Origin of the sequence: Vibrio sp. 99-70-13A1 (assembly GCF_013114625.1) — a bacterium.
Lineage (GTDB): Bacteria > Pseudomonadota > Gammaproteobacteria > Enterobacterales > Vibrionaceae > Vibrio.
In genome coordinates, this window is record NZ_VTXD01000028.1 from 1 (window position 1) to 57,671 (window position 57,671).

Below are 57,671 nucleotides of genomic sequence, written 5' to 3' on the forward strand. Positions count from 1 at the left end.
TTAGTAAACTATTTTTTTAAAAACAACAGTTTAAAAATATAATTTTTATGTAAAAATAATAAGAAAACGATTACTAATAATATGTTTGTTGTTTAATAATTAAGGTTGGTGTGAAAGTGTTGAATATCGAAGGTTGAATGTATGACTGTAAAATTAAAGTGAGAGGATGTGATGATATTAATGCAGTTTCATGCCACTTTTGCTGCGATTTCGTTCAGCAAAAGTGACAGGAAGCTTTAATGGTAGGCAGCTTTAACTATAGCGGGTCATAACTATAGTGGGCTTTAAATATAGGGAGCCGTTTTTTGTGTCGCTATTTTATAGCAGTACAGAAACTCACATCAGCTTGACCTGTCTCTAAGTCGTAGTGGTGGTAAAGTTCAAAGCAAGGGCGATCGTCGGTATCTAACCCTCGGTCTACTACTTGAGCGATGAGCTCGTCCCATGTCGAGCCATATTGCGCTTTATCGGTAATGGTTTTGCGAATGGTTGCGTATTTCCCTCCAACAAAATGTTTCACTTCGATTCCTTGAGGGGGCGTGATGGATTTATCGATCATCAGGCACAAATCCGTTCGACAATTTTCGGCGGCAGTAATTTCAGGGTTGTCGTGATAAATAAAGATAGAAGTATTGCCAGCTAAGCCTTGTGGTCCTGCCCAAGAATATAGTGTGCCAAGTGCTGGATCATAGTTTTCGCCATAAGGACCGGTGACTCGTAGATAAGCGATGTGGCTAGAGTCGAATGTCTTAATTTCCATATTGTTACTCCTTAAGTGTCGTTCATTTCCAGTATATGTATGAGCCTCTTCTCTGGCGTGTCCTATCTTGCGCAGTGAGTGTCCGATCTTGCTGCTTCTCAAAAGAGTTGAAAAGGCATGAACGTTTTCGCATTCTCTGATTTGACTCGGAGTAAGAGCAAAGTGTTGTTTGAAGGCTTTTGCCAAACTTTGAGAGCTAGAGAAACCATATTCTAGTGCGACAGAGGTAATACTGGGTTTGGTATAGAAAAGCTCATTAGCTGCGGCTTCTAATCTTAGCCTTCGAATATATTCATTGAGCGTTTCCCCCGTTACTGCTTTAAAGATTCTATGGAAATGATAAGGCGACAGGCAGGCTAGCTCTGCAACTTGCTTTAAATTGAGCGGCTCGTTGAAGTTTTTTTCTAAATATCGAATTACAGGGAGAAGCTTTATTGGGTAGTCGGTTTTCATGAGGTCACTCGCTGCCATAAACGAGAATAGTGTAACGAAGTCATATACAGTGCTTGATACTAACAGATAAAAACGAGAGTAATTTCACACTGAGCGTGTGTGAGGAGTGAGGGTGTGTGAGAAGTGGACGAGAGCGATTTAACCCGAGTGATAAGTAGTGGGGTAGACGTTGATGATCAATAGATAAAAAAAGAGCCAATTGCAATAACCGCAATTGGCTTATATATAGTGTGAACAATGAGAGTTCACTAACAACGTCAGTTGGCTAGGTGACCCTCGGCTTAAGAAGGGTCAATTTATATATTGCAGTTAGCGTGCCAACTTTTAATTGCCCCAAAACAGCTATTTCAGAGTGTTTTGGTGCATATTTGTTCGGTGTTGTCGCGTTTTAGTAAAGTCCTATTGCATTATGCAATTGCCAAATGCAAATGAGCATCTGATTGCTATTGGAGGGTTATCGTGGAGTAGGGCTTATATATTGAAATGATAAGTTTAAATATTGGAATGAGTAGCAATAAAAAAGGTCAATATGATGTAACTCATATTGACCTAGTCTTAATGTGCAACCATGAATGGTTTCGTTTTAAATGGAGTAGAAGAAGTAAAGCTGAGATTTCATTCTGATAATGATCCCGCGAATCAAATCCAAAAACGCCATAAAGCTAATTGGCTTCTCACCACTTACCCATGCAAGACCAACCGCTCCCACTGGGATATCGTAGCCATCTGGCTCTTCAATTTTCAAACGCACAAAGTGGTGCTTGTTTTGAAGGTTCTTGCCAGTTGTCGCCCTAACAGAATCATCCCAGCCCATTAATGAGCCTTGTGCTTCACCTGTCGCTTCGACAATACCTTCTACGGTTGCTGTGAAAATTTTACCAGGGTAAACCGCAGTGGCGAATTCTGCCGGTTGTCCAACTTTTACGTTTCGAATCGCTTGGTGATTGACTCGCATCAGCACGTATTTTTCATTGGTGTACATTTGGATTCTAGGCATCAATGAAACACGCTGCCCTTCACGTAAAATAAAGTTGGTAACAAATCCATCCGTTGGTGCGGTGACTTTGGTGCTGTTTAAGTCCCATTGTGCTTGTGCCAATGAAGCCTGTGCTGAATCAACATCAGTTTTCTTTTGAACAACATTGGTTTCTGCTTTATGAATGTTTAACTCAGCATTACTCGCATCTACTTGTTTTTTACCTAGCTGTGACTGCAGTGTTTTCACATTGTGTTTAGCTAAATCTACCGCTGCGGTTTGCTGGTCAATGTCGGTTTCAGTAATGGTGTGCTTCACCACTTTGTTTTGCTGCTTATAACGCGCTAATGTTTTTGTTTGTAACGACAGATCGGTTTCTGCTGATTCTATTTGAGCTTTAGACGTTTCAATGTCTGCCAAGGCCGATTGGTAGCTGACTTTTGCGATCTCAACTTCTTGGGTCGCGGTGTCTAGGTCAGCTTGTGCTGATTCCAGTTGCACTTGCGCTTTATCTTTCGCAATGATGAATTTGGTATCATCAATTTCGTAGATAAGTTGCCCCTCTACAACCTCTTGGTTCGGCGCAATGTGAACCTTTGTTGTTTTACCCTTTACTGTTGTTGAGTCTGGGCGCAATTGAATGTGTGGGGATTGCACCACTGAACCGCCAGAAAGATCCATTGGTGTATAGTTAATTAAGCCAACCCAAACAAACAGCAGCCAACCTGTACCACCAAGGTAAGCAAAGGATTTAGTGCCTTTGTTCCAAGGCATGCCTATTAATCGCAATAGATAAATAAATAGAGCCCATACCGCTAAGCCTTCTAACATGATTGCTTCTCCTCATCCGTGTCAGGTTTTGGTTTTGCATGCCATGTATCACGAAGGTTGATGATGGCTTTTTCCATATCAACAAATGCCAATATCACGGCTATAACCCATACCCAGTGCCAGATAAATCCAATCCATGTGAGAGCAGTAATCAGTCCAAGTTGATGATGATCTTTACTGTGTGCTTTATTGATCGGTAATTCATGGAAACGCCAAAAGCCGTAACAAGCCGCTGCGATAGTTGCTACAAGCACAACGCCCGCGACAACATGTAATGCAGTGTCTGCGCCTGTTCCAACAAATGGGACACTAAGTAGACTCATTGATAAATCCTATATTCTTATTGATGGGCTGATTGTGAAGTCACCAAATGATAAAAGTGGAAAAAACACAGATTAATTGTATTAGCTGCATATTTTGACGTAATCTGTTATTTATTGAGAGGTGGTTAATGATTCGTTGAGGTTAAATTGAAGAATAAAATTCATTTTTTGAGAACGCTCGGTATTTATGGAATCTATAAATATGTTCCTGTTCACTACTCTGTACAGGTGGACGAGCTGGGTATTCCGCAATCTGTTTTTCAGAATGCAATGAATTTGATTCCGGTAAATGTCGTGGATCAATGGTATGCCAGCCTAGAAGAGGCAACTCAAGATCCAGATGTAATGCTCAAACTGGCTCCATTGGTTGATATCGAAAAAATAGGTCCGATTAGCCATTGGTTTTTTTCGGGACATGATTTGGCATTGACGATTCGTCGAGTAAATATGGGGCTGCATTGCCTACAATCTGGGGCGTACTTGACAGGAGCCCAAGTCGGTCCGCTCATTAAATGGTCTTACGATAACCCTTCTTATTCAGAAAAAGGCAGAGTGCATGACAGTATCCGAGTCGCTATTTTTATGGTTAAAGTGCTTCGTCGATACTTAGGAGATAATTTTTCACCAACGCGAGTATTAATTGCAGGGAGCCGTGAAAATCATAAGCTTTATACCGATTACTTTGGGTGTAGTGTGGAGTGGGGACAGGAAAGAACAGAAATTTGGTTAAAAACAGACTTAAGATTGTCGACGAACCAATCCCCCAACCCTTCTAAAAGCAATTTAGCAATGAGCTTTAGCGACTTAGATGATTACTTGAATATGCCCGATCCTGATGATGAATATAAGGTGATTTATGAAGTCATTAATTACAGTCGTCATTTTGGGTTGCCAACGTTAACGGCAGTATCCAACCTATTGAACCTTTCAGAACAGCAGTTTCAGCGACGATTACATAAGTTAGGTGTAAATTTCTCAACAGTCATGGGCTACGTACTGAGTAATGTAGCAGTTGAGTTATTAAGGCATTCAATCCCATTAGATGAAGTGTCAGCTCGTTTAGGGTATACGAATACCGCTAGTTTTAATCGAATGTTTAAAAAGCACCGTGGGCTAACACCTAAACAATATATTGAGCGGTTTCGCTTGAATGACTAGTACTTATGTTGAATTTCTAACACCTAAGTTCAATGAATAATAACTAAGTTCAATGAATAAAAACTAAGTTGAACGACCCATTCCTAATGTGTAAAGGGCTGTAATCTACGAGTATAGGCTTGCTTGCATTGTTCACAGAGCAAGCCTTCTTTACGTTTCGGTTCTTATATCAATCGCATTTAACGTGATCAATCATGAACTTGTAAACATCATGAATAAATTAGACCTGTTAATCTTTACGCCATCGATTTCCGTAAGCTTGAGAATAATCAGGTTCTTGAATACCTTCAGCCAAACCTGAAACTGGTTCTAATGGACCAACAACGGTTTTGTATGGAAGAACACCTGCCCAAGCGGGAATGTCTAAATCCGCTTTATCATCATTTACCCCATGCTTACCGATTTTTACAGAAGCTTCTGTTAAAGGGATGGCAAGTAGTTCTGTCGCAGTCAGCTCTTTTTGGTTGCTTAGTCTAATATCACCCAGTCTTCCTGGGGCAATTTGCTCGATAAAGATGTTCAGTAGACGATCTTTTTCGGCGTTGTCATCAATGACTGAAAATTGACCAAATACGACCGCAGAACGGTAGTGTGCACTATGGTGGAAAGCAGAGCGCGCAAGTACCCATCCGTCAAAGAGCGTGAAAGTTAAGCAAGTTTGCTCCCCTTTTTTAAGCCCTCTTAGTAGCCGACTATTTTTAGCGCCATGGATGTAAACCATATTATCGACACGCCACGCCAGCATTGGGATGACGACGGGACCTTTTTCTCCTGAAAGGGCAATATGTGCTATGAGGCTTTCATCAATAATTTGATGCAACTTCTCTTGGTCAAACTCCGCTTTATGCGCCCCTTTTTTTATTTCTGTTCTTTTAGTGTTAGATAACATATTGCGCTCTCCTTCATTGCTTTTCTAGAAAGATAGCGATTAACTGGTTCAATAAATAGAACCAGTTTTAAAGAGTGTTTGGATCCAGTTATGCAGCCTATCGATATCGGTGACCTAACGTTAGATAAAAAATACAACAGCAGACAAAGTGCCTTATTTCATGCTGTTAGAGAGAAAATTATCCATGGATTATGGAATAAAGGGAGTAAATTACCCTCGACTCGTAAGCTCGCTTCTGAATTAGAAGTTAGCCGAAATACCGTTATTTATGCTTATGAGCAATTGGTTACCGAAGGTTATATCGAGAGTAAATCAGGGTCGGGTTACTTTGTCATGGTTGAACAGCCTGAGCAGTACTTACACTCTGATCTTAACGCGGGGTCTCATCTGAATTTAAGCGATGCAGCGGGGGGGCATACCAAGTTCTATACGGACGCTTCTTCTCTTGTAAAAGAGCAAACGAATGAAACCAATCCACAAACTCAGTGTACGTTTCACGACGAAATTCGCAGTGGTGATGACTCTGATAATTTTGACTTAAATGCTGGGTTTGCACCGGGAGTGCCGGATTTAGAACAGTTTCCTTTTGCGAAGTGGCAACGATTACTGCAAAGACACATCACGCGAAAAACCTTAGCAGGTAATCAAAGCCTTCAAGGCTACCTACCTTTAAGAGAGGCCCTAAGTGACTACCTTGCCAGTAGCCGATCGGTAAAGTGCGATCCGAACCGAATCATTATTACCTCTGGGGCGCAGCAAGCCATTTCAATCGCTTTGATGGCGACTTTAGTGCAAGGCGACAAAATTTTAATGGAGGAACCTGGCTACCTTCAAATGCATAAAATTATCAATTTATTGAAACTTCAAAGACAAGGTGTGCCTGTGCATGAAAAGACAGGAATCAACCTAGAGACGATCCTTACCAGTGATGCCCATTGTTTGTACCTGACACCCAGTAATCAATACCCAATGGGAACGACACTAAATACTGAACAACGCTTAAAGCTAATTGAGTGGGCGCACAAAAGTTCGTCATGGGTAATAGAAGATGACTATGACAGTGAATTCCAATTTGCTCACCGTCCTTACACCAGCATGCAAGGGTTGGCAGGGAAAATGCGGCACGATGACCGGATTTTATACGTAGGATCGCTAAGTAAAGTGATGTTTAACGGACTCAGGCTCGGTTATTTAGTGGTGCCAGAAAGCTTAGTACCTCGGTGCCTAGAAATTAAAGATGCGTTAACGGGAGATTCGGCTGCTCATACTCAAGCTGCGTTGGCAGACTTCATTAGTGAAGGCGATCTGCTTAGGCATATCCGGAAAATGCGCCGATTGTATAAGCAAAAACATCAAACCATGGTCGAAGCGGTCAATAGAGAATTTTCTGACGATGTTGATGTTATTAGCCAAGCCGCGGGTTTGCATGTCACCATAAAATGGCAGGGTAGTATTACTGAGCAGGAATGGAAATTAAGGGCAAAAGAAAAGGGAATTGTGGTGCGTCCGTTGGGCGTCTATGAATATGTCCCTAACCCCAATCGTACTTGGCAAGGAATCGTACTTGGGTTTGGAAATGTTCGTTTGCAAGATATTGATTCGAAAGTGAAAGAGATAGCGAAACTTTTCTATCAGTAATCAGTAATCAGTAATCTCTTTCACTTCTATGGTTCAAAATGTTTAACAGGTGGCGTGCTTAATTTTTACAGCGACCACCTTTAATATCACCTAACGCTCACATCTCTACTAACGCATATATTACTATTCGATATTAGCTTGTGGCTTCGTTTTTTTAAGCCACTTTTGCCAAGGTAATGATAGCAGCGTGAAGATAGAAACGGCGTACAACATAGACCAACCTAGGCACATAAAGACTAAAACACAGAGTACTAATGAGACTGCTGCGATGTACTTTGAAGCGCCTGTCAGCAATTGATAAGCCGCGAGCATTGCCAGTAAGTACACCAATACAAAAATGCCATTTGCGAGTTTAAGGAAGAATTCTAAATCCAACCCCGACAGTTCTCCAAAGGTGCAAGAAACTAAGACCACGAAGCCAATAGCGAAAGTCGCGACATAAGGGACACCTTGGCGAGATAATTTCGCCATGTGGCTATTTGGTCTATGCTGTCTAGCTTGTGCCCAAATCATACGAGATAAGCTTTGGGTATAAAGGTTAAGGCTGGCAAAACAAGCTAAGAACCCCAGTATACTAATTACGACTTTTAGCCCATCACCGAATAATTGTTGGGTGACCCATGGAATGGATGTGGCATCGAATTCTGGAGAGCCATAAGCGCCTAATTTTAAAATGACGACAGAACACGCCCAATAGACGGCTCCTGCAACAAAGCAGCCCGCGATAATCGCGATAGGGAAGTCCCGCTGTGGGTTTTTAAATTCTTCGCCCATATGAGCAAACGCTTCTATTCCGACAAAACACCAGAACATCACTCCAAGTGCAGCACCTACCGCCCAAACAGAGTCGCTAGTTATGGCAGGAAAAGTAATATCCTGAGTTCCGATGTCAGCTTTCCAGAGAAATGATCCCACGAGTGTAAAAATAGAAAGAGCGATGACGGTTTGTAAGCGACCTGAAGATTTACTGCCCATAAGATTCACCGCGACTAGTAAGGCAACCGTGAATAATTGTGCCATGAGCGAAGTATTGAAAGGGGCTGGAAGTAATTGCTGAGCAAATCCGCCCGCAAGCGCAACAGCCGCAGGTACACCCACGGGAATCACACTCACAAATAACCACGCGACGCTGGTTTCTAAACGTTCATTGAATGCTTGGCGGACGAAGTAAGCGGTTCCCCCTGCATTCGGGTAGCGTTTTCCAAGAGCGGCGAAAGTTAACGCGATAGGGCAAATTGCGACAAACAAAAGCAGCCAAGCTAACAGCGATAACTGACCTGCGATGCCCGCGGCAATAGCAGGGATCATAAATAAACCCGTCCCAAGAAGGGTAGTGGAGAGTTGCCCTATTCCAGAGATTAGGGTGATTTCTTGCTTGAGTTGTGCCATTCGCTTTCCTTGCCCGTTATGCCGTACATGTCTCTGTGAGAGTGTCTTTATAGGGATTATTAGTAGTGATAACTGTTTGGTGCATCCACTGAATGGAAAGAATACCGTTTCAAAGCGTATATTGCAGCTAGCGAAACGTCGTAATACTCCGTCATTTTGACTAAAGAAAAGGCAATATGCGTGAATATGTTGTGGTCTTGAAAGCGAGCTTTCTGTTCTAACGCTATGAATTGTGGCAAATTAGACGGCAGAAATAGAATAAGCAGTGGAAGCTTAAATAAAATGGATAAGTTCGATCGTCAAATTTTAGAAATCCTCAAAGAAAACGCACGATGTTCAGTGAGCGATATTGCTCGGGATGTCAATCTGTCGCGATCTGCGGTGACAGCTAGAATCAAAAAATTAGAAAATGATAAAGTGATTTTAGGTTACTACACTCAGTTGGCAGAACCAGATCAATCTAGAAATGTGTGCGCTTATATTCTATTGAAGTTTGATATGTCGAGCTGTGAGCACAATTGTGAATCATACTCGAAACAAATTCAAAGCATTGACGGGGTATTGTGGTGCCATTCTATTAGTGGTGAAACAGACATGATGTTGTATGTCGAAGTTGAAAGTATGGGGCGATTGAATCAAATTCGTGATCAATTACAGCTTTATCCTGAATTGCGTCACCTAATGACTCATACCGTTTTGACTGAGTTTTTTAATAAACAAAAATCATAAACGTATACTTCCCCAATAAGATTTCCCAAAAGTGAAGAGTAACAATGAGATCTAAAGCTGAAACGGACCATCTATTATCAAGTTTCATTTATGAAGGTTCGACTCCCACCCAGAATACTTTTTCCGATGAAACAAATTTTGACGGGATGGCACCAAAAGAAGTGGTACTCAGCTTCTGGGCAGCCATGGAAACGAATGATTTTTATCTGGCATCGAAGTTATTGACCATCGATTGTGTGGTTCAATGGCCTCAGTCCCATGAAACCATTTTCGGCAGAGAAAACTTTGCCAAAATTAACTCTCAATATCCGGCTAGCGGCAAATGGACGTTTGTGATTAACAGCATTGTGGCGGAGCGTAATCAGGTGGTGACGGATGTGAGCGTCTCTGATGGCAAGCTTTTCGAAAGAGCTATCACTTTTCATACGGTTGAAGATGGCTTGATCAGTAAACAAGTCGAATTTTGGCCTGAAAGCTTTCCCGCGCCAGAGTGGAGACGGCAATGGGTTCAGGTAATGGGTGTTTAATGCTAGGGAACATTAATTTAAATTTGCTGCGTTCATTGCATGTATTACTTGAAGAGTGCCATGTCAGTAAGGCTGCTCAGCGTTTGCATATCACTCAATCTGCTGTGAGCCGGCAGCTCGCTCAATTGCGAGAATTATGTGGTGATCCTTTATTGGTACGCGATGGGAATAAACTGGTTCCCACCAACCGGGCATTATTACTGAAAGATAAGCTGGACGATTTACTCAGTGAATTTGACCACTTATTAGATGATAAACCCTTTGAACCAAAAGATTGGAAGGGAGAGTGGGTGCTCTCTTCGAGTGATTATGTCGCTCAATATATATTGCCAGATATTGTTGCAGAAATTTCCCAGCACGCACCTCAAATTAATTTGGCTTATCGCTTATGGCAGCCGAGCTATTTAGAAGCGCTGAATGAGATGGGCATTCACCTAGCCTCCACTATGTTGCCGAAGAAGCCTGAGAGCGTTTCCAGCCAGAAATTAGGGGAAGATTTTTCGGTATGCTTAATGCGTTCAAGCCATCCATTAGCCAAGCAAAAAGACATTTCTTTAGACGATATTGTGGCATTTCCACACATTAAAGTGACCGGAGGAGGAGATAAAGATACCCATGCTGATGTGATTTTGAAGCAGCTGGGTTATAAGCGAAGAGTAGCATTACAAGTCCCCTTTTTCTCATCAGCTTGTAATGTGTTGTCACAAGGCGATCATCTCATGATCGTGCCTGAGCATATCGCGGTAAATTTAGCTCGTCACTTTGAACTGACTTATCACTCACTGCCTTTTGAGACGGAAAGTCATAAATATTGGTTGATGTGGCACCCTAAGTACGACAATGATTCTGCCCATAAGTGGGCGCGTGAAAAAGCATGTAAAGCGATGCTGCGTTCTAGTTATAATATCAGTATGATTTAAAATCATAACCAAAATGATAATGTTTGATTTCAAATTATACCTAAGCTGCTTTACCTTTACGTTATTCGATAGCTTATCGGTAAGCTTGTTTGAGGGCGTATGGTTTAATTCAGCATTCTTTTAATTAAATTCTCTTTTAAAAAATACTGCTCTAACCCAATGTTTGTCTGGTATGAACTGGCTTGCCAAGGAAAAAATTTATGACACTTACAGTTTGGTTCTCTTTACTCTTAATATGTTTACTTGGTGCAATGTCACCAGGTCCTAGTCTCGCGATGATCGCAAAACACAGTTTAGCTGGTGGGCGTATTAATGGCTTAGTTGCTGCGTGGGCACATGCGTTTGGTATTGGGTTATACGCGTTTGCAACAATCATTGGCTTAGCCGTTTTGCTAGAACAATCCCCATTGGTATTCAAAGGGATAAGCTATGCGGGCGCAGGTTATTTAGCTTACTTAGGTTTTAATGCACTTCGCTCTAAAGGTGGGGTGGCGGCCAAACTCGAAGCTGGTGAGAAAATGAGTTATTGGCAATCGGCTCGTGAAGCATTCTTGCTATCATTATTAAGCCCGAAAATTGCTCTGTTTTTTATCGCCTTATTCAGTCAATTTGTCGCGCTAGGTAATGACATTACAAACCAAATTATTATTGTCTCTACACCATTGATTATTGATGGGCTTTGGTACAGCTTTATTACCTTGATCTTATCGAGCCCTTTGATTGTGGATCGTATTCGCTCGAAAGCTCAGTTGATTGACCGATTGTCTGGCGTGGTTCTTATCTTATTAGCTGTGCGCGTTGTCGTGACGGTCTAGGTTTAAGTTTAGATTTAGGTCAGTAAGTTAGGCAGCAACAGAGGTGAATCGTTTGATGATCACTAATTTCAAGCTGTAGCCTCATCTAACTTAAGAATCTTAAACGGATTCAATATAAAAAGGCTCATACATTTCAGTTATTGTTCTCATGTGAAAACAGTATCTAAAATGTATGAGCCTTTCATTTTAATGAGCTTTTATGTACTGGCGCTCGCTTAACCTATAATCAAAACCATGACCCAGATCCCTTGATTAGTTCGATGTCGTTAACACCAAATCAAGAGCTTGCATACTTTCATTGAAATACGGGTTATACGTTAACCTCGCATGGTTCTTACCTTGTTCTGTGTATCCCCAAGATGAGTACCATACTTCACCACCTGCCAGGCATTCACTTTCTTGTTCTGATCCCTGCCCATTGCTGCAAATGACTTCAGTCCCGTTGATACCGTAGTAGGGATTGTCAGGGGAGAACAGTAAGCCCATGTGCGAGCCATTCGATATTCTCTGTTCTTTAAGCGCCATGCTGAATGCTTTCGAACGAGGTTCATCTAGCGAGTGCTCACTTTGCCAAATCAGCATGTTACTGTCATTGGTCATCGAATTGGCAAAGGTATTTCGGACAAATTCAGTATCAATAACGCTGTCGCCTTCACTCATCATGATGAATACTGGCTTATCATAAATCCCTTTTTCTAGATCATCTCTAACGACTTCAGAAGTTTGGTAGTAGACCGATGCTCCGTTCATAGGTAATGAATTATAGCGAAGTGGATTATCTTCAGGATCTTGATCTGCCCATGTCATGATATGACTCGCCACGCCCGCAAATTTCACGGCTGGCGAGAAAGGTTGGAATGCCGGTGAAAAAAGCATTAATCCTTTGATTGAAGGATCGTTAATTGCTTGAGAAGTCACCAGGTTTGCGCCTGTTGAATATCCACCAAGCCAGACTGAATCGTACTCTTTTTGAAGCAATTGAGTATGGTAATCAACGACTTCTTGCCAGTCTTGAAGAGTCGGTAGTTGCAGGTCGCCTACTTTACTGCCATGCCCTGGAAGCAGGACAGTTCGTACCAAATAACCTTGATCCGCTAAGTGCGTCGCCACATCATGGAAAGAGTAAGGCGAATCACCCAAACCATGCACTAATAATACTGCTTGTCCGTTAGGGTTAGTTGGCGTGTACTGAGCGGGTGAATTCACATCTATCTCGAATTGCTTGTCATCTGTCATGAATACACGGTGAGAAGACAGCCACTCCTGAGTTTCTTCCACGTAATCAGTGAATGAAGCTTGTTTGAAGTTGGGTAGGTGATCGGACTTCTGGTAAGCAGGGTCGATAACCTCTTTTGAACAGCCTACGAGGGCAATAGAGGAGATAGCAAGGATACTGATAATGGTTGGTTTCATCATAGTGTGTTTATGAGACTCTCTTTAATGTCGTGAGGCATGCATTCAATAATCGTGAATGCTGTTCAAGTGATTAGTTTGTTTGACTGTTTGTTTGATTAGTGACTTAAGCGATGGCAGGTGTATTCACATTTGCCATCGCTTGGGTTAGCTATTTTTTATGTACGATGCTAGTAGCTACTTGCAATTTACTATTTGCATTTACGTTTCTAATTCAACTAGTACGTTACTTCTGCGCTGAAAGATCTTCGTATTCACCTTCAATCACACTTGATTTCGCAGTGCTTGCACCAGTGTTTGTCGCATACTGACGGTGCATTGTTGATTGGTTGTGCATCGCTTGGCCGTGCATTGAAGACTGTTGTCCTGCTGCAGAGTAGAAGCCTTGTTTCTTCATTTTACTTTGTAATCGCTTACCTGTGATCATGGCTGCAATAGCCAATGGGATTGCGAGAAGTAGACTGGTAATTAGAGCCATGAAACCAGTAATTAAAGCGACAAATGTAATTAAAATATTCTTCATAATTCTTTCCTCTTTCTTTGTTTTAGCACTATAGCGATGTGTGTATGAACAAAACATGAACGCGATTGTTATTTTATTTTAAAGTCATTTAGACTCTTAGGTGTTTATTTGATGTCTTGTTTTGTAGTCATAAATACATACTTAAAATAGGGTTAAATATAAAATTCCCTTTAAATCAATATGTTAATGTTTGGCACGATTGATGCTCTATAGGGTTTGTAAATAAGTCACCGCAAGCAAAGTACTTGTGGTTAATAAAAATTACTGGAGCCCATTTATATGTTCTGTATTCAATGTGAACAAACCATTCAAACCCCAGCTGTTAAAGGCTGTTCTTTTTCTCAAGGTATGTGTGGCAAAACATCGGAAGTTTCTGATTTACAAGATGTGCTAGTGCACTCTCTTCAAGGTGTTTCTTTTTGGGCTAATTTAGGCCGTACTTGTGGTGTAATTGACACAGAAATTGATGAATGGGCACCTCGTGCATTTTTCGCAACATTAACAAATGTGAATTTTGACCCTGCACGTATTATCGAATTTGCACAGCAATCTCATTCTTTTAAACAACGACTAGAAGAAAAAGTCAGAGCGGCGGCTGTCGTGACTGGTTTTGAAATTCCAGAACTTTCTCCTGCGGCGAAATTCGATCTTCCTACCGATTCTGCAGAACTGCTTGCGCTTGCGCCTCAAGCGGCCGTTAACCGTGGTCATGATTCACAGCATGAAGATGTAATTGGTTTGCGTTTATTGTGCTTGTACGGCCTTAAAGGCGCGGCTGCTTATATGGAGCATGCTCTGGTTCTTGGTCAAACAGATGAAGCGATTCAAGGTGAGTACCATGAAATCATGGCTTTCCTAGGTAAAGACCCGAGCGACCTGAAAGAGTTATTAGATACATCAATGCAAATTGGTCTAATGAACTACAAAGTAATGGAGATGCTAGATAAAGGCGAAACCGATACTTTTGGTCACCCAGCGCCAACCGCTGTAAATGTTAAAACGAAAGCAGGTCACTGTATTTTGGTTTCTGGGCATGACTTGCATGACCTTGAAAAGATCCTTCAACAAACAGAAGGCAAGGGCATTAACGTATACACGAACGGTGAAATGCTTCCTGCGCACGGTTACCCAGAATTAAATAAGTACCCGCACCTTGCTGGTAACTACGGAAGTGCGTGGCAGAATCAGCAAAAAGAATTTGCTAACTTCCCTGGCGCAATCGTAATGACTTCAAACTGCCTACTGAACCCAGATGTTGGTCAATACCGTGATCGTTTATTCACTCGTAGTATCGTTGGCTGGCCTGGTGTCGCTCACGTTGAAGGTGATGATTTCAGTGATGTAATTGAGTGCGCTTTATCTCAACCTGGCTTTAAGCATGATGAACTTGAGCAAATGATCACGGTTGGATTCGGTCGTAATGCCTTGATGGAAGCAGCTCCTGCTGTGATTGACCAAGTGAAAGAAGGTAACATCAAACACTTCTTCCTAGTGGGTGGTTGTGACGGTGATAAATCAGAACGTAGCTACTACACAGATTTCACGGCTCAAACGCCTGAAGATACACTAATTCTGACTTTAGCTTGTGGTAAATTCCGTTTTAACAAGAACCAATTTGGTGATATTAACGGTATTCCTCGCCTTCTGGATGTGGGTCAATGTAATGATGCTTACTCAGCAATCCAACTTGCTTTAGCACTATCAAAAGAGTTCGATTGCGGTATTAACGAACTGCCACTGACTTTAGTGCTTTCTTGGTTCGAACAAAAAGCGATTGTTATCTTACTAACGTTGTTTGCACTGGGTGTTAAAGGTATCTACACAGGTCCAACCGCACCTGCATTCTTAACTGAAAACTTGCTTGAAATTATGCAGGCTGAGTTTGATATGCGAGCAATTTCTACACCTGAGCAAGATCTTAAAACAATCTTAGCAGCGTAATGAATCAGCCTCGTGGCGAAGATAAGTACTTTCATTAGTGCTTATTCAGCCCCGAGGTTTTTTTACATTTACGCATTCAATAAAGCCTATTTTCACTGGTTGATTATAAGGTCGGCTATTTCTTTAAAAGGTGTTCTGAATTATGTATGCATGGTCTGAAAGTGACTCTATCTCATTAGTTTGTCTTAAAAAATGGTATGAAACTGAGGATACCGTTAGCTTCGAGCTCGGCAGTATTCCACAAGATCTCAAATTTAATTTTAAGCCGGGGCAGTTCATTACTTTAGGCTTACATATGCCCGAGAAACTGGATTACCGAGCGTATTCCATTAGCTCTCGTCCTGATGAAAATCGCTTAAAATTGACAGTGAAACGAGTCGAAGGTGGCTTGGTTTCTAACTTCATTATTGATGAACTGGATGAAGGTGATGAAGTTTCAGTGCTGAAACCCGCTGGTGGTTTTAACTGTATTGATTGCCTGCCATCTAAGACCAACAAAGTGACGCTTGTGAGTGCTGGTTGCGGTATCACACCAGTCATGGCGATGGCGAAATACTGGCTTGCTTCAGACAGTAAAATCGACATTGATTTTATCCATATGGCAAGAGACAAAAGACAAACGATTTACTTTGAAGAGCTTAATCAACTCAATGAAGAGTTTGATAACTTCCACTTAAAGCTTTTACTAAAAGACAACCAAGGCACGGCATTTCCTCAAGGTCGATTAGATAAAAATTGGCTGGTGACGCTGAGCCCAGATATTTTAGATAGAACCGTTTATTTGTGTGGTCCAATTGGGTTTATGCAAGATATTGAAAGCTACTTGAAAGAGTTAGAATTCAATATGAGTAACTTTTATCAAGAGAGTTTTACTCCCGCAGAATCATTGAGTTGTGACATTGAAAGTAATGAAGATCAAGCGGCTGAACAAAATGCTGCAAGTGGCGCGGTCAATGTATTTGTTCCTGCATTTGGCGTTGAGCTTGAAGCGCAGCAAGGTAGCCCATTGATTGATTCACTTGAGAAAGGTGGTGTGCCTGTCATTGCAGCTTGTCGAAGTGGTATCTGTGGTTCATGTAAGTGTAAGGTTACGAAAGGCTCTGTCACTTCAACCAGTACTGAGACTCTAACTGAGGAAGAGATAGAACAAGGTTATGTACTTGCGTGCTCAAGCACCATCAATGCCGATGTCGAAGTATCATTAAATTGATTTTACGTTTTGGTGCTTACCTGTTTTAGAAATGCTGAAATAGAAAAAGGAGATCGCTATGATCTCCTTTTTAATTACTTTGCTGTTGCTGTTGCTGTTGCTGTTGCTGTTGCTGTAGCATTTTTTGCAACGACAATCGCTGTCGATATCAATAGCTCTGGATATCAATAGTTCTCGATATCAAAGAAGCTTGATATTAAAGCAGTTCTTGATATCCAAAAGCCTTTGATGGCAGAAAGTTAGCTCACTTTGAACTTGCTGATGGTTTCTGTCAGCTTATTAACGGTTTGGTATTGAGAGTCAATACGCTCAACCATTTCGTTAGTGCTATTCACGCCACTTTCAGCCAGCTGATCAACCGCGACTGTTTGTTTGCTGATTTCGCCAGAGGCAGCAGCTTGCTCAGATACCATAGAAGCAATCTCACGAGACTGACTGTCTATTAGTTCGATTGCCTGTCGAATGTCTTTCAGTTTTTCATCAACAGACATAATCGTTTGTACGCCAAGTTCGGTTTTAGAACGACCCACTTGCATTGAATCTACAGCATTACCTGCGGATTCCTGAAGCGTTGAAATGATGCTTTCAATATCAACTGTTGATTCTTGCGTTCTTTGAGCAAGTGTTCGTACTTCATCGGCTACAACCGCAAAGCCGCGACCTTGCTCACCAGCACGAGCTGCTTCAATTGCTGCATTCAGTGCTAATAGGTTCGTTTGGTCTGCAATACCACGAATAACTTCAAGTACGCTGCTGATAGAAGAAGCGTTATCATTCAGAACTTTGACCACTTTTTCAGACTTAGATACGTCTTCATAAATGTCATTCATTAACTGAGTAGCTTCACTTGCTAGATTTTGCCCTTCTTGAGAACGTTCAGTTGCGCCAGATGCTTGCTGTTGAGCATTATTCGCGTGATCAGAAATACCATGAATGGTCTGAGTCATTTCATTAGCCGCAGTCGCAATTTGCTCGATGTACCCTTTTTGATGAAAGATATTAGAGCGAAGCGTGTTGGCAAGACTATTCAGTTTAGTGGAATCATCACTCACGGCATGACTAGCCTCAAGGCTAGAAATTGTCGTGCTTTGAATGTCGCTAACAAAGTTGTTGAAAGATTGGCTTAATTTACCAAGCTCATCATTTTTATCATATTGCAGGCGTTGTGTCAGATCACCTTCACCATTAGCAATATCATCCATAGCGGACACCACTTCACGTAGAGGTCTTGATACGAAGTAGTTAATTAGGGCAAATAAACCTAGAGCCGATGTAATTAAGAAGACTGCAATAGTCAGTAAAGTTGTCCAGAATGTTGCTCGAATAGGTTCAGTGATTAATGATTTAGGTACCATGAAACCAATACGCCAGTCCAAAGCCATTGTGTTATCAACAATAGATTCAGTGTGCACAACGTAGTCATTACCTTCGAAAACCACTTCGCTGCTGAATTCATCATTCGCAACGGCATCTTTCGATAGTTGAGTAAAGCCACTTGTGTCGCCAAAAATTTGGTCGATATCAGACAGGGACGGTAACTGGGACATATCAATCTGATTGTTATCATTAAAGGCAATGATTCGACCGTTTGATGAAATTAAGAAGCCTTTACCCACGCCGTCATACTTCATTTGATCAATCAGGTCTTTTTTGATCACTGTACCTAGAATATCAATACCGAGTACGCCAACTAACTGACCACGGTTATTTTTTACTGTGGTTTTGATTGAAGTAACAATGCTGCCATCATTTGCATCAATTTCAGGCTCGGTAATGAATAGGCGATCTTTACCTAGGGCTTCAGACCACCAAGGTCTTTTACTCGTATAGTAAGTTAAATCATTGTAGCGACCGTTTATATCAAAATACTCATGAGTACTTGCTGGCGCAAAAAAGACTGATTTGATGTAAGAGTCGTGTGTTGAAATGCTTTTAAATGATTTCACAATTGACTGATAGGCTTTGTCTTCTGAGATTTCTGAGCCGCGTTCAGTATAATTTTCGAACCAATCGGTAAGAGAGCTTGTTGAAGCTAGGGTTGTTACAACACGAGAGCGTTCACGAAAGAATTCTTTAATTGAACTCGCGGTATTGTCTGTAACTAGCTCGAGTTCTTGGTTTGCGCTGTTTTCGACTGTTGCATAACGCGATTGGAGAGAGAAGTAACCACTAACAACAGAAATCGAGAGGAGTATTAGGGTGGTTGCTAGAATCACCTTTTTTGCAATTGTATCATTTAATTTCATGTTTTTTCCTTTCACTTGAGAGGGCATTAAGGTTTAACTTAAACTCAAGTTTTTAAGATATAACGACCTAGTATTTTTCGGTTTTGAAGCATAAGCCTCTAAGTGCAAACGTTTGCTACAATACAATGGCTGGAAAATCAGTCAAGAACCTATTGCATATATTACAGCTTAAATAACATTTCAATTATTAAGGTTAATCTTCTTTGTATCGTACAATAAAAACTGGACCTCGCATGATGGTTTTGTTGTAGGAAATGGCTGATAATTGCTCAAAAGTGACTCGATTTATTTTAAAGTAGTGTCTGTTTCTTTGCCTTGCTTACATAATGTCCATATATAAAAAAACCGCTCAACTAGGAGCGGCTAAATAGGGGGAAAGCTGTAGCGAGACGGTTAATCAAAACTACATGAATTGTGGTCATGATTAACTTGGCTTTGATACAGCGATATTTTTATCTTTATTATGTTGTGGAGCCTGTGACATAACGGCTAAATACTCAAAGATTTATACCGTTATTATATGTGCTAGAAGCTAGATCCTAGGCGTTAGGGTACGTTTTATAACGAACGCCCATCATTTGTTCCATACAATGGACAACTTGGCAGCTATAACCGAATTCATTGTCGTACCAAATGTACAGTACAGCGCGGTTGTCTTGAGCAATAGTAGCGACACCATCTACCACACCAGCATGTCTTGAACCTACTAGGTCAGTGGATACAATTTCAGTTGAATCCGTGTAGTCAATTTGAGCTGAAAGTGGAGACGTCAGAGCCATTTCTCGTAAGTAGCTGTTTAACTCTTCTTTATCTGTCCCTTTCTCTAGGTTCAAATTTGCGACAGCCATTGAAACATTCGGGGTTGGAACGCGTATTGCGTTGCCCGTTAATTTACCTGCCATTTCAGGCATTGCTTTAGCTACTGCTTTTGCTGCACCTGTAGAAGTAAGAACCATGTTTAATGAAGCGGCACGACCACGACGATCACCAGAGTGGAAATTATCAATTAGGTTTTGATCATTAGTAAATGAATGAACGGTTTCGATATGTCCTGAAAGCACACCGTATTTATCATGGACCGCTTTTAATACCGGAGTAATCGCATTGGTTGTGCAACTTGCCGCGGAGATAATAGTGTCTTCAGGTTGGATAACGTCTTCATTTACGCCGAATACTACATTCTTGATGTCACCTTTACCTGGCGCAGTAAGCAATACTTTCTTCGCACCATTACAAGCAACATGTTGGCTAAGACCTTCAGAGTCACGCCATACACCTGTGTTATCAACAACCAGTGCGTTATTAATACCGTAAGTCGTGTAATCAATATCTTCAGGTTTGTTAGCGTAAATGACCTGAATGTAATTACCGTTTACGATGATGGCTTTTCGCTCTTCATCAACAACAATGCTGCCGTTAAATTGACCATGTACTGAATCTCTGCGGAGTAAACTTGCACGTTTTTCTAAGTCACCCTTCTTACCGCCTCGAACCACGATCGCACGTAAACGTAATGGGTAGCCAGGTCCACTTTTCTCAATAAGTAGGCGAGTCAATAAGCGACCTATTCGACCAAACCCATAAAGTACAACGTCGCGAGGTTCTGTCATCGCTTCGCCATTTAAAGACTCTAGCAGAGCAGTTTGTAGGAAATCGTCTAAGCCTGCAGTGTCTTCTCTGTCTTGCCAAAACATGTGGGCAAGACGACCTACATCAATACGGCAAGGAGAAAGGTCCATGCTAAGTAAATGTTGGATAATAGGTTGAGTTTGTTCAGGTGTAAGAGGTGAGCCAGTGTAACGTTTTGCAATACGGTGAGCTTTAATTATGTCGATGGTGGTTGCATTAACCAGTGTCTTTCCAAAGAGGATAACTTCTACGCCTTTTTGACGATAAAGTTGACCTAAAGTTGGCGAAATTGATTCAGCAATCGTTTGGCTAGTTTGCCAGTCTAGAAGGTGCTTTTCAGGGCTCATCTTAACTCGGGACCTTTTTCACGTTATTGGGTGCATTGTGGCGAGTGTAGGGTTGCCATAATGCATGGGGAATTAATCATCACGGTGACAGTCTTAATGCTGTTCTTTGTTTCAAACTAATATTTTAATATGAACGGTTTAAAACTCATGTTATTAAAAATAATGCTTTCATGGCATAGCCATAATGTCGGTAATGAATGCCATAAACTAAACAATCGAATACCAATCTAAAGTAAACCTCTAAATAATAGGGATGTTTACATTTTGTAATTTTTATGTGGCGGGATTGTAGGGTATGAAGTGTTATTCTGCTAGTAAAATTAAATGCAGATATAATGACTGAATGGTTGTGGTTTATTAGGGTATTAGTGATGTTTAGTGAACGTTTTCACTATTGACATTTATAGGCGTGGTAACTTAATTTTCGATAAAAAATACTTACATCAAAGTTGAATGCAAAAGTTACAAAAAGGCGCTCATAGTATTGAGTTTCTAATCCCAAATTAAACTCAAAAGGTGAACGATAAGCCAATTGAATATATGTTTACTTTGCTTTGTATAGTTTGAGTTGGGTTTTGTGGAACGGTGAAGTGTCCATTTATAGGTTTTTCGCGCCCCCAAATGTGTTGCCACTCAACATAAGTGCTGACATTAGGGAGCAATGAATATTTGGCACCAACTAGCACTGACTCATTATTTCTAAGCTTTTTACGCTGGCTATAAGTGATGTATGGGCTCCAAGAATCAAACAGGTAGTTTGCGCTGATGTACCAATTGCTATGGATATTTTGAGATAAAACGACTTCAGACATCAGGTTGATGTTACCCAATAAGTAATTAACCCCTAAGGTGAAAAGCTCCAGTTCTTGAGAGCCTGTAATTGATTGCACTAAATCTTGTTTATAGTTTGCATGTAAATAACTAGCCCTAAAATGCGTGTTATCTAAATTCAGTTCTGCCGTTATGCCTAGTGTATCTCGTGATTTTATGACGACATTCTGCCCTTGAACGGTGTAATCGGTTTCTTTTGGTACAGCCCCAAATGCAAGAAGGCGAAGATGTGCTTCATCATTTATCCAGGTATCCCACTCTATTGCAGCACCATCAAAGTAAGTAAAGCCAAGCACGCTGTTATAAACATCTTGAGGGGGACGAAGCCAAGGGTATGCTTCTGATACATAATAATATTCAGAAATCATGAATAAAGGGACGCGTAGCCGACCAATTTTGGTGTTAAGTTCCCCATATCGATACGCGATATATGCCCATTCAAGACTGGGGTTGGAAAACTCATCACTAGGTGCTTTCACGACTTGTACTGAGCTTCGAAAGTGATCACTCATTTCCCAATCTAATTGAATCCCCAAAGTGGTATCACAGTCAAAGCACCATTCATCATCCAAATTTAATTGGTAAAAGGTTGGAATTTTTTGGTCAGTCACCGTTGCACTTTGGGTACCAAATCCACTTATTCTAAATGTATCTGTTACATCGATAGCCGCTATTGATATCGCAGGTAAAAATGATGTCACAGGTATAAAAGCCAATAAGAGTAGAGATTTAATCTTCATAACTCTTCCTTAATTTTTATTTTATAAAGTATTTTGACGTTGTTAGGCAGTTGATCTAACGGATAATAAGCAATGCCTGTTGGTGTGCTTTTAAGCCAAATAAGCACACTTTCTAAATCTTCATTTTTTAATTGGAACGGAAGCGAAGCTCTGCCAGAGAAGCTCTGCTTTGCCCAAATAGATTGCATTTGTGATGGATTTTTATTCAGTAAAGATAAATAGAATTTTTTTCTAAGATCTGATTTTGGTGGGAGATCGAGTAGTTTTATATGGCTATCGCCGATACGGTCGGTTTTTCCTCGGTATAGCATCTTAACTTGTATGGACTTAAGTTTATGAAACTCTAAGTTCATTGATATGACAGCGTATTCTTCGGCTTTGATGGCCAAAGAAGTAAAAAGTGCGAACCACAATATCGACAGGGCGACTAAAAACGACCGTCTTATCATTTATATTTTATCCAAAGTCCATTTTGAACAATTATTTTTATTTATTGACTACTATTAACATAGGCTAGGCAAAATTACTTTCAAGGAAGGGAGTGATTATTATAATGATAAACGTCTCAATTAGGCTTCGACTCATCATTCTATCTACGATCTCTGTACTCATTATATTCGGCTTTACTGTTAATGAGTTTTTAAATAATAAAAACAAAGTAGATGGGTATGAGGTTACACAGATAAAAACAGAGTTATTGCAATTGTTTGGTGTTCTTTCTAACAGTACTTATCAGCTTTTAACGAGTGACGCAGGTATGGTGGAAAGGGATGCTTTGATCAATGATATAAATGTGACGCTTCAAGAATTTGATAGAAAAAACAAAATACTATCTGTCTACCGAGCTCAATTTGATTTTTCTTCAGAAATTGAAGAACTGAGCGATATTGTTAATGAAATGCCCGGAGCATCTATTCAAGAGACCCGATCTATGGGTGATTGGCTTTTCGATGTACAGCAAGAAACCTTAGATGCAATTATTAAAATTAATGGCAATATTACTAATGCCGATATTATAAAGTCAGAGCAACTTTACTCTGATCTGAGCCAATTTGTCTTTTGGATGCAAAAAGAAGCTTGGCTGAGCTTTTGTTTATATATTGATCCTGAATCAAAGAGTTCTGAGGTTCTAAATTATTTGGGCGCAATAGAAAGGCAAGAGCGATATTTAGAAAGGTTTTTACAATTTGGTGCGACTTCCTACCAAACAAATGAGTTACTTACTGTTTTTTCTCGAAGCGATTATCAAGAAAGCTTACGCATTAGAAGCCGTATTCTGAGTGAGCAAGCCCTTCCTAGTGAAATATACAGCTACGTGAAGAACCTTGAACAAAGACATAGCAGTATTCTCCTTGTCATCGATAACTATACTAAAAACCTTAAAACTCAATTAATCGATAAAGCTAAAGAGCAAAAGAGAAGTATTTTATACATAAGCTTTTTGCTTTTAGCTGTGGCAGGTTTAGTCATATTTCTCGGTTATACCACTTCATCAAGAATTAACCGTAAACTATCCATTATATTGCATGGCATGCTGGGTAGAAGTACTGGTGATAAAACACCTAAAAAGATAGAAGTAGACGGCAATGATGAGCTTGCTATTTTTGCCCATGCTGTAAATGAAATAATGATTAAAGAACAGCAACATACTGTTGAATTGATTCAAGCAAAAGAAGACGCTGTTTCAGCCAATAAGGCAAAAAGTGCTTTTCTTGCCAATATGTCACATGAAATTCGAACGCCTTTAAATGGCATCATCGGTATGGCTGAGATTTTATCTGAAAGCGATTTGAACGTGAGTCAAAAAGAAGTGCTGGCCGATATAGAGTCTTCTTCACACGCATTACTTGTTCTACTAAATGACATTCTTGATTTATCCAAAATCGAATCAGGTAATCTAACACTTTCCCCTCATTCATCCGATTTACGCGAAGCGGTTTATGACTCGGTGAGTGTGATTTTGTCTAAAGCGATTAGTCAGAATGTCGAACTCGAAATCAATATTGATTCAAACGTCCCTCCTCAACTATTTTTTGATGAACATAGGCTAAGGCAGGTACTGACTAATCTATTGTCTAACGCGATCAAATTTACGCCTTCTGGAACCATTATTACATCGGTGAGTTATATTGCTTTGTCTGATTCTCAAGGCATGGTGGAGTTTCATGTTTCTGACACGGGTATTGGCATTGAACCTGAAAAGCTCGACTCTATCTTTGAACCTTTTACACAAGAGGATGGCAGTATTACTCGCCAGTTTGGTGGGACAGGTCTTGGTTTGGCAATTTGTCGACAACTAGTGGAACTCATGGACGGTAAAATAGAGGCTAACTCGGTAAAAGGAATCGGCTCTACTTTTAAGTTCAATATCACTGCTGATGTGGTGGAAAGTAATGATAAAGTGCTTGAGCATTTGAAGAGTGCAGTGATCATTTCTAACTCATTCAGTTATGTAAACCAGTTACATAAAGAGTGTGAGCGAAATGGCATTACTGTTGATTTGTCTCCATCCGTCAAAAGCTTAGTGAGTGATAGTTTAGTAAGTGAAAGCTTAAACTACGACTTTATTTTGTATTGCCATACATTGCACCATTCTCTCAATAAAGATCTCGAAGAGTTACATTTAAGATACCCGCAGCAAAAAATCATTGTTTGCCAGCATCATTTATTCAAAACCAATGTTCTTCATGAGGCTGTACATTCTACGCACACATTACCTTTCCTTGGTAAACGCTTTTTGAACAGCTTAGTCGCGTTAGATAACTTTAAACCACCTTTGACAGGTCATTTCAGCAATCAAAAATTGGTCACTGAAAGTGACTTAAACAGGCGACCTCTTAATAGAAAAATTCTGATTGTTGAAGACAACTTGATGAATCAAAAAATTGCCAGTTTTTTCCTAGAAAAAGCCGGGTATGAATATTTGGTGGCGAGTAATGGTCAAGAAGCGGTTGATGCGATTACGCAAGGCGGTCAGTTTGATGCCATTTTGATGGATTGTATGATGCCTGTTATGGATGGTATTACCGCCACTCGGGCGATACGAGATTGGGAAGTACAGCAAGGTCTTGGAAAGCTGCCAATCATTGCATTAACCGCCAGTGTGCTTGATGAGGACATTAAGCACTGCTTTGATGCTGGTATGAATGCGTATTTACCTAAGCCTTACAAATCCCATCAACTTTACGACTTGTTCAACACTCTGCAATTAGCCTAAGTCGACTAAGCCGATACTCATTACCTTGTAAATTAAGAGGTAAGAGTGTCGACTATTTGGTATTTATCGGACTTCTAAGCCAAGGTTATATTGTGCAAGACAGCGCGTGACGTAACTTATCTTCAAGAATGCAGCAACGAGAATAGTACTTATATGAGCTGCAATTTGTACGGGAAGAGAAAATTTGTCTGCTAATGGGTAGGCCATAATGATACTCACGAGCATGAGTATTGCGGTTAATAGCAAAGCAACGTTTGATACAGATAAAAGAGTTTGAAAGCGCTGAGTTGAATTCGACATATTGACCACCTAAAGATAATGATAACGACTATTATTCTTATAGCGAGATCTGTGCCAATTTATAAAAATGATTTAAATCAATGTTTTGTTTAATTTTATAATTATTATAAAGTCATTTTGACACTTTACGTTATAGTCTTTTGGTGTTTATGAAGTCTTAATGACTCTTACCAACTTCGAAATCCACATGTATCAATATGGAATCGAACACCGGAATACAACCCAAGACCCACATTAAACTCTTGCCCATACTTGGCGTGAATTGACTTTAATTTTTTATGAAGTTCTGCACGGCTAATATCTTGTGATGGGACAAGGTCTAATGCGCAAAAATTTAAATGTTTGCTGCGTAGGGCTCCTCCTGCTTGTTTATTATAAATATCAGTACGCTCCCCAGAAACAGGTATCACAATACCAAGCTCAGGCTCTATGTATGTTTGAATAAACTTCAGTGTATTAATCATGTTTGGCAGGTTTTGTGCGTTAGGGAGAGTAAATAAGGTTGTGTTATTCATCACCCAATCAGTACCTTGCAATAGAATCAGGTGCAGCGGCATTTTGCTGGTGACCCCTGCATCTCGTAATTGTGTACCAATCTTAAGTACTTTTTCTTCTGCGTGGTTTAGAAGCATCCAGCCTCTAAAAGCGGCTCTAGTCGGTACTTTATAACCATGGATGTCGACGACTAAATCATCGTAGGTCATTTCCATATCGTCAGATTGGAGTTTTTCTAAAGCTTCTGAGTGAGGTTGTGTCGCAGTAAGAAGAAGTGTGATCAATAGATGCGAATACATAGTCTAGCCCCTTTGAGAGAGATGTAATGAGTATAGACGGTGTTATCTAATTGACATGTAAGGATAGGTTGTTGAAGTAGATCGACAGGCAATAAAAAACTCACGACTAAGCGTGAGTTTATAAAATAACCTAACTAAGACAAGTAAATTACTTTTTACCTTGAGTTTGCTTATCTTCTTCTGTTAGTTCGCGAATACGGCGGCTGATATCACGACGCGCTTTCGAAATCTCTGCGCTCTTAATGATGTGGTCATCAACACGATCTTCGTAATCGGCTTTCATGTTTTTAATGATGCCAAGAATTTCATCATGAGTCATTTCTGGTTTGATGTAGTCCAGAAGGTTATCAAGTAGATCAACACGCTTACGGTTGTCACGAACTTTCTTCTCGTTGTCTAGCAATTCACGTTTAAGTTTGTTTTTACGACGTGCTTGGTTCACGATTTCAAATACGCTGCTCATAGATTCCCTTTTCCTAATCTTGATAATACGTTGTCTACCTTTGATTAAAACACATCAAATGGTGATGTAACAGTCTTTAGATCAAAGCAAAAGTAAGGTTGTGTATTAATTGGACATTCGCATAGGTGGACGATTGTCTTTCGATGATACTTCACTATATTATCTACGCTAGAAATAACATTGATGTGAAAATGCGAAATGAATCAACAAACAATACTGGATGAGTTCGAAGAGGACTATGATCCTGAGTATTCTAAAGAACATGAAAAGATTCGCTCTGCGTATGTGAAAGAACGTAGATATTTAGAAGTGATAGAAATTGAGCTGAATCGTTCTAAAATCATAATGATTGATGAGCAAGGTCGTAAACGTAAAGTCCCTATTTTGTCTGAACACTAGCGTTTAAGTTCGGAAACATTCAAAAATGTTTAGATGGAATCCAAAACAATAATAAGGAAAAACTATGAATATCGTGCTTTCACCTATAGAAGCTAGAATCATTGGTTGTTTGATTGAGAAAGAAGTAACAACGCCCGATCATTATCCATTGACTCTGAATAGTTTGACGACAGCTTGTAACCAAAAAAGTAACCGTGAACCTGTGATGGCACTGTCTGAATCTGATGTTTTGGATGCGGTTGATGGTTTAATTAATCGACGCCTAGTGAGCGATGAGAGTAGCTTCAACAGCCGTGTGAATAAATACCAACATCGTTTTTGTAATACTGAATTTGGTGATCTGCAATTTTCGGAGCAGGAACGTGGCATCATTTGCTGCATGCTATTGCGCGGCGCTCAAACGCCAGGTGAACTTCGTACTCGTACTAATCGCTTAGCTGCATTTAACGATGTTAAAGAAGTAGAAGCGGTATTAGATAAGCTTTCAGTTAGAGAGGCAGGTGCTCTTGTGGTGAAGCTACCACGTGAAGCTGGGAAGCGTGAGTCTCGTTACCAACACTTGTTAAGCGGTGAAGTGGATATCGAAGCGATGGAAAGTGCAGCGCCGTCTCATATTTCATCTTCTTCCTCTGCTGCTGCAAACAATGAAAAGCTTGCAGAGCTTGAGTCTGAAGTGGCGAATTTGAAAGAAGAGTTACGTGAGCTAAAAGAACTCGTTAATTCATTACTTTAATTGAATAACCGTCAATATTTGATTCTGAATATTCCTGTTAATGAATACTACTAACGATAATGCGGATTGGGTCGTCTACTTAATCCGCAATTGCCACAATGCGCTTTATTGTGGGGTGACGAACAACCTTGAACGCCGTTTTCAACAGCACCAAACGGGTAAAGGGGCAAAGGCTTTGAAAGGTAAAGGACCTTTAACTCTGGAGTGGCACATTCCTGCTGAGTCCAAAAGTGTGGCACTCAAAATGGAATACGCTATTAAGCAACTGACCAAAATTAAAAAAGAAAAAATCATTTCTCTTCAATCATCACTTCTGCTTATTGATGGGCAACTCATTATTTGTGATTGTTGATGCATATGTTTCATTGGTAGTGCTAATCTTATTATGCAGTAAATAAAATAATAAGGTGAATACGGATATGAAACACTTCAATAAGTTGGCGCTTGCAGTGGGCTTTGCGTGTACAACATTGTCAGTAAATGCAGCAAACCACGTGGCTGATGGGCGTGGTAATGCAATGGGTAATACAGGCGTAGCATCAGCCGATTACTTAGTTGCTCCTTTTTATAACCCTGCGCTTGGCGCAAATTTCCGTGAACATGACGATTTTGGTTTGTTACTTCCTGCTATTGGAGTAACGGCAAGAGACACAGATGACTCACTCACGACGATAGACGACTTACAAGATGCCATTGATCGTTACGATGATATGATCAACAGCGGTCAAGTTCCTTCCCAAGGTGATATAGATCAGCTAAACGCTTATATGGATGACTTACAAGGTAATTCACCATTAGCCGTCACTGCTGGTGCGAGCATCGCCGTTGCTCTTCCTATCAAAGCCATTTCAACAAACTTGTTTTCTCGTGGGTATGTGGAAGTGATCGCGATAGAAGAAATTGCAGATAATACGGGTAATTCGGCAATTGATGTCGAAAACCGATACAACGATTCTTATGTTGCGATGGCGGCTTTTGGATATGCTGAGCTAGGTATTTCTTTCGCGAAAGAATTCACAATTAAAGAGCAAAGGTTTTCATTTGGTATATCACCAAAATACCAAGAGCTGACAACGTATTCTAATCGTCAAAGAGTAAAAGACTTTGATTTAGAAGATTACGATGAGTCTGAAGTATCTGAAACCGCATTCAACTTCGATATTGGTGCCATGTGGTATAAAGAGAATTTTCAGGTTGGCTTTGCTGTTAAAGACGTTTTGGCTCAAGAAGTTAAATTTTCACAAGGCAGTACAGGGGCTTATGAACTAAACCCTCAAGCAACACTTGGCTTTGCTTATGCCCACGAATATTTCACGCTAGCTGCTGATGCCGATTTAACCTCTCAAGAACGCTTTAAAAACCTTGAAGATGATACTCAATTTATTCGCTTTGGTATTGAAGGTAATGCTTGGGGCTGGGCGCAATTAAGAGCAGGTTACGAGATTGACTTAGAAGATACTTTAGATGATTCATTAACGGCTGGTATTGGGATAAGCCCATGGGATGTCGTTAGCTTTGACTTAGCAGGTAGTTATGCTGGCGATAACCAGTTTGGAGCTTCTGGTAATTTAGCACTGACCTTTTAATTCTTAGTAATCATCAGAAAATTCATTAAGAAAACGCTTATTAAAAATATCAAAAAACCACCGTAACTGGTGGTTTTTATAAGTATAACCAATAAAACATTGTCGATTTATTCCTATAGCAAGATAAAACGGAACGCTGTACCAATGTAATGTTAATTTTCTATCATTTTCTCTATATGTCCTACATAATACAAACAAGTCATACCATGATATGACATTGTGCTAGGTAAAGAAAATGAGCCAAAGTAGCTCATAACAAATGAGAAAAAAATGAAACGTTCACTTATGTTACTTGGGATAGCTTTATGCGCGAGTCCCGCAATGTCACACGGAACACACATACTTAATGATTATTGGGAGTATCAAGAGTTTCTTGACCAACATCCCGAGCAAAATGAACTGACTCAGAAGCTGAATGACGTCGTTCAAAGCCGCCCTAAACCATTAACAATAAAGCAAGAGAAACCGATCACTATCTCTATTGTGTATCCGGGGCAGCAAATATCAGATTATTGGGTGAGAAATATCCAAGCGTTTGAAAAGCGACTAGACCGATTGAAGATTAATTACCAAATTAATCAGGTGTTTACTCGTGTTAATGAAGATATTACCCAGCAAAGTATTTCTTTGCAGGAAGCGATAAAGAATAAGACGGATTATTTAATCTTCACTCTGGATACAACGAGACACCGTAAATTCATTGAGCATGTTTTAAGTTCGACTGATACAAAGTTAATTTTGCAGAACATTACTACGCCAGTACGAGCATGGGATGATCGCCAGCCGTTTATGTACGTGGGTTTCGACCATGCAACAGGCAGCTTAAAGTTAGCTGATTACTTTAAAGAGACAGTAAAAGCAGACGCTCAGTACTCAGTTTTATATCGTTCTGAAGGTTATATTAGTGATGCTCGTGGTGACACTTTTATTCATGATATTAATTCAGAGACTGACTTTAAACTCACCTCATCGTTTTACACAAAAGCGACAAAAGAGAGTGCTTTTAAAGCTGCACAACTTAGCATTAAAAAAAATGAAGACCTCGACTTTATTTATGCATGTGCAACAGATGTGGCACTTGGGGCTGCGCAAGCCATTCAGGAATCTGGTAGAACCGATATACTGGTGAACGGTTGGGGAGGCGGTTCTGCAGAACTTGAAGCACTCGAAAAAGGTGAGTTAGATGTTACCGTCATGAGAATGAATGATGACACTGGTATTGCTATGGCTGAAGGCATTAAATGGGATCTAGAAGGGTATAGTGTGCCGACTGTATATTCTGGAGATTTTTCCATAGTCACAAAAAATGATTCCCCGGAGCGAGTGTCTCGGCTTAAAGCTCGCGCGTTTAGATATTCAGGACAGTAATGAAGAAAAGCTACGCCATTATGCCTCGCAACACCCTAGCAAAATTAATCACTCGTATCATCATACTGGTTATCGGTGTGATGGCGATTGGCGTGCTTATTCATAACTATGAAACTAGTAGTAATATTATTAAGCAAGAGACCAACCGTACTATTAAACAAACCTCTAGCTTGATTCAAAACATGTTTGATTACCGCCTTTCGGTTTTACAAATACATCAAGACAGTAGTTCTAATAACGAGACTCTCCGCAGCTACTTTAAAAGTGGCGATAAAGATGAATTGAACTATTTCTTTTTTGGGATAGATCAAAGGGAGCCAAACCACGCTCCAGATTTACGTTTCATCACCACCCACAATGGTCTTGAATGGGATGATGGCAGTGCCCAATTTTACGGCTTCACTCATAAAAGTTTAGAGAAGGTATCCAATGAGGTTGCTTTTAGCAGTAATTGGCATTTTTTAAAGCTAGATACAGATATGGGTAAGCGCCATTTACTGTCTCGGCGTACTCCAATTATTGATAATGACTCTGGTGAAGTACTTGGGCAGCTATACATAGCAGTCATTCTCGACAATAATTTCTCACTAGCTGAATCTATTCAACAACGCAGTAATTGTGAAAACATCATCATTGAAGCACACGGTAAACCTGTGACTTCAACTTTCAAGGGCAGTGAAAGTTACTCAATTTCTGATGTATTACGTTATGGACCTAAAAGTGAGCTTGATGAACACTTTGTCACGGTTGTCTCTATCACGATTAACCATGTGGAAACCCCGCTCATCATCCGAGCCGTGCAGAAGAACAATAATGTTGTTGAGTTAGAACAGAACTACGAAAAAGCAATTGCAGTGATCATCATTGGTATTCTTTTCTTATCCTTTTTTGCTCGTTCTTGGATTCAGCGAAGAGTCTCTGGTGAACTCGATAAGTTAATGGGTTACACCCGGGCTGCCAGTGAAGGGGATACACATCAAAAATTTGAAGGTTCGGAAATCTTTGAGTTCCATCATATTGGTTGCACCTTAGCTGATGCTTTTGAACGTATTGCCGAGCAAAACCAAAAGTTCGAAGACCTCTTTAACTTTTCTCATTCTCCTATTTTAGTTTGGTCTGAATCTGGTGAATTAATTCAGATGAACCCTGCAGCTCAAATGGCGCTATCGGTTAATGATGATGAAGAGCGCTGGTTTGCCCAAAAGTTTGAGCAAGAGATGCGACCTAACATTAAAATGGTGTTAGATGGTGCGAAACTAACAGGCATTAATATTCCTATTGGAACTAAGGTTTTTCGTTGGAATATTTCAGCGATAACGGTTGAACATGATGTGTCAGGAGTGGTGGTACAAGGCCAAGATATTACAAAGCTGATTGATGCTGAAAAACAAACCAATATTGCACGTAAAGAAGCGGAAAACCTTGCCAATATCCGAGCCGATTTCCTTGCGAAAATGAGCCATGAAATACGCACACCATTAAATGGGATTTTGGGTATATCTCAATTGCTTAAACGAACTGTCGATCATGAAAATAATGCTAAACAGGTCGATATGCTTTGTAATAGCGCAGAGCATTTATTGGCAGTATTAAACGATATTTTAGATTTTTCAAAGATAGAGCAAGGGCAGTTTAATATTCAGAAGAAGGCCTTTCTTTTATCTGATGTCGTCAGTACGTTGAATAGTATTTATAGACCGCTTTGTGAAGATAAACAGGTGCACTTGATTCTAGACAACCGAGTTGCGAAGAGTATTGAGATCAATACCGACCAAGTTCGTTTGAATCAAATTTTGTTTAATTTATTAAGCAATGCAATCAAGTTTACTCATCAGGGGCAGGTGGCGGTTTCTTTTGAATTGGGAACGGCATTTAATATTAATTCTGCAGATTTAATTATTTGCGTAAAAGATACTGGTATTGGAATAGAAGAAGAGAAGTTAGACGTAGTTTTTGAACCTTTTATGCAAGAAGAGGAAACCACTACGCGTGAATATGGCGGAACGGGTTTAGGGCTTGCGATAGTCAAGAACCTAGTTGATATGTTGCAAGGCGATATAAAAGTTCAAAGCTTCAAGGGTGTTGGATCGGAGTTCATTGTTGAAATCCCTATTGAGTATTTTACTCGAACTTTACCCGTTGAACCGACTTTCTCTGAGTTAGACACTAAATCACTATTTGGTGGAGAGTTAAAAGTGTTGCTAGTTGAAGATAACCACACCAATGCTTTTATTGCGCAGGCTTTTTGCAAGAAATATGGAATGAAAGTAACGTGGGCAAAAGATGGGTTAGAAGCTCTAGCACTGTTGCAGCAAAATGTATTTGACCTAATTTTGATGGATAATCAATTACCAAACCTTGGTGGCGTTGAAACAACAAAACGCATTAGGGAAGAGTTCCATATATCAACGCCCGTCTATGCCTGCACCGCAGACACACAAGAGTCGACAAGAGAAAGTTTCATTGCTGCAGGGGCAAACTATGTAATAGTTAAACCTATTAAAGAGAAAGCATTACACCAAGCTTTTGTGCACTTTAAAAAACACTTTTTAGATAGCTAATTTTGCTATGCTTTAGTGCTTATGATTACAGCTATGATTTTCATGTATAGCTTTCAGATAAAGCACTTAAGCTCTAGGTAGAGAGTGAAGGTAGATGGAAGTTACCTTTATTGTTTCTTTTCTTCTGAGCTAAAGAGACCCAGATAAAAACGCCTGCTCTAGCAATTCTTTTTTGAGCTCGTCATTCATCTCCACAGGTTCTTTAAACTGAATACCAATTAACCACCCTTTGTTATGCTTCTTTTTACTGACTACTTGATAAACCAAATCTTCGGGTAAGTGTTCACTTAATGCTGACTGAACTTTTAATTTGATGCCATTATCAATATCAGATTGCTCTGAGAAGTAGAGTCCACAACCTGAAACTGAAAAATCTAAAATAGTGGCATCAAGGATAAGCGTTCCAAAATGTACTTGGCATTCTAGATCGATTTTATAGCGCTCATGTTCTCTGATAGGTTTAGAGGCGTAATTACTTGGTGGACGTAAAAAGAGTAGGTGTGCTGGTTTTGATATGGCGCATAAGATACTGGTTTTAAACGCAATAATATGACCTAGTTCCGTGTCAGTCACCGCTCGTACAACAATATCGACATTGTTGAGCTTGCGTAGAGTTAAGCTTTCAACTGATTTTTGAGAGAGTTCAATGATCAGGTATTGATCTTGTTTACAGCCAACATAAACCCCATTGACTGAAATGGAGTCATTAGGTCCGAAGTTCATAACAGCAGCGGTTCGAATCCCTGATTTTAAATATCGATTCAAATCGACTTTTTTTTCTGTAGATGAGTTCATTCAATTTTAATATTGGTTATGTATATGATTAATATAACGTTCAATATTAAGGATGTCAGTCTTTTCCCTTAGTTATATGTGTATTAATTCATATTTTATAAATCAGCTCGTCATTACTCGAAAAGTTCATAAATCAGAGCTGTTCATGCAAAGTGTCTATCAACTATTTGTTTGTGGTTTGGCTTTTTTCATTTGTTTGTGTCTATACATATTTTGGTCAGCTTCACTCAATAGTGTTTCGAATGACAAAGGGCTATAGCAATCAACAATACTGGCACCAAAACTAATGGAGGTATTATTAAGTTGGACATTAGCATTGGCCGCTTCTTTGTATTTGTCTTCCATTCGGCTTGCCATCAACATCAACTCTCGACGTGAGCCAATTAAGGAGATAATGATGAATTCATCTCCACCTAGACGAGCGACGATATCACTCTCTCTGCAGTTCTTTTGAAGCACTTTAGCTAACGTTATAATGCAACGGTCGCCAGCGTGATGACCAAAATTATCATTCACGTATTTTAGATTGTCGATATCTAAATATACGACGCCAATTGCGTGCTGATATCTTCGGGCATCCTTAAACTTTTGCTCCCCTAGAGCTTTTAACCCTCTGCGGTTACTTACGCCCGTAAGTTCATCCGTAATGGCAAGATCTTTAATTTTATTGAAGTCAGATATCATTTTTAAGTCAGAGGTGATCAGACGACAAAATTGAGTTAATAAAGCCTGAAGAGTGGCGTTGTATTCCGTTGGCTTAGTATCTATCACGCAAATAGTGCCAAAGATTTTCCCGCTTGGCCAATAAATAGGAAGCCCGCAATACGATTGGACATGACCATGTTTTACCGCTGGAGCATTTACCCAATCGACATTATCTGATGCATCGTGAACATAAAGTTCTTGTTTTGTTTCGATAATTGTCCGGCAAAAGCTTTGTATGGATCGAGGCCAGTTATCGCCTTCTTTAAGAAAGTTATCTTCATTTTTGCTAGCAACCACGACACTAAAATCATCTTCGCGCATTTGAACAATGGTTCCGCATGCTGAGTTATAAATTTCAGAGATTAAGTCTACGGTTTGCTGCCATTTTGATAAGTCTAATTGCGCAGGTTTGTTACCTAATAAGCAATTATGTTCATTCAGCATTAAGTAATCTCCTTATTCTTATTTATATCAGTATATACCGATAAAGGTAGAAGGTGTGTATTCACTGTATTAAGCGCGATGACTTTAAATTAAACGAGCATCTACGATGCTGTAAAGTTAGGAATTATCTTTTACTAAATAAAGTGAAACAGGGTAGACTTCGCTCAATCAATTGATATGGAGCACTTTAAATGGAACTTACCTCATTCTTAACTAAACTCGACACTTCACCTGAAAGTATTCAATTCGAAGAGACAATGTTAGTGGTTGAAGCTAACTATACGTTCTCACCGAGTGAATTTAAAAATGGTGAGGTAACGAACCTTGCTGGTGAAAATAATGGTTCGTGTAAAATTTTTGCTTTTGGTGTCTTACAGGGTTTATCAGCAGATCAGACGCTGGCTTGTTTTGGTCAATTTTATCGCAAAGACGTACTCGAATTTCCTGAAAATGATGATCACCAAAACATTCGAAACTTTATGAAATTTGGTTGGGAAGGTGTTCACTTTTCTCAAAAGGCTCTTGCTAAGAAGTAAGAAGTAAGAAGTAAGAAGTAAGAAGGTCAGTCTTTTGATCTTCTTACTATCATTCATACGCCATCATCAACTGCGTCTGTACCTTAAAGGCTGTGCTGCAATATCATGCTGAATATCTAGAATTTAGAATGGATTTTTTATTCGATTGGTAATGCAGTTAAACAGTTTCTGCACATACATAAATTAGCTTTGGCTATAGAGCTAGTGTCTCGCTTTTCAAGTTCAAAACACCAACAAGTTTCTTTACCCATACTAATATCACATTGCGCTGGTTTCTCGCATTGCGGGCAAGTATGCGTTGTTTTTGTGCCATCTAACTTATCCATAATGATCTTTCTATCGTCATCAGAAAGTTTGCCCCAACCCATAATCTCATTGATTGTTCGGTGGCAGCCAGTGCAAATACCACCCTCATTTTTACATGCTGCTTTACAAGGCGTTTTCATTTCAAGAACCATTCATTTCAGAGATGACGGACTCTAGCATAAGTTTGACGGGATTCGTATTGTGCGGCCTAAATTCAAATTAAGCTCTGATAAAAAAGCCAAACATACAGTAAGCATGTTTGGCTTTATTATTACTTTCAGTTGTTATGTAGAGAGTTGTTTCAATAGTTTACCTCTACAGTCTTATTGATATCTAAGGTTGATTTACAGCATCTCCGTTCAAAAATCCTAGTGCGGTTAACTCATCTTCAGAATCTGGGTGTGCATAGTTATTAAACCAAATCTCACCAGTTGCGCTAATGTCGTTACCTTGCCATTCGGTAGAGGTAGTGAACACCTTAACGTTGAACTCTATACCGTTGCTGTATGCAAGCGCCATATAGTCCGTTGCGGTTTGAGCGTCGTCATTATCGTCTGTGTATGAGAAGCTCATGGCAACAATGCCGCGTTCTTCATCATGCATCGTCCAAGTAAATGACATTGATGCATCTGCCATCAGATTACCGTTGTCATCAAACTCTTCGAAAAGACCTGTACCTGCGGTTTCGGTACTATGATCTTCTCCGTAGAAAGTAAGGCGCTCATCATCTGAATGGAACACTAGCTCATCTGAAATGAAGTCAGAACTAAACTTAGGAACTCGATAGTCTTGTTCGTCTTTACATCCATCTAATGCTTCTAGATATTTCGCATAACTGAAGAAGGTGGTAGGTACTTCATTGACGTCATCCCATTCGGAATCATTGGTATTACATTCTTGAAGTGCATCTTCAAGATCTAGCTCAATGTAGGTACCCATCCAAATTTCACCCGCTTCAGGATCAAAGTTGGCGATACGTAATTCATCCTCACCACTACCGTCTGCAATGTACGCTCGGTAATCCCATAGGTTATCTGCATCGTCACCAATTTCTAATAACCCATCTTCATTTATGTTCCAATAGTTATCTCTAGGTTCTCCATTTTTAAAGCGAAGCAATTGATTGTCTGCAGCAAATGCTTCAGTTCGTGTTTGTCGTGAGCCGTTCACTCGGTATAACACTTCACCTTCAAGTTGCATTTCAACTAGGTCGCACCCAGCTAATTGCGCTTTGAAATCAGCGAGAGTAGCGCCAGTTTCCACTTCAGTGATAGGACACCAGCCTTCTAGATTAATCGCTCCTAACAGTGCGGCTTTTGCGACTTCATTGAGTAAGAAACCGTCATCATCTTCAATTCTTTCTCCTGCTTCGAATCGATCGCCTTGATAAACTTTATTGTCGTAAATCGATAGAATGAGTTTATTCGTATCTTCATCCCAATTGTCACCCCATGCCTCACTAGCCGCCATCGGTACATTGAAAGTAATGATACTTTGTTCATTAACGGTTACTTGTTCCCATGTACCAGACCCAACAACGGTGACATTACCTGGCATGTTGGTTTGCTCATCCCAACTCCAATCCATAGAGACGTATACAGCGGTATTATCATCGACAAATTGCACACCGATATCCCAACCTAATGAGATACCTTTCACACTTGAAGTAGCATCACCAGTTTCAGCTTTATCCGCTACAGCGACCATTAGTTCATCAAACGTGACGGCATTGTGCCCATCATCATCAGTATTGCCAGATGCACGCCAGAACCAAGGTTGATTCCAAAGGAAGTACTGATCTGTATCTGGAGTGAGTTGTACAACACCACCCTCAGCGCCTTCTGGGAAGACGGCTTCACTATCAACATAATCGGTAAGCTCACCTGCATTATCTATAATACTTTCACCTGCTAACGCTTTGACATACCCAAATGCTGTAGAGGTTAATGTAGGGATTTCTTTCGGATAGACATTGACAGAGTCGCTCGAAATTGCGATTTCAAACACATCGTTAAAGGCTACCCAGCCAGTCGTTGTTAACGCTATATCTTGGTCATCTTCATCGTATAGGTCTTGTTCCCACATTGCGCCATCAGGTTGAATTTCATAGTTAGCTTGAAGTGAAGCAATGTTGTTTGCCACTTCGAATTTTTCCATGAAAATGCTGACATCAGTTTGTTGTTCACCCATGGAGTCTTGGTAAGAATCTTCATCAGCCCATAAACTGTAGAATGTGCTGTTGGCTTGCATAAAGGCAATAACTTGCTCAATAGGGGATAGGTCAGGGGTGTTTGGTGAAGAATCATCGACATCTAGAATGCCGTCGTTATCATCATCAGTATCTTTGATATCACCAATACCGTCATTATCATTATCTGACGTTTCAGTTGAGTCATAAGGAAGATCATCTTCTAAATCAGGAGTACCGTCGTTATCATCATCCAAATCGGCATTATCACCGATAAGATCTTTATCTGAATCCACCCACTCGGTTGCATCTTGAGGCGCAAAATCTTGGCTATCAACTACGCCATCGCCATCAGAGTCGGTTTCAATCACATAACCATCAGGATCGTTTTCATCAATGATCAAAACCAGTTCATCATCGATACTGAGTTCTTCGCCTTCTTCTAAGTTTGCTTCAAGTTCATCAATGTAATCCGCTACGCCTTCATTCACGGCTTGCGCATCATCCAATAAGGTAGAGCCTGAATTATCTTCGTCAGCATCACTCGCAAGATCTTCAACGGAAGTGGGGAGCACATTATTATCGACTAAGCTTTCGGCACCAAAAGCGGCGGCGGTATTGCCGTCTTCAATAAAGTCTCCGAGAACTTCATCTGTTTCAATGCCTAATTGTGTTGCGACTGTCATCACTGCCTGTTCTTCAGTCATGGAGTCATCACGTTCTAAAATGACATGAACTAAGGTTGAAAGGGGGGTCACATCTTGTTGGCCAGCAGGCGCTGACATTACATAATCACTGACCACTTCTGTGCCAGTGTCTTCATCAATGGTTTGTCCTTTTATTGCCCTAACAATAACAGAGTAACTTTCGGGGTTAGGTATGCCGTTCACATCGAGAGTAGCCTTACCTCCAGCCCCAGTGGTCGCTGATGGTTCATTTGCATCCAATGCAAAGTTGCCATTTAAGTCGAGCCAGACTTGGGCATTTTGTAAGTAGCCATCAATTGCCGTAACGCTATAGCCAGATGATGAAGTGGAGCCACTAGAGCTATCACTATCAAAACATCCGACCAAACCTAAGGTTGATGTTAAGCCGAGTGCTAATACAATCTTATTTTTATTCATTGTTCATCCTAAACAGTTGCCTGTACTTATCTTAAGTCCAATAAAAACTTAGGAAATAGAACGATCTGCGTCAAATATGCCAAGCGATGTGAATCATATTGATGTTCAACTGAATCAAAGTTTTTATTTTATAAAGCGCTGTTAATTAAAGACTATTTATTTATGACTTATATCGTTTTCGTTATGTATGAAGTATCACTCATCTAAATTATTGATAACATACATTTTATAATTTATACAAATTATGTGGTTATTTAATGGTGAGTATCATATTTGTGATGTAGGTCGCCTTTCGTATTGAGGGGTAACTGTCTGTATTTTTGGTATAAAGTCCTTATCAATACTCGTAATCGATCTAGGTTTGTTGTAGCATCTTTCCCCTTTTCTTGAGTGGAGGATAGTATGTTTATTGGATTTGATTATGGCACTGCGAATTGCTCAGTTGCTGCTGTGCTTGATGGTCAGCCAACGTTATTGCCTTTAGAAGGTGAAAATTTTTATATTCCATCCACCGTATGCGCACCTACACGCGAAAGTGTTTCCGAGCACCTATTTCGCCACTTAAATATTAAGCCGAGTGATACGGTTGGCGAGCAAGTTCTTCGTAGAGCTATTGCTGCAAACCGGGAAGAAAGTATTGAACTTGTCCGAGAAGATATGGCATTTGGACAAGCGGCTTTAGATCTTTACCTCGAAGATCCAAGGGACGTTTATTACGTAAAATCACCTAAATCATTCTTAGGTGCTAACGGCTTACATGATGTTCAGATTAGTTTTTTTGAAGATTTGGTTTGCTCGATGATGGCGAATATCAAAACTCAATCAGAGCTCACGACACAAACTGCTATTACACAAGCTGTGATTGGTCGCCCTATTAACTTCCATGGACGTGGCGGTGAAGAAGCGAACCAACAAGCCGAGAGTATTTTGTACCGCGCAGCAACGCGTGCCGGCTTTAAAGATATTGAATTTCAGTTCGAGCCTGTTGCCGCAGGTCTTGAATATGAAAGTACACTTAAAGAAAACAAAACCGTACTGGTTGTCGATATTGGTGGTGGTACAACAGACTGTTCTTTATTAGACATGGGACCTAGCTGGGTAGGGAAAACAGATCGTACCCAAAGCCTTCTTGCTCACAGTGGTCAGCGAGTCGGGGGTAATGATCTTGATATCTATCTTGCATTTAAACAGTTCATGCAGCCATTTGGTTTAGCCAGTAAAAGTTCATCTGGTATTGATATGCCTTTGACTCAGTTCTGGAATCCTATCGCGATTAACAATGTCGAAGCTCAGAAGAACTTTTATTCTCGTGAAAACTTCAACGCACTGAAGTTATTGCGTAAAGAAGCTGCCGAGCCAGCAAAGCTTGATCGTCTACTTAAAGTTTACCAAGACACTTTAGGCTACAGCATTGTTCGAAGAGCTGAAGAAGCAAAAATTGGATTGGCGGACTCAGCTCAATACAGAGCGGCAGTGAGCGTAGCTTCAGAATTGGTTGAAATTGATATTTCCGTTGAACAAATGATTGAAGCGATTGAAACGCCTAAATCAAAAATGGTTGAGCTGGTGAAAGAAGCGATACAGCAAGGACAAAAAACGCCAGATGTGATTTACATGACAGGTGGTTCGGCTCGCTCGCCTATTTTGCGTCAAGCGGTTGAACAAGCTGTGCCTAATGTGCCTATTGTCAGTGGAAATTACTTCGGTTCTGTTACTGCTGGTTTAGCGCGTTGGGCAGACACTTGCTTTAAAAAATAGCGTTCTTAAAAGTAGCTTATTCTCTTATTCATATTTCAATGGCTAACCCCATTGAGCTTATTAAAGCCTGTCATTGACAGGCTTTTTTGGATGCAATTCATAACTTTGATTAAAGTTTGCTTTGAGTTCATATAAATTTCATATTTGGAATGGTATTCTATATAAAAATATCGGAGCACCATAATGACATCTCAATTAACCCGCTTTGCTTTTATTGCAGTGATGACCGCATTTTTGTTTGGCTGTGTGCAGTCCCCTAGAATTCATGCGACTAAGTTTACAAGTTATGAAGACTTTCGACCGGGTCCTGAAGGCGGTGTCGATCTCGTATGGGCGAGAATTGGTTTGAGAGACGCTGATCGATTAAAGAGGAAGTTAGGACAATATGATTCAGTCGTTATTGACCAAATTTTTGTTCTTGCTGAGGAAAACTCAATCACCGATGAACAAATTGAAGAGTTAACCACTTATTTTGTTCAGAGATTAAGCGATACCATTAAACCACATAAGCCAGTTATTGAATCGCCAACTGGGAATTCACTGCGCTTAAGTATTGCTTTGAGTAATGTTGAAACACCCAACCCAATTCTCGCGGTGACCAGCAGCGTCCTACCGTATGGATTAGCTATTTCGACCATCTCAAAGATCACTACGGGTGAGCATACTAATGTAGGTAGTGCTACTATCGAGCTTTTAGTCAGTGATGCTCAAAGTGGCGCTGCGCTATTTGCCGCGGTGGACAGAGAGGCAGGCAATAAAGATTTCTCAACCATGTTGGACTCCCTTGATGATCCTAAAGATGCAATCAACTTTTGGGTTGATCGCTTAGATGTTACTCTAAAGAAAATTGAAAACCCTGAATAATCGAACATGTTGCAAAAAGAGAACTTAATTAAACTGGCTAGAATGCCAATGCCTTTTGGTAAATATGCAGGTCGAATGCTTATTGATCTGCCAGAAGAATATTTACTTTGGTTCGCCAATAAAAAACAATTTCCAGAAGGAGAGTTGGGTGAGCTTATGCAGTTATGCTTGGCATTAAAGGTAGAAGGGCTAGATAGCGTGGTAAAACCTCTAAAGTATGATTTTAACTAATAGAGAGGTGCAACATCCACTAAGCCGATACATCTCTTAATCTGAAATGCTCTTCTTAGTTGTTTTTAACCAATCCAATCACCTATTTATGTTCATCCTCACCTTATGAGGATGGGCATATAATTGCTTTGTAAAAGCGTCAATATTATTCCCTACATTATTCGCAAAAATTAAAACCAGCTTCTACACTTTGAAAAACTAGACAATTCAGAGTGTTATCTGATTATTGCTAAAGTAATCACCTTGGAGGCTGAATGACTCATAAAGCAACCGTATTAATTGTTGATGATACGCCAGACAATTTAGATGTTCTTACTGGTTTGTTAAAAGATCAGTACCAAATTAGGGTTGCTAAAAGAGGTGCAGTAGCATTGAAATTGGCGCAAATGTCTCCTCAGCCAGATCTCATTCTACTTGATATAATGATGCCCGAAATTGATGGCTATGAAGTCTGTCAAATCCTTAAATCTCAACCTAATACCTCGCATATTCCTATCATATTCGTTACCGCTAAAATTTCGGCAGAAGATGAAGTTAAAGGTTTATCGTTAGGGGCGGTAGACTACATTACCAAACCGATAAACCCAGCGATTGCCTTGCAACGGGTGGCCGCTCAACTCGCCTTATACCACCAACAAAAAATGCTTTATCTTAAAGTGAAAGAACAAACCGCAGAGATTAACCGCTCTAAAATGGAAATGATTGAGCGGCTCGGTCGGGCTGGTGAGTTTAAAGATAATGAAACCGGCATGCATGTATTGCGTATGAGCCACTTTTGTCATGTCCTTGCGCTTGCTTGCGGTTTGTCATTAGAAGACGCAGATACATTACGGGAAGCAGCCCCGATGCATGATATTGGTAAAATAGGCATTCCAGATAATGTGCTTCTTAAACAAGGTAAATTAGATGCTAATGAGTGGGCTATTATGCAAACTCATGTTGCTATTGGCGTTGAGATTCTAGGTGAAACGTCTGGTTCAAAGTTGCTTCAAGTTGCCGTTCAGGTTGCTCAATCTCATCATGAAAAATGGAATGGTCAAGGCTACCCACAAGGTCTTGTTGGGGAAGATATTCCTCTTGTCGCTCGTATTGCTGCAATAGCAGATGTGTTTGATGCATTAACCTCAGAGCGTCCATATAAACAAGCATGGTCGATAGAAAAAGCGGTCTCATTACTTGAAGAAGAGAAAGGGCAACATTTTGATCCTTCACTGGTGGATTTGTTTATTGAGAACTTGCCTCAAATACTTGAACTTAAAGCTCGTTTTAAGGATGAGTGAGTGGTTTTTTATAAATCAGAAGATCTTTTTATTGATTTAGTATGAACTCATTCATATTTTTCTATTTAGGTGAAATAACTCATTGTTAATTAGGCGCTATTTACTATTCTAGGAGGGAAGCTTTTAACTGTTACTAAGGAATAGGTATGAGGAAGTTATTATGCAGTGTTGTACTTATGCTCACGTTGGTCTCAACGCTTGGGTTTGCACAAAATCTGGATAGAGTGGTAGAAGTACAAAATAAATTATCAGCGGACTATATTCTCTTAGAATCCGCGCATGAATTCGAACAATCCTTCCTTGAAGATATCTTAAGGCGAAAAAACCAAGCATTACGTGAACAAATTGGTGTTGAAGTTGCCGCAGGGGCAACGGAAGAACTCAATATGGTGTTGGTTGAGCAAGCCACGCTATTACAAAAATTACTGCGATTAAGTGAAGTTAAAATTTTAGAGTTAACCAAGCTTAGCCGAAAATCTTCAGGTGACGAGCAAAAGAGTTTAGAAGTTGAAGTTCAAAAACGCATCAGCACGATGGACATTTACTACAGACAGTTAGCGGAAACATTGCGCTGGTCTCAGACTCGCCAACTTGATGTGACGGAGCCTCTTTCTAAGCTAAAAGCTGCCTTACAAAATCGCGCTGAGTTCTTGACGAATGCAATCTTTTACACCGATACACAAGTTCAAGACATCAAGAAGCGTTTAACCTACGTAAGTGCTGATGAAAAAACGAAGCTGACGACTGAAATTGTTAGGCTAGGTGAACGCACTAATATGATGGCGTTAAGCTTAGAATCGACAGTTGGCTTAATGGGTGGACTCGGCGTTGATGTCACCGTTTATAAGAAAATCTTACTCGCGACAACAGGCGATATAAATGCAGATGTGCTGGATATAGACGTTGCGTTTGGTTTGCTGGAAGAGTGGGGAACATCTTTTAAAGACTGGGCGTTTGAAAATACCCCATCCATGATTGTTAAATTGACCTTATTCCTCGGTATTCTCTACATCACCAGAGCCTTGTCTCGTCTGACTGGCAAAACCGTAAGAAAGAGTGTTTCGCATTCTAAAATGGATTTCAGTGTCCTAATGCAGGACTTCTTTGTGTCCATCGCTTCAAAGGGTGTGATATTCATAGGCTTGCTGGTGGCACTTTCCCAAGTCGGCATTGAACTTGCTCCATTGCTGACTGGTTTTGGTGTGGCGGGTGTGATTATTGGTTTTGCCTTGCAAGACACCCTGTCTAATTTTGCTTCTGGTTTAATGATTTTGATTTACCGTCCATATGATGTGGGAGACATGGTAAAAGTTGCTGGCGTGCAAGGAACCGTTAAAGACATGAGCCTTGTTTCGACCACAGTGAAAACGATTGATAACCAAATCTTAGTCATTCCGAATAACAAAATTTGGGGTGACGTCATTAACAACATCACGGCAGAAAAATTGCGTCGAGTTGATATGGTGTTTGGTATTGGTTATGCCGATGATATCGACAAAGCGAAAGTCGTACTGAACGATATTCTTACTCAACATCCTTTGGTTTTGAAAAAGCCAGAACATATGGTGAAGCTACATACGCTCAATACATCTTCGGTGGATTTTGTGGTTCGCCCTTGGGTGAAAACAGATGATTACTGGGAAGTTTACTGGGATGTGACTGAAACGGTTAAAAAACGATTTGATGAAGAAAGTATCAGCATTCCATTCCCACAGCGAGACGTACATATATACAACCATGATGAGAGCTAGCAGAAGAGATTAATGAACAAGTGGCTCGATTTAAAGTGAGTTAAATTTAAGATCCGCTAAAGCTATGAGTGAGTCCGATACTGAATTCTAGACTATTAATAGGGTTCGTCTGCGAGAATAACCGATACAAAGTTTATTGCAGGTCACAATACAACCAAAATTAAAAGACCAGAAGGCATCACTTCTGGTCTTTTTTATATTGATAAGAATAGAATTCACGAATGTTTATTATCTTGATTTTTATGTGTTTATATTCACTACAGAGTTGATTTCTCTTGTAGCGGATCAACACTTGTTGAGAATGTCCTTAGTAACATATTTCACGACAAAAAATATGTTACTATAATAGAACTAGCTTGAGGTATGTCGCCCTGTTAAATAGATTGGTAATTGAGTTATTGTATTACCACTATAGGGGTGCTTTGGCTTTTGGGTTGATATTTTTACAAAACATATCAATACAGAGCAAAAGCCATTTTTATTTAACATTATGATTTTTTATGGAATGAATAAGAGATGTTGTTGGAAGAAATAGTTGAAATAATTGAGTTTACGGACACAGACCATTTTTCTAAATCTTTAGATTTGTTTAATGAACAGGGAATTATCCATGACAAAGAATTACCATTTTTAAATGTGGTTTTTGATAAAGCCCCACAGCAGTTAGCTAAAAAGCTGATCAGAACAGGCTTTAAAGGCGATGTTCAGATAGCCAAAAGTGAAAAAACGCAAAATTATGTCGTGTTTGATTCGGCTCGATTAAGTGTCGTTGAAGCTGTTCAATGGGATGACGCTGTTTAATTGTTCATTGAAGAAATGGTCGTTTAAGCGAAAATCGTGATTAAGCCTATCTATCTATTTAATATAACTATTTATTCAATATGGTTATCTATCAGATCTCGCGATTGATTAGCCTAGATATTCAATAGAGCTAGAGACCTTAAGACGTATATATCAATTTAAAAAGATATTGATTAAACACAGTGTATAAGTGAAATAATTGAGGTTGGTACAGTGACAGAATTCGCTGCTTCAGAAGTACATATTGAAAATTCAAGTGAGTTAGCTTTACTTGGTCGTGCATTGCTCGAAACCCAAAAGGTTGAGTTCGGACTTTACCAAGTGATTACAAAGTTAATATCAAAACATAGCTGTGAAAAAGAGCGAAAAGTACTAAGCATTACACCAGAGGCTTTTCTTAAAGGAAGCCCAAAAGAGTTAGAACTAACTCTTAACTTATATGAGCAAGTTTTTGGCGATAAACTTCCTTTGAAAACGAATGAGATACAAGATTTCATTTCGCATAGAAATCTAATTGCTAAAAATTACTGGCGTGTAACTGGGGCTGATATAAAAGGCGGTGAAAAGTTAGCAAACCCATCAGTATATTTGAAAGCATTTATTGCTAAATGCGAACTCTGGACAAGCATGCTGAACAAGCCATATTAAGCTTTCATTCACTTTATGAAGTGAATAAACAGTAAAATGATGGTTAAGAGCACCTATAGTTGGGTGCTTTTTTCGTTTCTGAATAGCGAAAACTGTATTGGATTTTAAATTATTCATAATTATTAAGCCTAAGATGGTGTACTGATGTTGTTAATATGTTAAATGTGGTCCGCAGGAGCTATTAATGCAAAGGTGGTGAAATGCTACTGTTGTACTAGAGGTTTTCCTCAATTTATTCACCAAGTAAAAGGAATTAGCGATGTTTCGCACATTAATCGTTTTCATGTTCGCTTTTTTTACAGCATCAGTATTCAGCGCTGAAGATGTGAAATATTCAGAGAAAGAGTATTTAGATCGCCCTTTAATGGAGCGCTATATTCTTGATGAATTGAAGCAGCTTCGTTTCCAGCAACAAGATCTAGAGCGTAGGATGACGATACAGATTACTGACCGAGAGCTTGAGGTGGCAGACAAGTCGCTCAACTACGTTAATGTGACCGTGACTTATTTTTTCTACATGATTGCTGGTGTCGCTTCGTTGGTGGCGTTAATTGGTTGGCAAACTTTCAAAGAGATTAAGCATAATACAAAGGAAATGGCAGATCAGAGGTTGGATAAAATTGCGCAAGAATATGAGAAAAAATTCTTAGCTCTAGAGCGAGATTTAAAGCGTAAAACTCGCATAATTTCTGAGAATAACCGAGAGATTGAAATCATAAATGAAATACATAACTTATGGCTACGCTCTCAAAGTGTGCAAACCGCAGAGCAAAAGATAGAAGCTTATGATGAAATATTGAAAATACGCCCAGGAGACCTAGAAGCATTAACATACAAAGCGGATGCTGCGATGGAAATGCAAGAATATCATTGGGCTATGAGCCTCTGTAATCGAGTCTTAGAGGTGGATGACCAAAATGCTCATGCGCTTTATCAAAGAGCCTGTGCTTACGCGAGGTTAGGGGCTGAAGGGCAAGCGATTGATGATTTAGTTCGATCTATTGGAGCAAGTGGTTCTATGCGAGAGTTACTGGCAGATGAGCCAGATTTCGAAATGCTTAGAGGATTGGATCGTTTTGAGGCGCTTTTGGAAGAATAAGCAGATTCAAATTTCTGATACGAAGCTTATCATTCAAAACTTATTATTAAAAAAAGACTTCAGTACTGATGTGTGATTCTGACCGCCTCGAAGTCGCAGGCGGAAAGTCATAACACGTTATAGCTCAGGCTAGGGTTCGCTCTGTAGCCTGAGCTATTTGAGATACAACAATGTCTTAAACAGATAAACAGATAAACAGATAAACAGATAAACAGATAAACAGATAAACAGTTAAGCGACAACCACCGCAGTGCCACTTGCAGAAACCATTAACATTCCATTTCCTTGACCAAGGACTTCGTAGTCAATATCCACACCAACAACTGCATTAGCGCCTAGATCGTGTGCTTTTTGCTCTAATTCTTTAAAAGCGTAAGTACGAGCTTTTTCGAGTTCTTTTTCATAAGTACCAGAGCGACCACCCACTAGATCGCGGATTCCTGAGAACATATCTTTAAATACATTCACGCCTAAAATCGCTTCTCCTGCAATGACACCTTTATAATTAACGATTCTTTTCCCTTCAACAGATTGGGTCGTTGTGACAATCATAATGATTCCTTATTGAATGATTTTTTGTGGGGCTTGTAGAGTTTATTGAGTTTTTACAAAGGGATTTGGCTCTGGTTGAGCAAACTCGTTTTGTAACCATGACCTTAGTTTTAACACACTTTCCTGTTTCAGTTTATTTTTAGGACACACGAAATAGAAGTCTTGATGTGGATTCACGACAGGCTCTCCAAGTTCTACTAATGAACCATGACTTATGTCATCTTTTACAAACAGCCTGTGGGTAACCAATATCCCTAATGAACGAGTAGCAGCTTGCACTGCCTGTATAGAAATATTGAAAGTTAAATGACTGTGGAAGTTAGGTAATTCGAATCCATAATGATCGCACCAAACTTGCCAGTCGTGTTTTCTGCGATTATTGACCACTCCAATAATAGGCTCGTTTTCCAATAGTGATTTCAACTCAGCTGATGGAGTGAGAGAAAGGCTTTCAAGTAATGATGGGCTGCAAACAAGCACCAAATCATCATTGCCTAATTTTTCACAATGGAAATTTTGCCACTCATCAGGTACGCCATGCACAAGTGCAATATCAACCCCTTCATGATCTAAATTAAACGGTCCGGTTAAGGTTGATATTCTTACATCAAGAGTAGGAGAGAAAGCTTGGAAATTTGGTACTCGTGGGATCCACCAGTGCATCGCGAGTGAATTGACCATGTTGAGAGTAATTCTGTTTTCATTCGCGACATACGCCGCTTCTTCTGTCGCATCAATGATTTGCTCTAGCGCAGGTGCAACTTTTCGATAATATCGCTTTCCATCGGCATTCAGTACAACGCGGCGCCCCACTCTTTGAAATAGTGGCTTGTTGATCTGCTGTTCTAAAGATTTGATAGCTTGGCTAACCGCAGAATGGCTCACAAATAAAAGGTTAGCCGCTTCCGTCATGCTGCCTGTTTCTGCTACTGCGATGAAAGCATAAATAGATTTTAAAGGAACGAGTTTTTTCATTGGTAAGTTTTCCTTACAAGTCTAGTTAATATTACTCGCTATTTTTATGCCCGTCACTTTCTTAATATAACCGTATTAGGAGGTGATAATTATGTCTGATATTACCAAGGCTACATCTTTCATGCTGGTGTCGACATTTAGTTTGTCGGTCACAGGTTTATTATCCAAGCATTTAGCGCAATTAACCCCAGTTGAATTACTGAGTTTTATAAGGTTTGCAGTGCCTAGTTCAATGCTCTTTGTTTTTCTTATGTTCACTCGGTTGAGAGCTATTCCTCACACAATGCTTAAGCCATTGGTGATTCGTGGGTTCTGTATTGCGGCTTGTCAGTGGTGTTTTCTCACATCATTACAAACCTTATCATTGGTTGAAGGGATTGTATTATTCAGTACCGGTCCTTTATTCATCCCTTTGTTAGAAAAATTAATCTTTGGTGCCTCAATAAGGTTATCAACCATTTTGGGTTTATTGATTACATTTTGTGGCGTTATTCTGATGGCTGGTGACTTATCCCAGTTCCAATTTAAAAGTGAATTATTGCTTGGGTTATTGGCAGGTGTCTTCAATTCTGGTTCACAGTTAAGTTTATATCGAGCATCAAAAAGTGCTTTAACGCCAGTAGAAACCAACGCTTGGACGTTTCTTATTGCGGGCCTCATGCTTCTTCCAATTATGTTGATTAGCGGTTGGAAGCAGCAATGGGCAGGGCTATGGGAGAGTCATAACTTACTTGATTGGAAAGTGATTGTTCTGGTTCTGCTGCTTGCTTTGTTGACCATCAATACTCAGATATTTCGCTCAAAAGCTTATCAATTAGCTGAGAGTGGTTCCCAGTTCGCACCTCTGATCTTCACCAATCTGCTTTTTTCTGCGATTTGGCAAGCCATGTTTTTTGACGATAGGTTTACTCATCAACAACTTCTCGGAATCACTTTGATTGTGAGTGCGAGCATGTTTACTACCCTATGCGCAAAACGAAGCCAGTTAAAAATTAAAGGTAAACCGTTAGTTAAATCAGCTATGTAAGTAGTTCAATGACTTAGATTATGGTGCTTTACGTCGTCTGATGACGATGATTAAGTGAGTCAACTCAATCAGTTTTAGTCGATTAAAGGATCTAAATAAATGGGAAAGCAAACCGTAAACATCTAAAAATAATGCTGAAGGATTAATTTATAAATGAAAGCTTTATTTTACATAGTGAAGTCATATACTGGGCGAATAATAAGCAACAAAAAGTTGCAATAACAAAATGTAAATCAGCAGTCAGCTAATAGGGAGATCATATGGAAAAAAAGGACAGTTTGTTTCAAGTACAAAGAGTTAAAAGGTTCAACTTTTCAGTTTGGACAGTGTTAACCGGTACATTATTGGCTCGAACCAGTTATTTTATGGCTTGGCCATTTCTTATTGTGTTTTTGTACCAAGACTTTGGGGCCTCAGCGATAGAAGTCGGTGGAATGCTCGCGGCATCAGCCGTAGTCGGTGCAGGAACCGGGCTATACTCAGGCTATCTTTCTGACAAGTTTGGTCGAAAGTGGGTAATGGTATGCGGAAGTTGGGTTGCATCACTTGCTTACACTGGCATTGGTCTAGCAACCGAAATTTGGCAGTTTTACATTTTAATTATTATCACTGGTTTAATGCGACCAATGATAGAAGCCCCAGCAAAAGCAGTGTTGGGCGATAACTTAGATGACCCCAAAGATCGCGAATTAGCATTGAACATTCGATACTTCTTACTCAACTTAGGTGGTGCATTAGGGCCGCTGCTGGGTATTACTCTTGGTTTGTCACATCCTCAAAATTTATTCTTCATTGCTGGTGCTACATACGTAGTTTACGGCTTTTGGTTATTATTTGGTATTGAACGCAATCAAAGTTTCAATAAACCTGATCCATCAACTTTACCTAATTTTACTGCGACATTGCATGTCATTCGTAAAGACAATATTTTTGTTAAGTTGATGATAGCGAACTTCATCATGATGTTTGTGTATGCTCAGGTTGAGTCTTCTATTCCTCAAGTTATTGTTCGATCATCCATTTCTGATGCAGCTCAAATTGTGGCAGGGCTCGTGCTTGTAAATACAATGACGATCATTATTTTCCAATTCCCAATGCTTAAGTGGTTAGAACATGTTCCTCTATTTGTAAGAACCCGCATTGGAATGGCATTAATGGCGTTAGCTCAAGTTGCTTTTTTACTCACACCGGAAGACTGGCCGATTGGATGGGCAATTGCGTGTTTCATATTAAGCATGGGTGAAGTGATTGCGTTCCCTACATTAAATGTTCAAATTGACCGCCTTGCTCCGCCTCATTTACGGGGTTCGTATTTTGGTGCAGCGGCTTTGTATTCTTTAGGCTTTGCAATCGCGCCTTTAATTGGCGGTATTGTCATAGAATCACTTAACTCGAACTGGTTATTTGGACTTTGCTTTATATTGTGCCTAGTGATGATGTGGCTGTACTGGTTAGCTGAGAGAACTGAAGACAGCGTTCAACGAGATCCCATTACCCAAACTTAGTTTTAAGTGCGGGGGATTTCTTTTTTAACTCTGCTTTCCAAGCCATTAAATACTATATTGATTGATAAGCCGTAACTCTGTTGATACAGTTTTGCGGCTTTCATTCTGTATGGGCGTGATTTCTAGATCTTTCATTGATGTACTCCTACCTTAATGATAGATGTAATATTATATCGAGCGTTTTCAGTTGAGCCTTATTCTTACTTTTTGAAAGATGAGGGTATAATTACCAGCCAAATTTTTTGGAACACTGTACTTGCATGAATATGAATGTAGACAGAATAGTTTGAGTTTAAGGTGAAGCTTGTTGCGTAAGAAAGAGATGTACTTTACGTATTTGAAAAAGATGTCGAGGTTTACTTCATTGAAAAGTTGCAACAAGCTATTGATAGGGTTAAAAACGTATTAATTCCAGTGCGCAGTAAAATTGAAGTCACTGATAATAAATAGATAAAACAAAGAAGAAAAAATATGAGTCAGTCTAACAGTACGATATTGACAGAAAGTGGAACAAATGAACTTGAAATCATTGAGTTTCATTTGATTAAGCAGCTACCAAATGGTGGCACAAAAACGTGCTACTACGGTATTAACGTTGCGAAAGTTCGTGAAGTGATTCAAGTACCTGATACGACGGACTACCCTAATGCCCAGCCTCATATGGTCGGTGTATTTTCTTCTCGTGACATTTTGACACCTTTAGTTGATTTAGGTGGCTGGCTTGGTGTTCGTACTAGCGAAAATATGGAAAAGAAATTCGTTATCGTGACTGACTTCAACAGAATGACGAATGGATTCCTTATCGATAGCATTAGCCGTATTCACCGTATTTCTTGGAATGATGTGGAATCACCAAGTCAATTTTTAGAAGCTGGTGAACAGGATTGTGTGGTTGCGGTTGTTCGTAAAGATGGCAACTTGATCATGATTCTAGATTTCGAAAAAATCATTGCGGATATCAACCCAGAGTTGAGCATGGAGAAGTATGACGTAACGGAGGACAAATCGGTTGATTTGAACCAGAGAATGATCACCAAACGTAATGGTAAAACTATTATGGTTGTTGATGACTCTGCGTTTATCCGTAACCTAATCCAAGATACGCTTACCTCGGCAGGTTACAACGTTATTGCTTGTAAAGATGGTGGTGAAGGTCATGACAAGCTAATGGAGCTTGCAGAATCAGCGAAGGCTGAGAATTTACCCATTGATGATTTAATCGATGCAATTGTGACCGATGTAGAAATGCCGAGAATGGATGGTATGCACCTTCTAAAACGTCTACGTGACAGTGAAGCTTATGCGGTAACACCAATAGTGATGTTCTCATCATTAATGAGTGAAGATAACCGTGCAAAAGCTATTGCTTTAGGCGCCAATGATACGATCACTAAACCTGAGATCGGCAAAATGGTGACTATGATGGATAAATATATCTTCTCATAATTTGACGCGATTGATGTGTAACCATGCGGGTGTGAATTAATCGCGTAAGAAAGAGAAAGAGAAAGAGAAATAGATTTAGAAATAAGAGTGACGTGAAAGATCAGCCTCTGACTGTGCTATACGTCACTTAGCTTACATTTAATTTGTGCCTTAGATTCATTAATGTTTTTCCGTTTGTAGGGATAATAGAAACGGCAATGTTCTACTAGAATATTGTTATTAGTTTTACAGTGTAAATGGTCGCAAAAAACCATTTGTACTTCCCCTACATAAGGCAGCGAAAAAGCTGCTTCATAATAATTATGAAGGAATTGGATAATGTCTTCTGCATTCTATCAACAAATTCAGAACCAAATCGAAGAAGTAAAAGCTGAAGGTCTTTACAAATCTGAGCGCATCATCACTTCTGCTCAAAAAGCTGCAGTTTCTATCTCTACCGGTGAAGAAGTTCTAAACTTCTGTGCGAACAACTATTTAGGTCTTGCTAACCACCCTGCGCTTATCGAAGCGGCGAAACAAGGTATGGATGAGCACGGTTTCGGCATGGCTTCTGTACGTTTTATTTGTGGTACTCAAGACTCTCATAAAGAGCTAGAGCAAAAGCTATCTACCTTCCTTGGTAAAAAAGACACGATTCTTTACACATCTTGCTTTGATGCAAACGCAGGTCTATTCGAAACCATTCTTGGTAAAGAAGACGCAATCATCTCTGATGCACTAAACCACGCATCGATCATCGATGGTGTTCGCCTTTGTAAAGCGATGCGTTTCCGTTATTCAAATAACAACATGGAAGAGCTAGAGCAGCAACTAATCGCGGCTAAAGAAGCGGGTGCTCGTAATACTCTTATCGTAACTGACGGTGTGTTCTCTATGGACGGCGTAGTCGCTAACCTTCCTGCTATCTGTGACCTTGCTGACAAGTATGGCGCACTAGTGATGGTTGATGATTCTCACGCAGTCGGCTTCATGGGTGAAAATGGCGCGGGTACTCATGAGTTCCACAACGTTGTTGACCGTATCGACATCATCACCGGTACGCTTGGTAAAGCAATGGGCGGCGCTTCAGGCGGTTACACTTCTGGTAAGAAAGAAGTCATTGATTGGTTACGTCAGCGTTCTCGTCCTTACCTATTCTCTAACTCTGTTGCTCCTGCAATCGTATCTGCATCTATCCGTGTTCTAGATCTTCTAGCGGAATCTGGCGACCTACGTACTCAACTATGGGAAAACTCTGCTCACTTCCGCGCTCGCATGGAAGACGCTGGTTTCACTATGGGCGGTGCTGATCACGCAATCATCCCAATCATGCTTGGTGATGCAAAAGTTGCGGCTGAATTCGCAGAGCGCGCTCTAGAGAAAGGCATCTACGTTGTAGGTTTCTCTTTCCCTGTCGTACCAAAAGGTCAAGCTCGTATCCGTACGCAAATGTCTGCTGCACATTCTCGTGAGCAATTAGACAGCGCAATCGATGCGTTCATCCAAGTTGGTAAAGACATGGGTATTATCTAACTTTTTATCGAGTAGTTGGCTTTAAGCTAACGCCGTTATTGATTAGATATGAACTATATCCAATAGAACATATAGATTTCTGATTCTCACCTAACTTTGAGTTTAGGTGAGATGAACTAGGTAACATTATGAAAATTAAAGCACTTTCTAAACTTAAGCCAGAAGAAGGCATTTGGATGACCGAGGTTGAAAAACCTGAAATGGGTCATAATGATCTTCTTATTCGTATCAAGAAAACCGCAATCTGTGGTACAGACGTACACATCTACAACTGGGATGAGTGGTCACAAAACACAATTCCAGTGCCTATGGTTGTAGGTCACGAATACGTGGGCGAAGTGGTTGGCATTGGCCAAGAAGTTCGTGGTTTTGAAATCGGCGATCGAGTATCTGGCGAAGGTCACATTACATGTGGTCACTGTCGTAACTGTCGTGGCGGTCGTACTCACCTTTGTCGTAACACAACTGGTGTTGGTGTAAATCGCACTGGTGCGTTCTCTGAGTTCCTTGTGATCCCAGCGTTCAATGCATTTAAGATCCCTGCAGAAATCTCTGACGATTTAGCATCAATCTTTGACCCGTTTGGTAACGCAGTACACACAGCGCTTTCTTTTGACCTAGTAGGTGAAGACGTGCTAATCACTGGTGCTGGTCCAATCGGTATCATGGCTGCCGCTGTTGCTAAGCACGTTGGTGCTCGCCACGTGGTAATTACTGACGTAAACGAATACCGCCTAGATCTTGCTCGCCAAATGGGTGTAACTCGTGCTGTAAACGTGATGGAAGAGAAGCTTGAAGACGTAATGGCTGATCTTGGTATGACAGAAGGCTTCGATGTTGGTCTAGAAATGTCGGGTAACCCATCAGCGTTCAACAGCATGCTGACTAACATGAACCATGGCGGTAAGATTTCTCTACTAGGTATTCCACCATCAGACATGGCAGTAGATTGGAACCAAGTAATCTTCAAAGGTTTGGTTATCAAAGGTATCTACGGCCGTGAGATGTTCGAAACTTGGTACAAGATGGCGAGTTTGATTCAATCTGGCCTAGATCTAACGCCAATCATCACTCATCACTTCAAAATTGATGACTTCCAAGCAGGCTTTGACGCTATGCGTAGCGGGCTTTCAGGCAAGGTTATTCTTGATTGGGAGTAGGTGAAAATCTGAAAAGGTTTGGCGTTCTATTAATGGTTTTTTTACTGGGTATGACCGCAGTAAAATGGAAGATTTAGCCCCATTTAGCCCCATTTAGCCCTTTTAAAAGCCCCAATTTAGCCCCAAAACCCGATGGAATCACCCCATTAGTTTTTGGGGCTTTTTTGTGTTTTTTATTTTTAATATCAATTGGTTAAAAGGGTATTTTGAACATTGGATATTCTAGGAAGTAGACCAATGGAATTTAATTTTAGCTTCATACAAGTTTAGTTGACGTATTTTGAATACGCCCAGACAAACTCAAATCAATCGATTTGGAGAGCATTAGTTTGCTGAGGGAAAAAGACCCAATGGTGAACGTCTGACTTTCATAGTTGTGTTTTTACAACGTTGAAACAGAGGGTTTTTGGTGTTTATGCTACTACTCGACTTATACAGAGATAAGTTTTGACCCAACTCTCCGAGTCTTCGTCAGGAACAAACTGCTTTTCGGTGGGATTTTCAATTTACTCTGCTCAGAGATTTCGGGGATATTGGTGGTGTTGATGATTTTTCAATTATCTTCGGGGAAGTTAGGCGGCTAAAAAGGAAATATTTTGGTAACAAAAATTGGCTTTAGAAGAACTGAGAAAGTTATTTTTGATAGAGCATGAATACTCAGGTTGTCGCTGTTAGCTATTGCAACTTAGGGTACTGTCGACTTAGCAGTCAGCGCATCAGTTGACAGTACCTACCTTTCTAATACACTAGGGTTGAAGAGGTCTACCGATACTAAAACATCTCCAGTTTTTCTCGGCAAATTATGTACTAACTCTAATGCAGTATGCTCCATTATAAATTGCTAGGGTGAACTTTACGTAACTCACTCCAAGCACGATCTGACTCCTTCTTATTTGACTCTGCAAGCCATTTTCCATAAATCTTAGCAACCATAGTAATATCAGCATGACCCATTTGTTGAGCTAAATAGGTAATATTTACGTTAGCGTGAGTGATCATCCAACTTGCATAGGTGTGGCGGAGTTGGTACTGGTTGCGATACTCAATACCAGCTTTATCACATAGGTTCCGCCAGATACGGTTTAAGCCACGGCTGCCATAGTAATCATAATCACTTCGTTTTTGCGCTCTGACAACTTTAGGGTTAAAGACAAAGTGCAGATTTTCTTTCTTGATAACATTTCCTGGAAACTCAACATCGTACTCTTTTATTGGCAGAGAACATGTCAGTAGTATCTGTGATTGTAATGCTTCA

General features: G+C 40.0%; 50 protein-coding genes (1 of these 50 running past the window's edge). 29 read left to right on the forward strand and 21 right to left on the reverse strand.

What is annotated here, in order from left to right:
* Positions 1–313: 313 nt before the first annotated feature.
* From F0226_RS16310 to F0226_RS16320, 3 genes are all read right to left on the reverse strand, one after another.
* A complete protein-coding gene (locus tag F0226_RS16310; protein ID WP_171736637.1) occupies positions 314–1,213 on the reverse strand; it encodes a helix-turn-helix domain-containing protein in 900 nt (299 codons plus the stop codon).
* A 583-nt stretch (positions 1,214–1,796) separates the two neighbouring features.
* Entirely contained in the window at positions 1,797–3,020 is a 1,224-nt protein-coding gene (locus F0226_RS16315; protein WP_171736638.1) for an HlyD family secretion protein, read from the reverse strand.
* Entirely contained in the window at positions 3,014–3,343 is a 330-nt protein-coding gene (locus F0226_RS16320) for an MFS transporter (protein WP_171736639.1), read from the reverse strand. The genes F0226_RS16315 and F0226_RS16320 overlap by 7 nt, the downstream gene beginning before the upstream one ends.
* Before the next feature lie 147 nt (positions 3,344–3,490).
* On the opposite strand from F0226_RS16320, the gene F0226_RS16325 reads away from it, so the two are divergent.
* Entirely contained in the window at positions 3,491–4,501 is a 1,011-nt protein-coding gene (locus F0226_RS16325) for an AraC family transcriptional regulator (RefSeq protein WP_216606656.1), read from the forward strand.
* 229 nt (positions 4,502–4,730) lie between these two features.
* Here the strand turns inward: F0226_RS16325 and F0226_RS16330 are convergent, their stop codons facing one another.
* Positions 4,731–5,390, reverse strand: a complete 660-nt coding sequence (locus tag F0226_RS16330) for a pyridoxamine 5'-phosphate oxidase family protein (RefSeq protein ID WP_171736640.1) — start codon at positions 5,388–5,390, stop codon at positions 4,731–4,733.
* A gap of 90 nt (positions 5,391–5,480) precedes the next feature.
* On the opposite strand from F0226_RS16330, the gene F0226_RS16335 reads away from it, so the two are divergent.
* Entirely contained in the window at positions 5,481–7,028 is a 1,548-nt protein-coding gene (locus F0226_RS16335; protein ID WP_171736641.1) for a PLP-dependent aminotransferase family protein, read from the forward strand.
* A 123-nt stretch (positions 7,029–7,151) separates the two neighbouring features.
* Here the strand turns inward: F0226_RS16335 and yjeH are convergent, their stop codons facing one another.
* The gene (gene yjeH / locus F0226_RS16340) at positions 7,152–8,417 is read right to left on the reverse strand and encodes an L-methionine/branched-chain amino acid transporter (protein ID WP_171736642.1); all 1,266 of its coding nucleotides are present in this window, start codon (positions 8,415–8,417) and stop codon (positions 7,152–7,154) included.
* Positions 8,418–8,699: 282 nt separating this feature from the next.
* Here yjeH and F0226_RS16345 point away from each other — a divergent pair, with 282 nt between their 5' ends.
* The 4 genes from F0226_RS16345 to F0226_RS16360 all read left to right on the forward strand — a co-directional run bounded on the left by F0226_RS16345 (position 8,700) and on the right by F0226_RS16360 (position 11,408).
* Positions 8,700–9,146 (forward strand): Lrp/AsnC family transcriptional regulator, encoded by a 447-nt coding sequence (locus F0226_RS16345; protein ID WP_171736643.1) that lies wholly within the window; start codon positions 8,700–8,702, stop codon positions 9,144–9,146.
* A gap of 146 nt (positions 9,147–9,292) precedes the next feature.
* Entirely contained in the window at positions 9,293–9,673 is a 381-nt protein-coding gene (locus tag F0226_RS16350) for a nuclear transport factor 2 family protein (protein ID WP_171736688.1), read from the forward strand.
* On the forward strand, positions 9,673–10,593 hold the full coding sequence (locus F0226_RS16355) for a LysR family transcriptional regulator (protein ID WP_171736689.1): 921 nt from the start codon (positions 9,673–9,675) through the stop codon (positions 10,591–10,593). Before F0226_RS16350 ends, F0226_RS16355 begins: the two co-directional genes overlap by 1 nt.
* A gap of 200 nt (positions 10,594–10,793) precedes the next feature.
* Positions 10,794–11,408 carry a LysE family translocator gene (locus tag F0226_RS16360; protein ID WP_171736644.1) on the forward strand — a complete coding sequence of 205 codons (615 nt, stop codon included), beginning with the start codon at positions 10,794–10,796 and terminating at the stop codon, positions 11,406–11,408.
* 252 nt (positions 11,409–11,660) lie between these two features.
* Here the strand turns inward: F0226_RS16360 and F0226_RS16365 are convergent, their stop codons facing one another.
* Positions 11,661–12,824: an alpha/beta fold hydrolase gene (locus F0226_RS16365; protein ID WP_171736645.1), complete on the reverse strand. Its 1,164-nt coding sequence runs from the start codon at positions 12,822–12,824 to the stop codon at positions 11,661–11,663.
* 223 nt (positions 12,825–13,047) lie between these two features.
* Positions 13,048–13,344, reverse strand: a complete 297-nt coding sequence (locus F0226_RS16370) for a hypothetical protein (protein WP_171736646.1) — start codon at positions 13,342–13,344, stop codon at positions 13,048–13,050.
* Positions 13,345–13,623: 279 nt separating this feature from the next.
* On the opposite strand from F0226_RS16370, the gene hcp reads away from it, so the two are divergent.
* Both hcp and F0226_RS16380 read left to right on the forward strand, forming a co-directional pair.
* Positions 13,624–15,285, forward strand: a complete 1,662-nt coding sequence (gene hcp, locus F0226_RS16375) for a hydroxylamine reductase (protein WP_171736647.1) — start codon at positions 13,624–13,626, stop codon at positions 15,283–15,285.
* A gap of 142 nt (positions 15,286–15,427) precedes the next feature.
* Positions 15,428–16,495, forward strand: coding sequence for a hybrid-cluster NAD(P)-dependent oxidoreductase (locus tag F0226_RS16380; protein WP_171736648.1), 1,068 nt, complete (start codon positions 15,428–15,430; stop codon positions 16,493–16,495).
* 239 nt (positions 16,496–16,734) lie between these two features.
* On the opposite strand, the gene F0226_RS16385 is transcribed toward F0226_RS16380, so the two are convergent.
* The 4 genes from F0226_RS16385 to F0226_RS16400 form a co-directional block, all read right to left on the reverse strand.
* Positions 16,735–18,741 (reverse strand): methyl-accepting chemotaxis protein, encoded by a 2,007-nt coding sequence (locus F0226_RS16385; RefSeq protein WP_171736649.1) that lies wholly within the window; start codon positions 18,739–18,741, stop codon positions 16,735–16,737.
* A 539-nt stretch (positions 18,742–19,280) separates the two neighbouring features.
* Entirely contained in the window at positions 19,281–20,717 is a 1,437-nt protein-coding gene (locus F0226_RS16390; RefSeq protein ID WP_171736650.1) for a glyceraldehyde-3-phosphate dehydrogenase, read from the reverse strand.
* A gap of 509 nt (positions 20,718–21,226) precedes the next feature.
* On the reverse strand, positions 21,227–22,288 hold the full coding sequence (locus tag F0226_RS16395; protein WP_171736651.1) for a sulfate ABC transporter permease: 1,062 nt from the start codon (positions 22,286–22,288) through the stop codon (positions 21,227–21,229).
* Positions 22,285–22,737, reverse strand: coding sequence for a hypothetical protein (locus F0226_RS16400; RefSeq protein ID WP_171736652.1), 453 nt, complete (start codon positions 22,735–22,737; stop codon positions 22,285–22,287). The genes F0226_RS16395 and F0226_RS16400 overlap by 4 nt, the downstream gene beginning before the upstream one ends.
* 104 nt (positions 22,738–22,841) lie before the next feature.
* Between F0226_RS16400 and F0226_RS16405 the strand changes: the two genes are divergently transcribed.
* Positions 22,842–25,505, forward strand: a complete 2,664-nt coding sequence (locus F0226_RS16405) for an ATP-binding protein (RefSeq protein ID WP_171736653.1) — start codon at positions 22,842–22,844, stop codon at positions 25,503–25,505.
* Positions 25,506–25,568: 63 nt separating this feature from the next.
* On the opposite strand, the gene F0226_RS16410 is transcribed toward F0226_RS16405, so the two are convergent.
* The 3 genes from F0226_RS16410 to F0226_RS16420 all read right to left on the reverse strand — a co-directional run bounded on the left by F0226_RS16410 (position 25,569) and on the right by F0226_RS16420 (position 27,062).
* Positions 25,569–25,805 (reverse strand): hypothetical protein, encoded by a 237-nt coding sequence (locus tag F0226_RS16410; RefSeq protein WP_171736654.1) that lies wholly within the window; start codon positions 25,803–25,805, stop codon positions 25,569–25,571.
* 167 nt (positions 25,806–25,972) lie between these two features.
* The gene (locus tag F0226_RS16415) at positions 25,973–26,599 is read right to left on the reverse strand and encodes a D-Ala-D-Ala carboxypeptidase family metallohydrolase (RefSeq protein WP_171736655.1); all 627 of its coding nucleotides are present in this window, start codon (positions 26,597–26,599) and stop codon (positions 25,973–25,975) included.
* Between the two features lie 148 nt (positions 26,600–26,747).
* Positions 26,748–27,062 carry a DUF496 family protein gene (locus tag F0226_RS16420; RefSeq protein WP_004730049.1) on the reverse strand — a complete coding sequence of 105 codons (315 nt, stop codon included), beginning with the start codon at positions 27,060–27,062 and terminating at the stop codon, positions 26,748–26,750.
* Positions 27,063–27,260: 198 nt separating this feature from the next.
* Between F0226_RS16420 and F0226_RS16425 the strand changes: the two genes are divergently transcribed.
* From F0226_RS16425 to luxQ, 6 genes are all read left to right on the forward strand, one after another.
* Positions 27,261–27,461, forward strand: coding sequence for a hypothetical protein (locus F0226_RS16425; RefSeq protein WP_171736656.1), 201 nt, complete (start codon positions 27,261–27,263; stop codon positions 27,459–27,461).
* Positions 27,462–27,525: 64 nt separating this feature from the next.
* On the forward strand, positions 27,526–28,194 hold the full coding sequence (locus tag F0226_RS16430; RefSeq protein WP_171736657.1) for a YceH family protein: 669 nt from the start codon (positions 27,526–27,528) through the stop codon (positions 28,192–28,194).
* 40 nt (positions 28,195–28,234) lie between these two features.
* Complete coding sequence (locus F0226_RS16435) at positions 28,235–28,546, forward strand: GIY-YIG nuclease family protein (RefSeq protein WP_171736658.1); 312 nt, start codon at positions 28,235–28,237, stop codon at positions 28,544–28,546.
* A 67-nt stretch (positions 28,547–28,613) separates the two neighbouring features.
* Positions 28,614–29,780 (forward strand): conjugal transfer protein TraF, encoded by a 1,167-nt coding sequence (locus F0226_RS16440; protein ID WP_171736659.1) that lies wholly within the window; start codon positions 28,614–28,616, stop codon positions 29,778–29,780.
* Between the two features lie 270 nt (positions 29,781–30,050).
* Entirely contained in the window at positions 30,051–31,148 is a 1,098-nt protein-coding gene (locus F0226_RS16445; RefSeq protein ID WP_171736660.1) for an autoinducer 2-binding periplasmic protein LuxP, read from the forward strand.
* Positions 31,148–33,709, forward strand: coding sequence for a quorum-sensing autoinducer 2 sensor kinase/phosphatase LuxQ (gene luxQ / locus F0226_RS16450; protein ID WP_171736661.1), 2,562 nt, complete (start codon positions 31,148–31,150; stop codon positions 33,707–33,709). The genes F0226_RS16445 and luxQ overlap by 1 nt, the downstream gene beginning before the upstream one ends.
* Before the next feature lie 129 nt (positions 33,710–33,838).
* Here luxQ and F0226_RS16455 read toward each other — a convergent pair whose 3' ends face one another.
* Complete coding sequence (locus F0226_RS16455; protein WP_171736662.1) at positions 33,839–34,504, reverse strand: PilZ domain-containing protein; 666 nt, start codon at positions 34,502–34,504, stop codon at positions 33,839–33,841.
* Between the two features lie 159 nt (positions 34,505–34,663).
* Positions 34,664–35,653, reverse strand: coding sequence for a sensor domain-containing diguanylate cyclase (locus F0226_RS16460; RefSeq protein ID WP_171736663.1), 990 nt, complete (start codon positions 35,651–35,653; stop codon positions 34,664–34,666).
* A gap of 191 nt (positions 35,654–35,844) precedes the next feature.
* On the opposite strand from F0226_RS16460, the gene F0226_RS16465 reads away from it, so the two are divergent.
* On the forward strand, positions 35,845–36,189 hold the full coding sequence (locus F0226_RS16465) for a HopJ type III effector protein (protein ID WP_171736664.1): 345 nt from the start codon (positions 35,845–35,847) through the stop codon (positions 36,187–36,189).
* Between the two features lie 137 nt (positions 36,190–36,326).
* On the opposite strand, the gene F0226_RS16470 is transcribed toward F0226_RS16465, so the two are convergent.
* Together F0226_RS16470 and F0226_RS16475 are read right to left on the reverse strand one after the other, a co-directional pair.
* A complete protein-coding gene (locus tag F0226_RS16470; protein WP_171736665.1) occupies positions 36,327–36,635 on the reverse strand; it encodes a DUF1289 domain-containing protein in 309 nt (102 codons plus the stop codon).
* Between the two features lie 193 nt (positions 36,636–36,828).
* Positions 36,829–39,807, reverse strand: coding sequence for a hypothetical protein (locus F0226_RS16475; RefSeq protein WP_171736666.1), 2,979 nt, complete (start codon positions 39,805–39,807; stop codon positions 36,829–36,831).
* Between the two features lie 402 nt (positions 39,808–40,209).
* On the opposite strand from F0226_RS16475, the gene yegD reads away from it, so the two are divergent.
* The 8 genes from yegD to F0226_RS16515 all read left to right on the forward strand — a co-directional run bounded on the left by yegD (position 40,210) and on the right by F0226_RS16515 (position 48,239).
* Positions 40,210–41,565, forward strand: a complete 1,356-nt coding sequence (gene yegD, locus F0226_RS16480) for a molecular chaperone (RefSeq protein ID WP_171736667.1) — start codon at positions 40,210–40,212, stop codon at positions 41,563–41,565.
* 222 nt (positions 41,566–41,787) lie between these two features.
* A complete protein-coding gene (locus tag F0226_RS16485; protein WP_171736690.1) occupies positions 41,788–42,429 on the forward strand; it encodes a DUF3313 domain-containing protein in 642 nt (213 codons plus the stop codon).
* 6 nt (positions 42,430–42,435) lie between these two features.
* Positions 42,436–42,660 (forward strand): DUF3820 family protein, encoded by a 225-nt coding sequence (locus F0226_RS16490; RefSeq protein ID WP_171736668.1) that lies wholly within the window; start codon positions 42,436–42,438, stop codon positions 42,658–42,660.
* Between the two features lie 254 nt (positions 42,661–42,914).
* Positions 42,915–43,940, forward strand: a complete 1,026-nt coding sequence (locus tag F0226_RS16495) for a two-component system response regulator (protein WP_171736669.1) — start codon at positions 42,915–42,917, stop codon at positions 43,938–43,940.
* 146 nt (positions 43,941–44,086) lie between these two features.
* Entirely contained in the window at positions 44,087–45,691 is a 1,605-nt protein-coding gene (locus F0226_RS16500; protein ID WP_171736670.1) for a mechanosensitive ion channel family protein, read from the forward strand.
* A gap of 516 nt (positions 45,692–46,207) precedes the next feature.
* Entirely contained in the window at positions 46,208–46,492 is a 285-nt protein-coding gene (locus F0226_RS16505) for a hypothetical protein (protein WP_171736671.1), read from the forward strand.
* 213 nt (positions 46,493–46,705) lie between these two features.
* Entirely contained in the window at positions 46,706–47,140 is a 435-nt protein-coding gene (locus F0226_RS16510) for a hypothetical protein (RefSeq protein WP_171736672.1), read from the forward strand.
* A 259-nt stretch (positions 47,141–47,399) separates the two neighbouring features.
* Positions 47,400–48,239 carry an alkyl sulfatase dimerization domain-containing protein gene (locus F0226_RS16515; protein ID WP_171736673.1) on the forward strand — a complete coding sequence of 280 codons (840 nt, stop codon included), beginning with the start codon at positions 47,400–47,402 and terminating at the stop codon, positions 48,237–48,239.
* Between the two features lie 231 nt (positions 48,240–48,470).
* On the opposite strand, the gene F0226_RS16520 is transcribed toward F0226_RS16515, so the two are convergent.
* Complete coding sequence (locus tag F0226_RS16520) at positions 48,471–48,791, reverse strand: heavy metal-binding domain-containing protein (RefSeq protein WP_171736674.1); 321 nt, start codon at positions 48,789–48,791, stop codon at positions 48,471–48,473.
* A gap of 42 nt (positions 48,792–48,833) precedes the next feature.
* Positions 48,834–49,766, reverse strand: coding sequence for a LysR substrate-binding domain-containing protein (locus tag F0226_RS16525; RefSeq protein WP_171736675.1), 933 nt, complete (start codon positions 49,764–49,766; stop codon positions 48,834–48,836).
* A 91-nt stretch (positions 49,767–49,857) separates the two neighbouring features.
* Between F0226_RS16525 and F0226_RS16530 the strand changes: the two genes are divergently transcribed.
* The 5 genes from F0226_RS16530 (at position 49,858) to tdh (ending at position 56,416) form a co-directional block, all read left to right on the forward strand.
* Positions 49,858–50,793 carry a DMT family transporter gene (locus F0226_RS16530; protein ID WP_171736676.1) on the forward strand — a complete coding sequence of 312 codons (936 nt, stop codon included), beginning with the start codon at positions 49,858–49,860 and terminating at the stop codon, positions 50,791–50,793.
* A gap of 260 nt (positions 50,794–51,053) precedes the next feature.
* A complete protein-coding gene (locus tag F0226_RS16535) occupies positions 51,054–52,298 on the forward strand; it encodes an MFS transporter (protein WP_171736677.1) in 1,245 nt (414 codons plus the stop codon).
* A gap of 471 nt (positions 52,299–52,769) precedes the next feature.
* Positions 52,770–53,744 carry a chemotaxis protein gene (locus tag F0226_RS16540; protein ID WP_171736678.1) on the forward strand — a complete coding sequence of 325 codons (975 nt, stop codon included), beginning with the start codon at positions 52,770–52,772 and terminating at the stop codon, positions 53,742–53,744.
* 318 nt (positions 53,745–54,062) lie between these two features.
* Positions 54,063–55,256, forward strand: a complete 1,194-nt coding sequence (locus F0226_RS16545) for a glycine C-acetyltransferase (protein WP_171736679.1) — start codon at positions 54,063–54,065, stop codon at positions 55,254–55,256.
* A gap of 128 nt (positions 55,257–55,384) precedes the next feature.
* Positions 55,385–56,416: an L-threonine 3-dehydrogenase gene (tdh, locus tag F0226_RS16550; RefSeq protein WP_171736680.1), complete on the forward strand. Its 1,032-nt coding sequence runs from the start codon at positions 55,385–55,387 to the stop codon at positions 56,414–56,416.
* Between the two features lie 831 nt (positions 56,417–57,247).
* Here the strand turns inward: tdh and F0226_RS16555 are convergent.
* Positions 57,248–57,671: the 3' end of a DUF3596 domain-containing protein gene (locus F0226_RS16555; RefSeq protein WP_171736681.1), read on the reverse strand. The gene runs 803 nt beyond the window's last position; the window shows 424 of its 1,227 coding nt (coding positions 804–1,227); its start codon lies beyond the right edge, outside the window; it ends in the stop codon at positions 57,248–57,250.

Coding starts and splice junctions, on each gene's coding strand:
- F0226_RS16310 (WP_171736637.1), bottom strand. CDS start 1,213: ATGAAAACCGACTACCCAATAAAGCTTCTCCCTGTAATTCGATATTTA.
- F0226_RS16315 (WP_171736638.1), bottom strand. CDS start 3,020: ATGTTAGAAGGCTTAGCGGTATGGGCTCTATTTATTTATCTATTGCGA.
- F0226_RS16320 (WP_171736639.1), bottom strand. CDS start 3,343: ATGAGTCTACTTAGTGTCCCATTTGTTGGAACAGGCGCAGACACTGCA.
- F0226_RS16330 (WP_171736640.1), bottom strand. CDS start 5,390: ATGTTATCTAACACTAAAAGAACAGAAATAAAAAAAGGGGCGCATAAA.
- F0226_RS16335 (WP_171736641.1), top strand. CDS start 5,481: ATGCAGCCTATCGATATCGGTGACCTAACGTTAGATAAAAAATACAAC.
- yjeH (WP_171736642.1), bottom strand. CDS start 8,417: ATGGCACAACTCAAGCAAGAAATCACCCTAATCTCTGGAATAGGGCAA.
- F0226_RS16345 (WP_171736643.1), top strand. CDS start 8,700: ATGGATAAGTTCGATCGTCAAATTTTAGAAATCCTCAAAGAAAACGCA.
- F0226_RS16350 (WP_171736688.1), top strand. CDS start 9,293: ATGGCACCAAAAGAAGTGGTACTCAGCTTCTGGGCAGCCATGGAAACG.
- F0226_RS16355 (WP_171736689.1), top strand. CDS start 9,673: ATGCTAGGGAACATTAATTTAAATTTGCTGCGTTCATTGCATGTATTA.
- F0226_RS16360 (WP_171736644.1), top strand. CDS start 10,794: ATGACACTTACAGTTTGGTTCTCTTTACTCTTAATATGTTTACTTGGT.
- F0226_RS16365 (WP_171736645.1), bottom strand. CDS start 12,824: ATGATGAAACCAACCATTATCAGTATCCTTGCTATCTCCTCTATTGCC.
- F0226_RS16370 (WP_171736646.1), bottom strand. CDS start 13,344: ATGAAGAATATTTTAATTACATTTGTCGCTTTAATTACTGGTTTCATG.
- hcp (WP_171736647.1), top strand. CDS start 13,624: ATGTTCTGTATTCAATGTGAACAAACCATTCAAACCCCAGCTGTTAAA.
- F0226_RS16380 (WP_171736648.1), top strand. CDS start 15,428: ATGTATGCATGGTCTGAAAGTGACTCTATCTCATTAGTTTGTCTTAAA.
- F0226_RS16385 (WP_171736649.1), bottom strand. CDS start 18,741: ATGAAATTAAATGATACAATTGCAAAAAAGGTGATTCTAGCAACCACC.
- F0226_RS16390 (WP_171736650.1), bottom strand. CDS start 20,717: ATGAGCCCTGAAAAGCACCTTCTAGACTGGCAAACTAGCCAAACGATT.
- F0226_RS16395 (WP_171736651.1), bottom strand. CDS start 22,288: ATGAAGATTAAATCTCTACTCTTATTGGCTTTTATACCTGTGACATCA.
- F0226_RS16400 (WP_171736652.1), bottom strand. CDS start 22,737: ATGATAAGACGGTCGTTTTTAGTCGCCCTGTCGATATTGTGGTTCGCA.
- F0226_RS16405 (WP_171736653.1), top strand. CDS start 22,842: ATGATAAACGTCTCAATTAGGCTTCGACTCATCATTCTATCTACGATC.
- F0226_RS16410 (WP_171736654.1), bottom strand. CDS start 25,805: ATGTCGAATTCAACTCAGCGCTTTCAAACTCTTTTATCTGTATCAAAC.
- F0226_RS16415 (WP_171736655.1), bottom strand. CDS start 26,599: ATGTATTCGCATCTATTGATCACACTTCTTCTTACTGCGACACAACCT.
- F0226_RS16420 (WP_004730049.1), bottom strand. CDS start 27,062: ATGAGCAGCGTATTTGAAATCGTGAACCAAGCACGTCGTAAAAACAAA.
- F0226_RS16425 (WP_171736656.1), top strand. CDS start 27,261: ATGAATCAACAAACAATACTGGATGAGTTCGAAGAGGACTATGATCCT.
- F0226_RS16430 (WP_171736657.1), top strand. CDS start 27,526: ATGAATATCGTGCTTTCACCTATAGAAGCTAGAATCATTGGTTGTTTG.
- F0226_RS16435 (WP_171736658.1), top strand. CDS start 28,235: ATGAATACTACTAACGATAATGCGGATTGGGTCGTCTACTTAATCCGC.
- F0226_RS16440 (WP_171736659.1), top strand. CDS start 28,614: ATGAAACACTTCAATAAGTTGGCGCTTGCAGTGGGCTTTGCGTGTACA.
- F0226_RS16445 (WP_171736660.1), top strand. CDS start 30,051: ATGAAACGTTCACTTATGTTACTTGGGATAGCTTTATGCGCGAGTCCC.
- luxQ (WP_171736661.1), top strand. CDS start 31,148: ATGAAGAAAAGCTACGCCATTATGCCTCGCAACACCCTAGCAAAATTA.
- F0226_RS16455 (WP_171736662.1), bottom strand. CDS start 34,504: ATGAACTCATCTACAGAAAAAAAAGTCGATTTGAATCGATATTTAAAA.
- F0226_RS16460 (WP_171736663.1), bottom strand. CDS start 35,653: ATGCTGAATGAACATAATTGCTTATTAGGTAACAAACCTGCGCAATTA.
- F0226_RS16465 (WP_171736664.1), top strand. CDS start 35,845: ATGGAACTTACCTCATTCTTAACTAAACTCGACACTTCACCTGAAAGT.
- F0226_RS16470 (WP_171736665.1), bottom strand. CDS start 36,635: ATGAAAACGCCTTGTAAAGCAGCATGTAAAAATGAGGGTGGTATTTGC.
- F0226_RS16475 (WP_171736666.1), bottom strand. CDS start 39,807: ATGAATAAAAATAAGATTGTATTAGCACTCGGCTTAACATCAACCTTA.
- yegD (WP_171736667.1), top strand. CDS start 40,210: ATGTTTATTGGATTTGATTATGGCACTGCGAATTGCTCAGTTGCTGCT.
- F0226_RS16485 (WP_171736690.1), top strand. CDS start 41,788: ATGACCGCATTTTTGTTTGGCTGTGTGCAGTCCCCTAGAATTCATGCG.
- F0226_RS16490 (WP_171736668.1), top strand. CDS start 42,436: ATGTTGCAAAAAGAGAACTTAATTAAACTGGCTAGAATGCCAATGCCT.
- F0226_RS16495 (WP_171736669.1), top strand. CDS start 42,915: ATGACTCATAAAGCAACCGTATTAATTGTTGATGATACGCCAGACAAT.
- F0226_RS16500 (WP_171736670.1), top strand. CDS start 44,087: ATGAGGAAGTTATTATGCAGTGTTGTACTTATGCTCACGTTGGTCTCA.
- F0226_RS16505 (WP_171736671.1), top strand. CDS start 46,208: ATGTTGTTGGAAGAAATAGTTGAAATAATTGAGTTTACGGACACAGAC.
- F0226_RS16515 (WP_171736673.1), top strand. CDS start 47,400: ATGTTTCGCACATTAATCGTTTTCATGTTCGCTTTTTTTACAGCATCA.
- F0226_RS16520 (WP_171736674.1), bottom strand. CDS start 48,791: ATGATTGTCACAACGACCCAATCTGTTGAAGGGAAAAGAATCGTTAAT.
- F0226_RS16525 (WP_171736675.1), bottom strand. CDS start 49,766: ATGAAAAAACTCGTTCCTTTAAAATCTATTTATGCTTTCATCGCAGTA.
- F0226_RS16530 (WP_171736676.1), top strand. CDS start 49,858: ATGTCTGATATTACCAAGGCTACATCTTTCATGCTGGTGTCGACATTT.
- F0226_RS16535 (WP_171736677.1), top strand. CDS start 51,054: ATGGAAAAAAAGGACAGTTTGTTTCAAGTACAAAGAGTTAAAAGGTTC.
- F0226_RS16540 (WP_171736678.1), top strand. CDS start 52,770: ATGAGTCAGTCTAACAGTACGATATTGACAGAAAGTGGAACAAATGAA.
- F0226_RS16545 (WP_171736679.1), top strand. CDS start 54,063: ATGTCTTCTGCATTCTATCAACAAATTCAGAACCAAATCGAAGAAGTA.
- tdh (WP_171736680.1), top strand. CDS start 55,385: ATGAAAATTAAAGCACTTTCTAAACTTAAGCCAGAAGAAGGCATTTGG.